The organism is Pseudomonas deceptionensis (assembly GCF_900106095.1).
Taxonomy (GTDB): domain Bacteria; phylum Pseudomonadota; class Gammaproteobacteria; order Pseudomonadales; family Pseudomonadaceae; genus Aquipseudomonas; species Aquipseudomonas deceptionensis.
The window spans coordinates 827501-885171 of the sequence record NZ_FNUD01000002.1 but is presented as its reverse complement, the minus strand read 5'-3'; the positions used below and the strand labels follow the sequence as shown (position 1 = coordinate 885171).

The 57671-nt window shown below is 57.2% G+C and carries 47 protein-coding genes, 2 tRNA genes and 4 rRNA genes (2 of these 53 running past the window's edge); 29 read left to right on the top strand and 24 right to left on the bottom strand.

What is annotated here, in order from left to right; translation table 11 throughout:
• Positions 1-254, top strand: the final stretch of a protein-coding gene (locus BLW11_RS03840) for a cation:proton antiporter (protein WP_048362247.1). Its footprint begins 1507 nt before the window's first position; the window shows 254 of its 1761 coding nt (coding positions 1508-1761); the start codon falls outside the window, past its left edge; the stop codon is at positions 252-254.
• Positions 255-300: 46 nt separating this feature from the next.
• Here BLW11_RS03840 and BLW11_RS03835 read toward each other — a convergent pair whose 3' ends face one another.
• From BLW11_RS03835 to uvrD, 3 genes are all read right to left on the bottom strand, one after another.
• A complete protein-coding gene (locus tag BLW11_RS03835; protein ID WP_048362248.1) occupies positions 301-708 on the bottom strand; it encodes an SMI1/KNR4 family protein in 408 nt (135 codons plus the stop codon).
• 135 nt (positions 709-843) lie between these two features.
• Positions 844-1698: a Tim44 domain-containing protein gene (locus tag BLW11_RS03830; protein WP_048362249.1), complete on the bottom strand. Its 855-nt coding sequence runs from the start codon at positions 1696-1698 to the stop codon at positions 844-846.
• A gap of 262 nt (positions 1699-1960) precedes the next feature.
• Complete coding sequence (gene uvrD, locus BLW11_RS03825; protein ID WP_048362250.1) at positions 1961-4144, bottom strand: DNA helicase II; 2184 nt, start codon at positions 4142-4144, stop codon at positions 1961-1963.
• A 203-nt stretch (positions 4145-4347) separates the two neighbouring features.
• Here uvrD and BLW11_RS03820 point away from each other — a divergent pair, with 203 nt between their 5' ends.
• The 3 genes from BLW11_RS03820 (at position 4348) to BLW11_RS03810 (ending at position 7269) form a co-directional block, all read left to right on the top strand.
• Positions 4348-5886: a putative bifunctional diguanylate cyclase/phosphodiesterase gene (locus BLW11_RS03820; RefSeq protein WP_074836705.1), complete on the top strand. Its 1539-nt coding sequence runs from the start codon at positions 4348-4350 to the stop codon at positions 5884-5886.
• Between the two features lie 157 nt (positions 5887-6043).
• Positions 6044-6910 carry a transcriptional regulator HexR gene (gene hexR, locus BLW11_RS03815; RefSeq protein ID WP_048362251.1) on the top strand — a complete coding sequence of 289 codons (867 nt, stop codon included), beginning with the start codon at positions 6044-6046 and terminating at the stop codon, positions 6908-6910.
• A 146-nt stretch (positions 6911-7056) separates the two neighbouring features.
• Positions 7057-7269 carry a PA3496 family putative envelope integrity protein gene (locus BLW11_RS03810; protein WP_048362252.1) on the top strand — a complete coding sequence of 71 codons (213 nt, stop codon included), beginning with the start codon at positions 7057-7059 and terminating at the stop codon, positions 7267-7269.
• Here BLW11_RS03810 and BLW11_RS03805 read toward each other — a convergent pair.
• A complete protein-coding gene (locus BLW11_RS03805; RefSeq protein WP_048362253.1) occupies positions 7211-8173 on the bottom strand; it encodes a LysR family transcriptional regulator in 963 nt (320 codons plus the stop codon). The two genes, BLW11_RS03810 and BLW11_RS03805, sit on opposite strands and share 59 nt — an antisense overlap.
• Before the next feature lie 189 nt (positions 8174-8362).
• Here BLW11_RS03805 and BLW11_RS03800 point away from each other — a divergent pair, with 189 nt between their 5' ends.
• From BLW11_RS03800 to BLW11_RS03785, 4 genes are all read left to right on the top strand, one after another.
• Entirely contained in the window at positions 8363-9778 is a 1416-nt protein-coding gene (locus BLW11_RS03800) for an acetyl-CoA carboxylase biotin carboxylase subunit (protein ID WP_019826929.1), read from the top strand.
• An 11-nt stretch (positions 9779-9789) separates the two neighbouring features.
• A complete protein-coding gene (gene oadA, locus BLW11_RS03795; RefSeq protein WP_048362254.1) occupies positions 9790-11598 on the top strand; it encodes a sodium-extruding oxaloacetate decarboxylase subunit alpha in 1809 nt (602 codons plus the stop codon).
• A 224-nt stretch (positions 11599-11822) separates the two neighbouring features.
• Positions 11823-13148, top strand: coding sequence for a HipA domain-containing protein (locus BLW11_RS03790; protein WP_048362255.1), 1326 nt, complete (start codon positions 11823-11825; stop codon positions 13146-13148).
• Positions 13145-13420, top strand: a complete 276-nt coding sequence (locus BLW11_RS03785; RefSeq protein ID WP_048362256.1) for a helix-turn-helix domain-containing protein — start codon at positions 13145-13147, stop codon at positions 13418-13420. The genes BLW11_RS03790 and BLW11_RS03785 overlap by 4 nt, the downstream gene beginning before the upstream one ends.
• 56 nt (positions 13421-13476) lie before the next feature.
• Here BLW11_RS03785 and BLW11_RS03780 read toward each other — a convergent pair whose 3' ends face one another.
• The 3 genes from BLW11_RS03780 to BLW11_RS03770 are packed head-to-tail and all read right to left on the bottom strand — an operon-like array spanning position 13477 to position 15256.
• Positions 13477-14157 carry a GNAT family N-acetyltransferase gene (locus BLW11_RS03780; protein ID WP_048362257.1) on the bottom strand — a complete coding sequence of 227 codons (681 nt, stop codon included), beginning with the start codon at positions 14155-14157 and terminating at the stop codon, positions 13477-13479.
• A gap of 14 nt (positions 14158-14171) precedes the next feature.
• Positions 14172-14621: a GNAT family N-acetyltransferase gene (locus tag BLW11_RS03775; protein WP_048362258.1), complete on the bottom strand. Its 450-nt coding sequence runs from the start codon at positions 14619-14621 to the stop codon at positions 14172-14174.
• A gap of 5 nt (positions 14622-14626) precedes the next feature.
• Entirely contained in the window at positions 14627-15256 is a 630-nt protein-coding gene (locus BLW11_RS03770; RefSeq protein ID WP_048362259.1) for an FMN-binding negative transcriptional regulator, read from the bottom strand.
• An 89-nt stretch (positions 15257-15345) separates the two neighbouring features.
• Here BLW11_RS03770 and pdxR point away from each other — a divergent pair, with 89 nt between their 5' ends.
• The gene (gene pdxR, locus BLW11_RS03765; protein WP_048362260.1) at positions 15346-16893 is read left to right on the top strand and encodes a MocR-like pyridoxine biosynthesis transcription factor PdxR; all 1548 of its coding nucleotides are present in this window, start codon (positions 15346-15348) and stop codon (positions 16891-16893) included.
• A 125-nt stretch (positions 16894-17018) separates the two neighbouring features.
• On the opposite strand, the gene BLW11_RS03760 is transcribed toward pdxR, so the two are convergent.
• The 5 genes from BLW11_RS03760 to aspA all read right to left on the bottom strand — a co-directional run bounded on the left by BLW11_RS03760 (position 17019) and on the right by aspA (position 23613).
• Entirely contained in the window at positions 17019-18056 is a 1038-nt protein-coding gene (locus BLW11_RS03760; RefSeq protein WP_048362261.1) for a histone deacetylase family protein, read from the bottom strand.
• A 127-nt stretch (positions 18057-18183) separates the two neighbouring features.
• Positions 18184-19176, bottom strand: coding sequence for an AraC family transcriptional regulator (locus BLW11_RS03755; protein WP_048362262.1), 993 nt, complete (start codon positions 19174-19176; stop codon positions 18184-18186).
• A 142-nt stretch (positions 19177-19318) separates the two neighbouring features.
• The gene (locus BLW11_RS03750; RefSeq protein WP_048362263.1) at positions 19319-20323 is read right to left on the bottom strand and encodes an asparaginase; all 1005 of its coding nucleotides are present in this window, start codon (positions 20321-20323) and stop codon (positions 19319-19321) included.
• Between the two features lie 56 nt (positions 20324-20379).
• Entirely contained in the window at positions 20380-21801 is a 1422-nt protein-coding gene (locus BLW11_RS03745) for an alanine/glycine:cation symporter family protein (RefSeq protein WP_048362264.1), read from the bottom strand.
• Positions 21802-22188: 387 nt separating this feature from the next.
• The gene (gene aspA, locus BLW11_RS03740; protein WP_048362265.1) at positions 22189-23613 is read right to left on the bottom strand and encodes an aspartate ammonia-lyase; all 1425 of its coding nucleotides are present in this window, start codon (positions 23611-23613) and stop codon (positions 22189-22191) included.
• A 180-nt stretch (positions 23614-23793) separates the two neighbouring features.
• Between aspA and BLW11_RS03735 the strand changes: the two genes are divergently transcribed.
• The 5 genes from BLW11_RS03735 to BLW11_RS03715 all read left to right on the top strand — a co-directional run bounded on the left by BLW11_RS03735 (position 23794) and on the right by BLW11_RS03715 (position 27571).
• The gene (locus BLW11_RS03735) at positions 23794-24711 is read left to right on the top strand and encodes a LysR substrate-binding domain-containing protein (protein WP_048362266.1); all 918 of its coding nucleotides are present in this window, start codon (positions 23794-23796) and stop codon (positions 24709-24711) included.
• A 294-nt stretch (positions 24712-25005) separates the two neighbouring features.
• Positions 25006-25497 carry a 5-(carboxyamino)imidazole ribonucleotide mutase gene (gene purE / locus BLW11_RS03730; RefSeq protein WP_003438120.1) on the top strand — a complete coding sequence of 164 codons (492 nt, stop codon included), beginning with the start codon at positions 25006-25008 and terminating at the stop codon, positions 25495-25497.
• 11 nt (positions 25498-25508) lie between these two features.
• Positions 25509-26594 (top strand): 5-(carboxyamino)imidazole ribonucleotide synthase, encoded by a 1086-nt coding sequence (locus tag BLW11_RS03725; protein WP_048362267.1) that lies wholly within the window; start codon positions 25509-25511, stop codon positions 26592-26594.
• Positions 26595-26702: 108 nt separating this feature from the next.
• On the top strand, positions 26703-26951 hold the full coding sequence (locus BLW11_RS03720; RefSeq protein WP_047279090.1) for a GlsB/YeaQ/YmgE family stress response membrane protein: 249 nt from the start codon (positions 26703-26705) through the stop codon (positions 26949-26951).
• A gap of 83 nt (positions 26952-27034) precedes the next feature.
• Positions 27035-27571, top strand: coding sequence for a DUF3299 domain-containing protein (locus BLW11_RS03715; RefSeq protein ID WP_048362268.1), 537 nt, complete (start codon positions 27035-27037; stop codon positions 27569-27571).
• Positions 27572-27652: 81 nt separating this feature from the next.
• On the opposite strand, the gene BLW11_RS03710 is transcribed toward BLW11_RS03715, so the two are convergent.
• Positions 27653-28552 (bottom strand): D-hexose-6-phosphate mutarotase, encoded by a 900-nt coding sequence (locus BLW11_RS03710; RefSeq protein ID WP_048362269.1) that lies wholly within the window; start codon positions 28550-28552, stop codon positions 27653-27655.
• Positions 28553-28585: 33 nt separating this feature from the next.
• Positions 28586-28987, bottom strand: a complete 402-nt coding sequence (locus BLW11_RS03705; protein WP_003438129.1) for an acyl-CoA thioesterase — start codon at positions 28985-28987, stop codon at positions 28586-28588.
• Between the two features lie 375 nt (positions 28988-29362).
• Between BLW11_RS03705 and BLW11_RS03700 the strand changes: the two genes are divergently transcribed.
• The 7 genes from BLW11_RS03700 (at position 29363) to BLW11_RS03670 (ending at position 38735) form a co-directional block, all read left to right on the top strand.
• Positions 29363-30652: an MFS transporter gene (locus BLW11_RS03700; RefSeq protein WP_048362270.1), complete on the top strand. Its 1290-nt coding sequence runs from the start codon at positions 29363-29365 to the stop codon at positions 30650-30652.
• Between the two features lie 166 nt (positions 30653-30818).
• On the top strand, positions 30819-31823 hold the full coding sequence (locus tag BLW11_RS03695; protein WP_048362271.1) for a phosphate ABC transporter substrate-binding protein PstS: 1005 nt from the start codon (positions 30819-30821) through the stop codon (positions 31821-31823).
• Between the two features lie 162 nt (positions 31824-31985).
• On the top strand, positions 31986-34271 hold the full coding sequence (locus BLW11_RS03690; protein WP_048362272.1) for an ABC transporter permease subunit: 2286 nt from the start codon (positions 31986-31988) through the stop codon (positions 34269-34271).
• 15 nt (positions 34272-34286) lie between these two features.
• Positions 34287-35957: a phosphate ABC transporter permease PstA gene (pstA, locus tag BLW11_RS03685; RefSeq protein ID WP_048362273.1), complete on the top strand. Its 1671-nt coding sequence runs from the start codon at positions 34287-34289 to the stop codon at positions 35955-35957.
• A 153-nt stretch (positions 35958-36110) separates the two neighbouring features.
• Positions 36111-36944 carry a phosphate ABC transporter ATP-binding protein PstB gene (pstB, locus tag BLW11_RS03680; protein WP_048362274.1) on the top strand — a complete coding sequence of 278 codons (834 nt, stop codon included), beginning with the start codon at positions 36111-36113 and terminating at the stop codon, positions 36942-36944.
• An 85-nt stretch (positions 36945-37029) separates the two neighbouring features.
• Positions 37030-37791, top strand: coding sequence for a phosphate signaling complex protein PhoU (gene phoU / locus BLW11_RS03675; protein WP_048362275.1), 762 nt, complete (start codon positions 37030-37032; stop codon positions 37789-37791).
• 77 nt (positions 37792-37868) lie between these two features.
• Complete coding sequence (locus BLW11_RS03670) at positions 37869-38735, top strand: response regulator (protein WP_048362276.1); 867 nt, start codon at positions 37869-37871, stop codon at positions 38733-38735.
• A 63-nt stretch (positions 38736-38798) separates the two neighbouring features.
• Here BLW11_RS03670 and BLW11_RS03665 read toward each other — a convergent pair whose 3' ends face one another.
• The 10 genes from BLW11_RS03665 to BLW11_RS03620 form a co-directional block, all read right to left on the bottom strand.
• Complete coding sequence (locus tag BLW11_RS03665; protein ID WP_048362277.1) at positions 38799-40760, bottom strand: DUF7844 domain-containing protein; 1962 nt, start codon at positions 40758-40760, stop codon at positions 38799-38801.
• Positions 40757-41077 (bottom strand): DUF2388 domain-containing protein, encoded by a 321-nt coding sequence (locus BLW11_RS03660; protein ID WP_048362278.1) that lies wholly within the window; start codon positions 41075-41077, stop codon positions 40757-40759. The genes BLW11_RS03665 and BLW11_RS03660 overlap by 4 nt, the downstream gene beginning before the upstream one ends.
• Before the next feature lie 26 nt (positions 41078-41103).
• Positions 41104-41397, bottom strand: a complete 294-nt coding sequence (locus BLW11_RS03655) for a DUF2388 domain-containing protein (protein ID WP_048362279.1) — start codon at positions 41395-41397, stop codon at positions 41104-41106.
• 187 nt (positions 41398-41584) lie between these two features.
• Positions 41585-41902: a DUF2388 domain-containing protein gene (locus BLW11_RS03650; protein WP_048362280.1), complete on the bottom strand. Its 318-nt coding sequence runs from the start codon at positions 41900-41902 to the stop codon at positions 41585-41587.
• Positions 41903-42203: 301 nt separating this feature from the next.
• Entirely contained in the window at positions 42204-42419 is a 216-nt protein-coding gene (locus BLW11_RS03645; RefSeq protein WP_048362281.1) for a DUF1127 domain-containing protein, read from the bottom strand.
• A 317-nt stretch (positions 42420-42736) separates the two neighbouring features.
• Positions 42737-44227: an acetyl-CoA hydrolase/transferase family protein gene (locus BLW11_RS03640; RefSeq protein ID WP_048362282.1), complete on the bottom strand. Its 1491-nt coding sequence runs from the start codon at positions 44225-44227 to the stop codon at positions 42737-42739.
• A 181-nt stretch (positions 44228-44408) separates the two neighbouring features.
• Positions 44409-45845 (bottom strand): NAD(P)(+) transhydrogenase (Re/Si-specific) subunit beta, encoded by a 1437-nt coding sequence (locus BLW11_RS03635; RefSeq protein ID WP_048362283.1) that lies wholly within the window; start codon positions 45843-45845, stop codon positions 44409-44411.
• Positions 45842-46165 (bottom strand): NAD(P) transhydrogenase subunit alpha part 2, encoded by a 324-nt coding sequence (locus tag BLW11_RS03630; protein WP_003438157.1) that lies wholly within the window; start codon positions 46163-46165, stop codon positions 45842-45844. Before BLW11_RS03630 ends, BLW11_RS03635 begins: the two co-directional genes overlap by 4 nt.
• A gap of 11 nt (positions 46166-46176) precedes the next feature.
• The gene (locus BLW11_RS03625; RefSeq protein WP_048362284.1) at positions 46177-47298 is read right to left on the bottom strand and encodes a Re/Si-specific NAD(P)(+) transhydrogenase subunit alpha; all 1122 of its coding nucleotides are present in this window, start codon (positions 47296-47298) and stop codon (positions 46177-46179) included.
• Between the two features lie 436 nt (positions 47299-47734).
• Entirely contained in the window at positions 47735-48631 is an 897-nt protein-coding gene (locus tag BLW11_RS03620; RefSeq protein WP_048362285.1) for a LysR family transcriptional regulator, read from the bottom strand.
• Between the two features lie 158 nt (positions 48632-48789).
• Here BLW11_RS03620 and BLW11_RS03615 point away from each other — a divergent pair, with 158 nt between their 5' ends.
• The 8 genes from BLW11_RS03615 to BLW11_RS03580 form a co-directional block, all read left to right on the top strand.
• Positions 48790-49971, top strand: a complete 1182-nt coding sequence (locus BLW11_RS03615) for an acyl-CoA dehydrogenase (protein ID WP_016782959.1) — start codon at positions 48790-48792, stop codon at positions 49969-49971.
• A gap of 14 nt (positions 49972-49985) precedes the next feature.
• The gene (locus BLW11_RS03610) at positions 49986-51206 is read left to right on the top strand and encodes a CaiB/BaiF CoA transferase family protein (RefSeq protein WP_048362286.1); all 1221 of its coding nucleotides are present in this window, start codon (positions 49986-49988) and stop codon (positions 51204-51206) included.
• Between the two features lie 440 nt (positions 51207-51646).
• Positions 51647-53183: ribosomal RNA gene (locus BLW11_RS03605) — 16S ribosomal RNA — on the top strand.
• A gap of 81 nt (positions 53184-53264) precedes the next feature.
• Positions 53265-53341, top strand: a tRNA-Ile gene (locus BLW11_RS03600).
• Between the two features lie 28 nt (positions 53342-53369).
• Positions 53370-53445 (top strand) — tRNA-Ala (locus BLW11_RS03595).
• 246 nt (positions 53446-53691) lie between these two features.
• Positions 53692-56583 (top strand): 23S ribosomal RNA (locus tag BLW11_RS03590).
• Positions 56584-56734: 151 nt separating this feature from the next.
• Positions 56735-56850, top strand: a 5S ribosomal RNA gene (gene rrf, locus BLW11_RS03585).
• Between the two features lie 480 nt (positions 56851-57330).
• Positions 57331-57671: ribosomal RNA gene (locus BLW11_RS03580) — 16S ribosomal RNA — on the top strand; it runs 1196 nt beyond the window's last position.
• The 16S, 23S and 5S rRNA genes sit together here with 2 tRNA genes alongside, the layout of an rRNA operon.

The window sequence follows — 57671 nt, the reverse complement described above, 5'->3', positions numbered from 1 at the left end:
TGGCCGGGCGTCACACGCAACGCGTGCGTCGGGTGATCTCTGAGGTGATCCCGATTTTGTCATTGCTGGTGATTTTTCTGCTGCTGTCGGCATTGTCGGCGAGCATTTTGCCCACCAATGAATTGCTGATGGTGATTGCAGTGGTGGCGGCGGGGGTGGCTGCGCTGTTGTGGCGCTGGTTTATCCGGGTTCACACGCGCATGCAGGTTGCACTGCTGGAGACGCTGGATAACCACAAGGAGGGTGAGCACTGACTGCCCGCTGACCAAAGGCTGGAAAGCGGGCGTTCCGAGGCAGGTATCAGCTTTCCAGCCAGACGTCCCGCGCCCAGTGCCAGACCGATTCCCAGGTCTCTTCGGTGACGAGTTCTTCTTCGCCGGACCACAGCACCACGGTGCCGTCTTCTTCGACGCAGTAGTAGTCGTCGCCGTCCTGGCAAATAGGGATCAAGCCACGATCAACGCCGGCATCCCAGGCGTTGGCCGCCACTTCCGGCAGGTAGGTGTGCGATTGCGGGTCGGTCACAGTGACCGGCTCCAGGCTGCCATACACCACGTCACTGACGGTCAGCAAAAACTCTCTGAAGACAAACGGGATATCAATGAACAGCTGTTCTTCGATTTCCACCAACTGGTCTTCTTCAGGCAGTTCCAGAGGAACTGGTACAGGCTCGTTTTTTTCGCGTAGCTCTTCAATGATCTCTTCCACGACCTCAATCCTCATACTCTATGGCGCGGTTTATATGACGCGCTTTATACAGTAGCTCGTTATAAGTGCAATCGTGAAATGCAAAAGCCCCGGACAAGTCCGGGGCTTTGGTTAACGCAAGTACAGCCTTCGGGATCAGCCGTTCTGGCGGATACCGGCAACCAGCCAAGGCTGGTTATCGCCTTGTTGACGTTCCATGTTCCAGCTTTCGCTGAAGGCTTCACCCTGGTCAAAGCGCGAGTTTTTCGACACGCCGCTGAAGGTCAGGGTTGCGATGGTTTTGTCTGCACGATCATCCAGGCCGTCCAGTTGCACGGTCAGGTTGTCGATGTAGGTGGACTGGAAGCCATCACCCAGTTCAGCGCGTTCACGCTTGAGGAAGTCGAGCATCTGCGGTGTTACGAACTCGGCGATCTTGTCCATTTCGTTGGCATCCCAGTGCTGTTGCAGGGACTGGAAATGGTTGCGCGCGGCTTCAAGAAAGTTCTGCTCATTGAACCAGGCCGGTGCATTGATGACCGGACGGGCCGCAGGAGCAGCCGAACCACCACCGAAGAACGACGAAGGAGCAGGCTTGGCGTCAAAGGCTTCGCGTTGCTGTGGAGCGTGACCGGCAGGGGCCATCATCTCGGATTGTTGCTTGCGACGACGGGCCGCGATAAAGCGGAAGATCAGGAAGGCGATGACCGCCATGATCAGGATGTCGAAGAACTGCATGCCCTGGAAGCCGCCGCCCATGAACATGGACGCCAGCAGGCCGCCAGCGGCGAGGCCGGCCAGAGGGCCGAGCCAGCGCGAAGCACCACCGGCTTTAGCGGCTGCGCCTGCAGCACCGGCAGCCGCAGGGGCTGCGGCTGGAGCAGCCTGGCGCGTTTGGTGGCTAGGCGCTGCACCAGCGCTTTTGCCGCCGCCGAAGCGTTTGGCGTTCGCGTCGAGGCTCATCGTCAAACCGATGCACAACGCCATGGCGATGCTAAGAAAGCGTTTCATAAGGGGTTCCCATTTGTGGATACACGCGCGCCATGTTGCACAGGTGAGGTGTGACTGGCTAGGCGTGAAGTGTTTCGGGCTTTTTCCTACTTATCTGTAGGGCCTGGATTTATTTTGCGTAGGAGAGCGTGTGGGAGCGAGCCTGCTCGCGAAAGCGATGTATCAACCAACAATCACATTGACTGATGTGTTCTCTTCGCGAGCAGGCTCGCTCCCACAGGGGTTTGTCTCACCTTATTCCCGGAAAGCTGTCGGGTTGCTGTCAGACCGCTTCAAGTTTGGCGTAGCCCATCATCAGCCACTTGCTGCCTTCCGAGAAGTTCACCTGCACCCGCGCCTGCGCGCCTGCGCCCTCGAAGTTGAGGATGACGCCTTCGCCGAAGACCGCATGCTTGACCATCTGGCCAAGCTTGAATTCGGTCTCTGGAATTTCCGAACCACCAAACAGGCTGCTGGCACTCTGCTTTTGGCCGCCACCGAAAGGGCGGCTGACACTATTGGACAGCCGTACTTCCTGAATCAGGCCTTTTGGTACTTCACGCACGAAGCGAGAAACCTTGTTGTAGGTCTCGCTGCCGTACAGGCGTCGGGTTTCAGCGTAAGTCATCACCAGATTTTGCATTGCACGGGTAATGCCCACGTAAGCCAGGCGTCGCTCCTCTTCAAGGCGGCCGGGCTCTTCCAGGCTCATCTTGTGTGGGAACAAACCTTCTTCCATGCCGACCAGGAACACATACGGGAACTCCAGGCCTTTGGCGCTGTGCAGCGTCATCAGCTGAATACCGTCTTCATGCTCTTCGGCCTGTGTATCGCCAGCTTCCAGCGAGGCGTGACCGAGGAAGGCGGCCAATGGCGACAGCTCTTCGTCTTCGTCATTGTTTTCGAAGTTGCGAGCCGCGCTCACCAGCTCCTCAAGGTTTTCTACCCTGGCCTGGCCTTTTTCGCCTTTTTCCGCCTGATGGTAGGCAATCAGCCCGCTTTGCTCGATCACGGTCTGGGTCATCAGATGCAGAGGCATCTCCATGACTTTGGCCGCGAGGCTTTCGATCAGTTCGATAAAGCCGGCAATGGCGCCCGAAGCGCGACCGGGCAGGGCTTTATTGGCGATTAGCTGGCGCATCGCTTCCCACATCGACACATCGCTGTGGCGAGCGTGATCGCGAATGGCTTCGACGGTTTTTTCACCGATGCCGCGGGCCGGTACGTTAATCACCCGCTCCAGCGCCGCATCGTTGCCACGGCCTTCGAGCAGGCGCATGTAAGCCATGGCATTTTTGATTTCAGCGCGTTCGAAGAAGCGCTGGCCGCCATAGATACGGTACGGAATACGCTCGCGCAGCAAGGCCTCTTCAAGCACCCGTGATTGGGCGTTGGAGCGATACAAAATAGCGATGTCGCTGTGGGCCAGGCCGGTTTTCAGAGCGCTTTCGATGGTCTCGACCACGTAGCGCGCTTCGTCGTGTTCGTTGAACGCGGCGTATAAATTAATGGCTTCGCCTTCGCCGCCGTCGGTCCACAGTTCTTTGCCCATGCGCCCGGTGTTGTTGGCAATCAGGGCGTTGGCCGCTTTGAGGATACCGGCGGTGGAGCGGTAGTTTTGCTCCAGGCGGATTGTTTCGGCGTCCGGGAAGTCGGTCGAGTACTGGTAAATGTTCTCGATTTTCGCGCCGCGCCAGCCGTAGATCGACTGGTCGTCATCGCCTACTACCATCAGGCTATCGCCGCCCTGGGCCAGCAATCGCAACCAGGCGTATTGAACGGCGTTGGTGTCCTGGAATTCGTCCACCAGAATGTGCCGAAAGCGCTTTTGGTAGTGCGCCAGCAAGCCCGGGTTGTCGCGCCACAGGTCCAGGGCGCGCAGCAACAACTCGGAAAAGTCGATGACACCGGCGCGTTGGCACGCGATCTCATAGGCTTCATAGATGTTGCGCATGGTGGCCAGGAACAAATCACCACTGGCCTGGATATGTTTGGGACGCAAGCCTTCGTCTTTTTGGCCGTTGATAAACCACTGCGCCTGACGCACAGGCCAGCGTTGCTCATCGAGCCCCAGTTCACGGATCACACGCTTGACCAAACGTTGCTGGTCATCGCTGTCGAGGATCTGGAAGGTCTGGCTCAGACCGGCTTCTTGCCAGTGAGCCCGCAACAGGCGGTGCGCCAGGCCGTGGAAGGTACCGACCCACATACCGGCCGGGTTGATACCCATCAACTGCTCGATGCGGTGACGCATCTCCGCAGCGGCCTTGTTGGTGAAGGTCACCGACAGCACGGAGTGTGGGGATGCGTTTTCGACCTGGATCAACCAGGCGATACGGTGCACCAGCACACGGGTTTTGCCGGAACCTGCGCCGGCCAGGACCAACTGACGCCCCACACTGGCCGTGACGGCCTGACGTTGGGCATCGTTGAGAGAATTTAACAAGAGAGAGAGATCATCGCGCATCGGGGCATTTTAGGGGCTGTTGCCGTTTCAATGCTAGCTACCGGGCCCAGTGGTCAAAAAGGTTGCAGGCCTGGAGCAAGGAGGGCGAGTGACGGTGCCCTGCTTATTTCACCGGATTAATGGTGTCTCTGCGTTTGGTCGCATGCATTGCTTGTGTATGCTCGGGCGACTTTTTGGCTCATCTACTGATAAGAATTTTGCCGATGGTTCAGAGTTTAAATTCGCCGGGTAATTTTTTCGGCATGGGGTTCGGTTTTTTTGTGCTGCTGCTGGGTGTTGCGGGTTGGCAAGTCAGAAAGATCAAGCAGCGCAACAAGGTGCGTCGCTTGCGTCGTCAGGGCTTGTTCGAGGACTTGCAGCAAGCCAATGTGCGCAGCGATCAGCTCAATATCGAACTTGCGCGCGAAGTGGAGCAGCGCCGTTTGGTAGAGGCGCGTGTGCGCCGCCTTACCCATTTTGATGAGCTGACCGGTCTGGCCAATCGTCTCTTGTTCAAGGAGCGTCTGGAGGAGGCCAATCGGCGGGTGCGTCAGGGCTCGTGCAACCTGTCGTTGCTGCACATCAATCTCGACCGTTTCAAACTGCTCAATGACAACCTTGGGCACGAGCTGGCGGATCATGTGCTGCAAAAAATGGCCGAACGCATTGCCAAGGCCTTGCCTGAGGCCGATACCATCGCGCGACTGTCAGGCGATGAGTTTGGTGTGCTGTTTGATGCCTACACCAGTTTGACCAGCCTGGCGCGGGTATCGACCCGGTTGCTGGAAAGGCTCAGTCGGCCGCTGGTGGTGGATGGCCATGAGCTGATCATCAGTGTGTCGATGGGCATCAGCCTGTTGCCCGACAGTGCACGTGACATTGCCACGCTGGTGCATCAGGCCAACAAGGCCATGCAGCAGGCCAAGCACCTGGGCGGTGGCACTTTTCAGTTCTACAGTCACAGCTTGCAACGCAGCACTCTGGAGAGTTTGCGGCTTGAGAACCAGCTGCGCAAAGCCATTGCCGAACGCCAGCTCAACGTTTTTTATCAACCCAAGTTATGCCTGGCCACGGGGCAGCTGCACGCGGCTGAAGCGCTGGTGCGCTGGGATCATCCGCAAATGGGCAGTGTCCCTCCGAGCGACTTTATCGCCCTGGCCGAGGATACCGGCCTGATCAGCACCATCGGTGAGTTTGTGCTGCGCCAGGCCTGCCGTCAGGCGTGTGAATGGCAGCAAGCCGGGCTGGCGCCGATCCGGGTGTCGGTGAACTTGTCCGGGCATCAGTTGCGACAGGGCAAGCTGGTCAGCCTGGTGCGTCAGGTACTGGAGGAAACCGGTCTGGCGGCCCACTGCCTGGAGCTGGAACTGACCGAAAGCCAGTTGCTCGACAACGTTGAATACGTCATCGCGACTTTTCAGCAGTTGCACGAGTTGGGGGTGAAGCTGGCGATTGATGACTTCGGTACCGGCTATTCGTCGCTCAGTTACCTCAAGCGCTTTGCCGTGGATTACGTGAAGATCGATCAGACCTTTATTCACGGCGTGGGGCGTTGCAGTGAAGACGAGGCCATTACCAGCGCGATTATCGCCATGGCCCACAGCCTGGACCTCAAAGTGGTGGCCGAAGGTGTTGAAAACGAGGCGCAACTGGCATTTCTCAAAGCCCGCAAGTGTGACGAAGTGCAGGGTTATTTGATCAGCCGTCCGGTAAACGCCGTGGAATTGGGTGAGTTGCTGCGTACCCGTGTTGCTGTTTTGTAGTGCCAAAAAGGGCTACACAGCCGTCAGGCTGCTTGATTTCAGGGGGAGGGCGGGTATCGGGGTGGTGTATTGACTGGGCAGAAAACGAATTCTTGTAGTATAACTACAAGATTGCTACATCCCCGGCGCCCGCCGCTTACAGACCGAGTCCTGCCCTTTGAACCTGCTGCAACATATCGCCCAGTCACGCCACCTGTTACGTAAATCGGAACTCAAGGTCGCCGATCACGTGCTGCTTGATCCTGCGGCTGTAATGCACAGTTCCATGGCCGACCTTGCCCACAGTGTCGGTATCAGCGAGCCCACCATCGTGCGTTTTTGCCGGGCGATTGGCTGTTCCGGGTTCCAGGACTTGAAGCTCAAGCTGGCGCAAAGCCTGGCAGCGGGCGCCAGTTTTGGTCAGTTCGCGATCCATGAAGACGATTCGGTTGCGGACTACAGCCTGAAAATTTTCGACACCACGTTGCACACCTTAATGGACGTGCGCGAGAAGCTTGATCCGGTAGCGCTGCAACGCGCCGTGACGGCCATGTCGCAAGCGCAGCGGGTCGAGTTCTATGGCTTCGGCGCCTCGGGTGCCGTTGCTGCGGATGCCCAGCACAAGTTTTTCCGTCTGTTGCTGACCGCAGCGGCGTATTCCGACCCGCACATGCAAGCAATGTCAGCCGTGACCTTGAAACCTACCGATGTGGCGATTTGCATCTCCCAGTCGGGCCGCTCCAAGGACTTGCTGATTACGGCCAATCTGGTGCGTGAAAGCGGCGCGACATTGATCACCTTGTGTCCGAGCCAAACGCCGTTGGCGGAGCTTGCGACCGTCAATCTGGCGATCGATGTGCACGAAGACACCGAAATCTATACCCCGCTGACTTCGCGTATCGCTCACCTGGTGGTGATTGACGTGCTGGCGATGGGCGTTGCCATGGCCCGCGGCCCGAGCCTGGTCAACCACCTCAAAAGCGTCAAGCGCAGCCTGCGCAGCTTGCGCCTGTCGCCAAAGTCGCTGAAGAATCACGACGACTAAGGGTAGAGAGAACCTTCTGCAGGATCTGGCAAACCAGTTCCTGCAGGGGGGCGGCAAAGTTTCATTCTTCTGTCATCGCGCTTTCGCCAAGTCGTCACAAACAAAGTGCATCTTGAAACTCCCGTACACGCCTTGGGAGACTCGAAATGGCTCAGCCTTACGAAGAACGCAATAGCGCCGTCAAAACCCGCCGTCAGCAAGAAGATCAGCGCCGTATGGCCTTTCGCCGCGCGATTGAAGACCATGACAATCAGCGTCAGCTGACCCTCGAGACCGCGGACTACCCCGACCTCAACGCAATCAATTATTGGCAGGCAGCCCCGGCAAGTGGCCGTCGAAGCGCTCAACCAGCGCACTGATTTGCAGGCGTTCGCTGCGAATAAACCCCAGAAATGCATGCGCCACCGGTGACAGGCGCTTGGCCTTGGCCTGTACCACGCACCAGCTGCGATACAGCGGCAATTCTTCGACCGGCAGCTCGCGCAGCAGGCCGGTCGCCAGCTCCAGGCTGACGGCGTGGCGTGTTAACAGCGCCACGCCCAACCCGGCCACTGCACATTCGCGTTGCGACTCGTTGGACGCCACTTCCAGCGTTTGACTGAAGTGCACGCGCTTCTCCTTGAAGTACTCCTCACACGCCATACGCGTACCAGACCCCTGCTCGCGCATCAGCAAGGTGTAGGGCTCCAGGTCCTGCAAATGCAGCGGGCCCCGGTCGCACAGTGGATGGTCCGCCGGCACGACGGCAACGATCGGATTATTCAGGAAGGGGAGAAATTCCAGCCCCATGTCCTGCGGCACCATCGACATGATCACCAGATCATCACGGTTGTCTGAAAGCCGGCGAACGGCTTGTGCCCGATTGACCACCGTCAGCTGCAAATTGACTTCAGGGTGCTGGCGCTTGAACGCGGCAAACAGATGCGGGACGAAATATTTTGCACTCGATTCGACCGCGAGTTTCAGCTGGCCCTGCAACGATCCGAGCATGTCCGAAAGCTGCATGTCGAGGTTTTCAAGGCGCCCGAAAATATCGCGGCTGGCCAACTGAAGCGCTTCAGCCGCTTCGGTCATGTACAGTTTTTTGCCCACATAATCGAACAAAGGCTGGCCAATCAGCTCTTCAAGCTGACGAATTTGTAGACTTACGGCGGGTTGCGTCAGCGACATTTCCTCTGCGGCCCGGCTGTAAGAGCGTAAATCACAGACTTCGTTGAACACCTGAAGCTGTCTAAAAGTGATACGCATCAATGACTTACGCATTTTTTATTAATTATCCGAGTCTGTCAGTGGCTCAACTATAAGTCTTTACTTATGGTGATCCCAAGAAAGATTGATTTTTGTTTATTGCTGCGTGGGTCTAGTGTGACGACACAACGGTTCAGACACATTTGGACACGTGCCGACCTGGTCTAGCAGGTCGTTTGTTCATGGGCTTTAGGGAAAATCCAAGTGATAAAAAAGATCCTGATCGCCAACCGCGGAGAAATTGCCGTCCGCATCGTGCGTGCTTGCGCCGAGATGGGGATTCGCTCTGTAGCGGTCTACTCCGAAGCTGACCGGCATGCCTTGCACGTCAAGCGCGCTGACGAAGCACACAGCATTGGCGAAGACCCGCTGGCCGGTTATTTGAACCCGCGCAAGCTGGTGAACCTGGCTGTCGAAACCGGTTGTGATGCCCTGCATCCCGGTTACGGTTTTCTGTCAGAAAACGCTGAGCTGGCAGATATCTGCGCCGAGCGCGGGATCAAGTTCATTGGCCCGTCTGCTGAAGTCATTCGCCGCATGGGCGACAAGACTGAAGCGCGCCGCAGCATGATCAAGGCCGGTGTGCCGGTAACGCCGGGTACAGAAGGCAACGTTGCCGACATCCACGAAGCATTGCTCGAAGGCGAGCGCATTGGCTATCCGGTCATGCTCAAAGCCACCTCGGGTGGTGGCGGTCGCGGGATTCGTCGCTGCAACAGCCGTGAAGAACTGGAACAAGCCTTTCCTCGAGTGATCTCTGAAGCCACCAAAGCCTTTGGCTCGGCAGAAGTGTTCCTCGAAAAATGCATCGTTAACCCCAAGCACATCGAAGCGCAGATCCTCGGTGACAGCTTTGGCAACGTGGTGCACCTGTTTGAGCGCGACTGCTCGATCCAGCGTCGCAACCAAAAGCTCATCGAAATCGCTCCAAGCCCTCAGCTGACCCCGGAACAGCGCGCCTACATCGGCGACCTGTCAGTGCGCGCAGCCAAGGCCGTGGGTTACGAGAACGCCGGCACCGTGGAGTTCCTGCTCGCCGAGGGCGAGGTGTACTTCATGGAGATGAACACTCGCGTGCAGGTGGAACACACCATCACCGAAGAAATCACCGGCATCGATATCGTTCGTGAACAAATTCGCATCGCCTCCGGCCTGCCGTTGTCGATCAAGCAAGAAGACATTCAGCACCGCGGCTTTGCACTGCAGTTCCGGATCAACGCTGAAGACCCGAAAAACAACTTCCTGCCCAGCTTTGGCAAGATCACCCGTTACTACGCGCCCGGCGGTCCTGGCGTGCGTACCGACACGGCGATCTACACCGGCTACACCATCCCGCCGTATTACGACTCCATGTGTCTGAAGCTGGTGGTGTGGGCGCTGACCTGGGAAGAAGCGATGGACCGTGGTTTGCGCGCCCTGGACGACATGCGTCTGCAAGGGGTCAAAACCACCGCCGCGTATTACCAGGAAATCCTGCGTAACCCGGAATTCCGTAGTGGCCAGTTCAATACCAGCTTCGTAGAAAGCCATCCAGAACTGACTAACTACTCGATCAAGCGCAAACCCGAAGAGCTGGCCCTGGCCATCGCTGCCGCCATCGCCGCCCACGCAGGCCTGTGAGGAATATTTTCATGTCCAAGAAGATCTTTGTAACTGACACCATCCTGCGTGACGCTCACCAGTCGCTGCTGGCCACCCGCATGCGCACTGAAGACATGCTGCCGATCTGCGACAAGCTCGACAAAGTCGGCTACTGGTCGCTGGAAGTCTGGGGCGGCGCAACATTTGATGCCTGTGTACGTTTCCTTAAGGAAGACCCGTGGGAGCGTCTGCGCCAACTGCGTGCAGCCTTGCCTAACACGCGTCTGCAAATGCTCCTGCGCGGCCAGAACCTGCTGGGCTATCGCCACTACAGCGATGACGTGGTTAAAGCCTTCGTCGCCAAAGCGGCCGTGAATGGCATCGACGTATTCCGTATCTTCGACGCCATGAACGACGTGCGTAACCTGCGCGTTGCCATCGAAGCGGTCAAAGCTGCCGGTAAGCACGCTCAGGGCACCATTGCCTACACCACCAGCCCGGTGCATACCACTGAAGCGTTTGTGGCCCAGGCCAAGCAAATGGAAGCCATGGGTTGCGACTCGGTCGCAATCAAGGACATGGCTGGCCTGCTGACCCCTTACGCCACCGGCGAACTGGTCAAGGCACTGAAGGCTGAAATCAGCCTGCCAATCTTTATTCACTCCCATGACACCGCCGGTCTGGCTGCCATGTGCCAGCTCAAGGCGATTGAAAACGGTGCCGAGCATATCGACACCGCGATCTCCAGCTTCGCGTGGGGCACCAGCCACCCGGGCACTGAGTCGATGGTAGCGGCCCTTAAAGGCAGCGAATACGACACCGGTCTTGACCTGTCGTTGCTGCAGGAAATTGGCCTGTACTTCTATGCCGTGCGTAAGAAGTATCACCAGTTTGAAAGCGAATTCACCGCAGTCGACACCCGCGTTCAAGTCAATCAGGTGCCGGGCGGGATGATCTCCAACCTCGCCAACCAGCTCAAAGAGCAGGGCGCCCTGAACCGCATGAGCGAAGTGCTGGCCGAAATCCCGCGTGTGCGTGAAGACCTGGGCTTCCCGCCGCTGGTGACACCGACCTCGCAAATTGTCGGCACCCAGGCGTTCTTCAACGTACTGGCTGGTGAGCGCTACAAGACCATCACCAACGAAGTGAAGCTCTACCTGCAAGGCGGCTACGGCAAGGCGCCGGGTGTGGTCAACGAGCAGCTGCGTCGTCAGGCCATCGGCAACGAAGAGCTGATCGACGTGCGCCCGGCTGATCTGCTCAAGCCAGAAATGGTCAAGTTGCGCGGCGAAATTGGCGCGTTGGCCAAGTCCGAAGAAGACGTGCTGACCTACGCCATGTTCCCGGACATCGGCCGTAAATTCCTCGAAGAGCGTGCGGCGGGCACCCTGTCACCAGAAGCATTGCTGCCAATCCCTGAAGCAGGCGGCGTGAGCAAAGCGGGCGGCGAAGGCGTACCGACCGAGTTCGTAATCGACGTACACGGCGAAAGCTACCGCGTTGATATCACTGGTGTCGGCGTCAAGGCTGAAGGCAAGCGTCACTTCTACCTGTCCATCGACGGTATGCCGGAAGAGGTGGTGTTCGAGCCGCTCAACGAATTCGTCGGCAGTGCCATCGGCAAGCGTAAGCAAGCCAGCGAGCCGGGCCACGTGAGCACTGCAATGCCGGGCAACATCGTCGATGTACTGGTTGCTGTAGGCGACGTCGTCAAGGCTGGCCAGTCGGTACTGATTACCGAAGCGATGAAAATGGAGACTGAAGTACAGGCCTCCATCGCAGGCAAAATTCTCACCATCCACGTCATCAAAGGCGACCGCGTTAACCCGGGCGAAATTCTGATCGAAATCGAAGCCTGATACCGCCTTTGATGTAAACGCTTTAAACCTCGGGGGAGCATGTGCTCCCCTTTTTTTTCGACTGGCTTTCCATATCTGCAAGTTAATGCAGATTGATGATCTAGTAATCGCCTTTTTCTGCATTAAAATGCATTTTAAGGGCGAGAAAAATAACCATATCTGCACTATATTGCAGGCAATGGTTTATTCGATTGTTTGATATGCATTGAATTGCAGGTGCGAGCATGTTTCAGCTAACCCTTCAGCTCTACAGTGCTGGTCAGTGGCAGGACGCGATGACGCTGGCTTTTTCTGAGCCGAATAAAGGGCTCGATGGCCCTTGCCGCTTTGGCTACAAGCAGAAGTACCTGATGCAAAACCTGGAAGCCATTGAAAGCCCCTTTCTTTGCTCGGTGAGTGCTTGTGTGCCCGTCGAGTGGGATACGCACATTTTGAAAAAGGCCCCCGCCTTCCTGCACGACATTGCCCCGGCCGGGGCTGCGAAGAAAATCCTGATCAAGCAAATAGGGCGGGAAAAACCTGAGGACTTGAGCATTGATTTGTTTTTGCTTGGCCGCAGCACGCCTGCGCCTATAGGTCATCTGCGGATTAAAGAGTCGTTTGAACGACTAGATACCCGGCCGGCCCTTGGCTTCTCCCGTCAGGACGTGATTGATCGTGACAACACGTTCCTTGAATACGCCCACGAGCAGGGGGCTGCGATTGGCGGCGCCACAGGTGCGGGTGGTGAGGCGCCCAAGTTACTGATGGCTGAAGGCGCGGACGGTTTGTTGTACCCCGACGCCACTCTGGCGGACGCGCACGTCAAGCAGCACTGGTTCATCAAGTTTGCCCGCAGCAAGGCGCTGGCGCTGGATTGCGAAATTCTGCGTAGCGAATTTATGTACTACAAGGCCCTGCAAGCATTGGGCATCGAAACGGTTCCGGCCCAAGGGCTGGCGCTGGAAGAAGGGCGAAAGCCGAGCCTGTGGATGCAGCGCTTTGACCGCAAAGTCACTGGGCAAGGCGTCGAGAGGCTTGCTGTGGAGTCTGTCTATTCTCTTGCCCGCGTCACTGAGCCCGGCAGCGACATGGCTCACGTCGAAGTGCTTGAGCGGTTGGCCGCGCTTTGGAAGCATGCTGGCCAGCAGGACCAGATCCCTGACCTGGTGGCTGAATACTTGCGCCGCGATCTGCTAAACAAAATCCTCGGCAACAGTGATAACCATGGTCGCAATACCGCGATTATTCGTGGCGCTGATTCATTTCGCCTGGCACCTGTCTATGACCTGGCGCCCATGGTGATGGATGGCGAAGGCATTACGCGCACGACCAAATGGTCACGGGAGGTAGAGCGTGCAGGGCAAATTGATTGGCGGGGCGCCTGTGAATCGCTGAGCGCGATTATTGACCCGGACATGGCGTTTGAGCGCTTGCGTGCCGATGCCGAGCCGTTGCGAGCACTGCCTGATTTACTTCGTGCTGAGGGGCTGTCGGAGCTGACGATGAATCATCCACAAATTGCGCTTAAAAACCTCGACCAGCGCTTGCGCGAGTGGGGCTTGAAATGACCCTGACTATTGATGCGCGCCAGCTGATGATCGAAAGCATTGAGGCTGATCTGGCTCAGGGCAAAATCGCCCTGGGGGAGGCGGTAAAGCGCTTTCGGGTTGATGTGACCGGATTGCAGCAAACCCAGTTTGCTCGCATGTGCAAAATTTCGGTCCGTACCTTGATTCAAATCGAGCACGGCGAAGGCAACCCCACGCTTAAATCCCTGAATGCAGTCTTCAAGCCCTTTGGTCTGCAAATGGGTGTGGTTCGCTTGCCGCGAAAATTCTGATCCCCATTCAGTAACAAAAACGCCCAACAGTCCTTGTTGGGTGCATTGATCAAATTTTATACAGTTGATGCTCTGCATTCTTCCAGGGTCTTTATTTGGCCGCTTTCTGGTTGGTTATCCAGCGCCAGCCATTTTTCGAAGCCTGCCGCTATAGAGGGCCATTCCGTACTGATTATGCTGTACCACGTGGTATCACGATTTTTGCCTTTAACCACCATATGTTGGCGAAAAACGCCTTCGTATGTGTACCCTAATCGTACTGCAGTACGCTTTGATCGCGCGTTGTCGTTGTTGCACTTCCACTCCAGGCGTCGGTTGCCCAGTGCGAAGGCTTCCTTGGCCAGGAGGTAGACCGCCTCGGTACTTTTTGGCGAGCGCTGCATGGGGGCGCCAAAGGTCACGTGGCCGATCTCGATGCGCCCGTGCTCCGGGACGATGCACATCAGGCTAATCAAGCCTTGTGCCTCTGCGTTCGACTTATCAATGACGGTGTAAAAATGCGGATCACGGCTGGCGGCATGGTTTTGCAACCAGGTATCAAACTTCGGACGCTCATTGAAGGGCCCGTAGGGCAAATAGTCCCAAAGCTTGGGATCGGCCTGCGGTCCCTGTAAGGCTAGCCATAGTTCATCGCCATGCCGTGCCGGGTCGAGCTTTTCCAGACGAATGAATTGCCCTTCAAGGGTTCGGGTATCGGGTGTTTTGGCCGCCAGCCAGTGTTCTAGAGAGTCGGGCATTGCGCGTTCCTTAGTTATGACAAGGTTTTGCGAAACTGAATAAAGCCGGTGCGCTCGGCAATGCGCTCGTATAACTGGATCGCCGTGGCGTTGGTTTCCTGAGTCATCCAATAGACTTTGGCACAGTCTTTAGCGTGAGCGACGGCGTATACGTGCTCGATCAGTTGGCGGCCAACGCCTTTGCCACGCACTTGGGGGCTGACAAACAGGTCTTGAAGGTAGCAGGCGTTTTTAATGCTCCAGTTGGTACGGTGATAAACGCACTGGACCATGCCTACGGCTTTATCGTCTTGCCAGGCAAGGGCCAGGGAAGTCGGTTCTGCCGGGTCGAAAAAACGGGCCCAGGTGGATTGGGTGATTTCATCGGACAGCTCGGTCTTGTAGAAGCGCAAATACGCCTGCCAGAGAGGTAGCCACTGTTCGTGATCGGCGGCGGTTGCGGGTTTGATCTGGATTTGAGTCATACGAGCTATTCCTTAGCCATTAAGTGAGCGAGTGCGTGGTCTTGCGGGTTGCTGTTGGCCAGGAGTCCCTTGCGTACGCCCGCTTGGTCGGCGGCGTCGCGGTTCTGGCTGAGTTTGCGTTTGCCGTCCAGGCGGGTGATGGGCAGGCGAAAACCCACAATGGCCTTGAGCATGCTGTCGATGTAGTCCGCGGGTGCATCGCTGACCGACCAGGGTTCAGATCGATCTGCTTCGTGCTTGCTGCTCAGGCGGCTGACCAGTGCCAGTAAACGCTCGGCATCATCGAAGACCTCTGCTGTGCCATACGCGTGCACGGCGAGGTAGTTCCAGGTGGGCACTGCTTTGCCGTGTTCGGCCTTGCCGGGATAGAAAGACGGGCTGATGTAGGCCTGTTCTCCGGCGAAAATCACCAGGGCTTCGGCTCCTTCAGCCAGGGCCTTCCAGTGCGGATTGGCACGGGCAAGGTGGCCGTACAGCGTGCCGCAGGCGCCTTCATCCGGGTTCAGCAGTAAAGGCACATGACTGGCGATCAAGCCTTGACTGCCGTAGGTGACGAGCACGGGCAGGGGCGTGGCCAGCATTTGCTGATGCAGGATTGGAACGTCGTCTACTGCGAAGGCGCGGGGAACGTACATAGAAATTATCCTTGGCGAATGGCTTCATCCTAGGCAGGCTATTGGTTTGTTGTAAGAGCCATTAATGGTCATTTTCATAGGTCCAATCCATGACGGATTCAGCGCTTTCCATCGCCTTCAACCCAGCCGGAATTGAGCTTGATCCGAAAAAAGGCCTGAGCCGCCAGCTGTATCAGGCCTTGCGCCAACGCGTGCTTGATGGCCGGTTGAGTGGCGGTGCGCGGTTGCCGGCCAGTCGTGACCTGGCCGCCGCCCTCGGTATTTCGCGTAATAGCGTGGTGCGGGCCTATGACCAGTTGTATGCCGAAGGTTTTATTGAGGGGCGAGTGGGGGATGGCACCTATGTCGCAAAATTGCCGGAAAAAGCCCTGCCGATAAAAAAGTTGTCCACCAACTTGTCCACAGGGTTTTCAACAGGCTTATCCCCAGGGTTATCCACAAAACAGGCCGAATTACCTGTAATTACATCCAGTAAAGTTATCCACAGCACAGCCTTGAGCAGGGTCGCAAAGCACGCATTGGACCTCCCTCCCAGCGGCGTTCCGCGTGCATTTCGAGTGGGGGTTCCGGCTTTCGACTTATTCCCTTTCGAGGTATGGAGCAAGCTGCAGGCGGCTTTTTGGCGTAAGCCGGACTTGCAGCAACTGTGCTACGGCGACCCGGCCGGTGATGAACGGCTGCGGGGGTTGATTGCGGCTTATTTGCGCACATCGCGAGGTTTATCGTGTACGGCTGAGCAAATTTTGATCACCAGTGGCGCGCAGCAGGGAATTAGCCTTTGTGCACAGCTGCTGGTGGAGCCCGGCGAGGGGGTGGCTGTGGAAAACCCGGGCTATCGCGCAGCCGCGTATGCATTCGCGATTGCCGGAGCCCACGTGCAGGGTGTGGCGGTGGATCAGGAAGGCATGGATTGTTCGGCCTTGGCGCACCTGAGCAACTGTCGACTGGCCTATGTCACGCCTTCGCACCAATACCCCAGCGGCGTCACCATGAGCCTGGCCCGGCGCCTGGAGCTGTTGGCCTGGGCCGAGCGGACACAAGGCTGGATTGTCGAAGACGACTACGATGGCGAGTACCGTTACAGCGGCGCGCCGCTGGCCCCATTGGCTGCGCTGGACCGTAGCGGGCGGGTGATTTATGTCGGTACCTTCGGCAAGGTGGCCTTCCCGGCGTTGCGCCTGGGCTATCTGGTGCTGCCCAAGGGGATGACCGAGCCGTTTGCCCGACGCCGATCTCTGGATATGCGGCATTCGGAAGTCAGCACCCAGGCGGTCATGGCCGAATTTATGGCGGCCGGGCATTTTCAGCGGCATATCCGGCGCATGCGTCGGGCTGCATTGAGCCGTCGCGATGTGTTGCTGGCCAACTGGCCGCAGGGGCTAGCAGGAGTGGGGCCGATGCCGGCAATAAACGCGGGGTTGCACGTTGCTGTGCCGGTGAGCAGTTTTGCGCGTGAGCAAGCACTGTTGGCGCAGGCAAAGGCGGCAGGAGTGGAAGTCAACGGGTTAAGCAGTTATTGGCTGGAAGACTCGATCGAGCCTGTGGATAAACGCGCGGGCTTGGTGCTGGGGTTTGCGGCGGTACCCGAAGTGGAGATCAAGGCGGCGCTGGAGCGGCTGCGCAAGGTATGGAATTGAGGATCATGCTGCGGTTGCTCTGTGGGAGCGAGCCTGCTCGCGAAGGTATCAAGCGCGTTGCGCTTAGCTGGTAAGCACGCGCTATCGTTAACGAACTTCGCGAGCTGGCTCGCTCCCACCGGGGATTATGCGTCGCTCATGCGTTCAAACCCTTCCAGTACGTTCACCGCATTCACGCCGATTTCTTCTACCGCGTAGCCGCCTTCCATCACAAACAGAGTCGGTTTACCCAGGCGTGCAATCCGTTCACCCATACGCAGGTAGTCCGGGCTGTCGAGTTTGAACTGGGAAATCGGGTCGTTCTTGAACGTATCCACACCCAGTGAAACCACGATTACGTCAGCGTCGTAGCCTTCGATTTCGCTGCAGGCCAATTCAAGGGCGGCGCTCCAGCGATCCCAGGCCGAGCCCGCTGGCAGCGGATAGTTGAAGTTGAAACCTTCGCCCGGCCCTTCACCGAGTTCATCTTCGTAGCCCAGAAAGAACGGAAACTCGGCTTCAGGATGGCCATGGATGGAGGTGAACAGCACGTCGCTGCGTTCATAAAAAATCGACTGCGTGCCGTTACCGTGGTGGTAGTCCACGTCGAGGATCGCCACTTTGCGTCGGCCCTGATCGAGGAATGCCTGCGCGGCAATGGCGGCGTTGTTCAGGTAGCAGTAGCCGCCCATCAAATCGCTGGCGGCGTGATGGCCGGGTGGTCGGCACAAGGCGAAGGCGCTGTGGGCACCGCTCTGGATTTCGGCCAGGGCGGTCAGGGCCACTTGCGCGGCGCTGTAGGCCGCCTGCCATGTGCCGGCGGTAATGGGCGCACCGCCGTCGAAGCTGTAATAACCAAGCTGGCCGTGAAGGCTGGTGGGCAAAACGGCGCGCAGGGTACGGGCGGGCCAGGTGTAGGGCAGCAAGTCGCCGTCGCGGCCATGCTCGGTCCAGCGAGCCCAGGCACCCTGAAAAAAGTCCAGATACGCTGCACTGTGGACCCTCTCGATCGGCCCCCGCCCGAAGTCTTGTGGCGAGCGCACCGGCCCGAGTTCGCGGGTGTGCACGCGCTGCAAAATATGGTCGGCGCGAGAAGGCATTTCGAAGCAGGGCATCAATTGCCCGTCCATCAACTCACAGCGGCCATGATGCAGGTGATGATCGTCCGAGTAGATCGTCAGCATTTTCTTGTTCTCCCAAGGCTTGAGCGGTGGCCTACAGTTTTGCGGCGCAAGGTGTTTGAGAGAACGGCAGGAGCGGCCAAAAGGAGATTGATGTGGCCAAAATCACTGACCGAAATTCGCCCCTGAATCAGGCGCGGAACTGACTGGGCGCGACCCCGCTCCAGCGTACGAAGGCATGGCGAAAACTCGCGGTTTCACTGAAGCCCAGGGTTTCGGCAATCCGGTAAATGGGCCACTCGGTTTCGTTGAGCAGCAGCTTGGCCCGTTCGAAACGCAGGTCGTCGAGCAACGTTTGATAGCTGCAACCCACATCGTGCAAATGGCGACGCAGGGTACGTGGCGAGCAGTTCATTTGTTCGGCCAGCCCCTCAAGCCCCGGGGCGGCGTGCAGTTGTGCGGCAAGGAGTTTGCGGATGCGTTCCAGCCAGGTTTGCCGCCCGGTGAACTCCAGGTTTTGTTTACGGCAGCGTTCGGCCATTGCCTGATGGGTGACGGCATCGGCCAGTGGCAAGGGTTGGTCGAGCCAGCTTTTGGCGAACGCGAATGCATTGTCGTCGGCATCGAATGTGCGCGGGCAAGGGAAGCTTTGCCCGTAGCTGGCGTGATAGTCCGGGGCACTGTGGCCGAAACGTGCACCCACCAGTGGCAACGGCTGGCCCAGCAGGTCTTCGCAAATGACCTTGAGCGAGACCAGGCACAGCTCGGTATTGAATACGGCCAGTTGTGGGTTCTCGCCATAACCGTTGGCGCAGAACGACACCTGTTCGCCTTCGATCTCAAGGCTCAGTTCAAAAAGTGTTCCCAGCAGCGCCGGGTAGCGCAACGCCAGACGCAATGCGTCACCTAAGGTGGCACTGGTGAGTAAGGCATAGCCCAGCATGCCGTAGGACGACACATGCATGCGCCGCCCCAGCTCCAGGCCGATTTCGCGCCGCAAGGCCACGGCGTTGGCGCACACGCGCATTTCCTGATTGGTGGTGATGCGCGTGTCTGCGCGGCTCAAGTCCGCCGCCCGTATGCCGCTGCCCGCCAGCAGCGCTTCGCTGGGCAAGCCTTCATCCTTGAAGGTGTTGAGCACCAGCGAAACAGCGTTGAGGGTAGTGAGATGAGAATGCAGCATGCTGGCTTCCTGCGTGAGGGTGCAGGAAACCAGCAAGTTGTGTGCCGGGGGCGGGCGCGAACCTGTAGCCGCTGCCGCAGGCTGCGATAAGGGCCGCAGGACCTTCAATCAAGGCGGGCCTGCGGCAGCAGCTACACGTCGATCAGGCCAGCTCCCCGCACACGTCCAGCTCAACCAGGCGACGCACTTCAGCCAGTGGCAGGTCTGCACCGAGCAAGGCATGCAGTTTGCCGAACACTGCCTCACGGGTCATGCCACCCCCTGATAGCACGCCAACCCCACGCAGACGGCTGCCTGCTTCGTACACGTCCAGTTCTACACCGCCTTCATGGCATTGGGTGATGGCCACCACCACAATGCCATTCTCCTGCGCCCGTTGCAGGCTGGCGAGGAAGTCCGGGTTATCGCTGGGGCCCGTGCCGCTGCCGAAGCATTCGATCACCAGCGCTTCGATCCCGCTGTTGAGCAGTGCGTCGAGTTGGGCGGCGCCGATACCCGGTACCAGCGGCAATACACCCACGCTGGCTTCGTGCTTGGGATGGCTGTAGGTCAGTTCGCCCGGCAATGACGCGGCCTTGGTCACGCCGCCGTTGCGCGTCAGCGCCACAAACGGGTTGCGCCCAAAACTGCGTACCTTGGCGCAACGTGTCGGAGCCATCAGCTTGCCGTGGAAGTACAACTGAACCCCGTGAGGCTGGCCTTGGCCCAGTGCCTGCAGTGCACCGCTGACGTTTTCCCAGGCATCGCTGTCGGGTACGCCTGCCGGCAGCATGGAGCCCGTGAACAGCACCGGTGCCGGCAAGCCCAGCAGTTGAAAGCACATCGCCGCCGCACTGTAGGCCAGCGTGTCAGTGCCGTGCAGGACCAGGACGCTGTCGCAGCCATCCTGTTCGATGGCTTCGATGATCGCGCTACGCAGGCGCAACCAGTAGGCCGGCGTCATGTTGGCGCTGTCGATCAGCGGGCTCATCTCGCGAAAGGACCACTGCGGCACTTTCAGCGCCGGTTGGCTGGCGAGGTGCTCGCTCATGCGCGCTTCAAAACCCGACGCAGGTGCCAGGCCGCTGGCGCTGGCTTGCATGCCGATGGTGCCGCCGGTGTAGAGCACCATGACGTGTTGGGAAGGCGAGTGAGTGGCTGCGGTCATTGTTGGGTCCCCATAAGCAAAAACGCGGCGGTTCTGGAGAACCGCCGCGTCAAGTATCAGCGTTTTGTTTCTTCGACCTTGGCGGCCGGTTTTGGCGGCCAGGCCTTCAGGTCCAGGTCCAGATCCGGGAATTTACTGGAATCGAACACCGGTGTCTTGATCCCCGCACGACGCTGGTCATCGTAGTCCTTGAGCACCCGCATGCAGATCTTGAACAGCATCGCCAGGGCAACCAGGTTAACGAAGGCCAGCATGGTCATGGCGATGTCGGCGAATGCGAAAACGGTTTGCAGGTTTTCGATCGAGCCCCAGAAAATCAATACCAGCACCAGAACGCGGTAGCCAATCAGCGCCTTGCGGCTTTCACCGACCAGGAAGCGCAGGTTGTTCTCGCCCAGGTAGTAGTTGTAGAGCATCGAGGTGAACACGAACAACGCCAGGGCCACGCTGATAAACACACGGCCCCATTCGCCGACCACGGCCGCCAGGGAGTTCTGGGTCAGGGCAATGCCGTCGCCTTCGAAGCCCGGGGTGTAGAAGCCCGACAGCAAGATCAGCAAGGCGGTGCAGGTACAGATCACGAACGTGTCGAGGAATACGCTGAACGCCTGAACCACGCCTTGGGCGATCGGGTGTTCAACATCGGCCACGGCTGCCACGTTCGGGGCGCTGCCCAGACCGGCTTCGTTGGCGAATACGCCACGTTTGACGCCCATCACGATCGCGCTGCCGATCAGGCCGCCAAACACCGGGTCGAGGCCGAAGGCGCTCTTGACGATATGGCCCAGCATGGCTGGCACGTGGTCGAATTGCAGCACGATCACATACAGGGTGACCGCGATGTAGGCCAGGGTTTTGACCGGTACCAGCAGGTCAGCCACCGAAGCGATACGTTTGATACCACCGATAAACACCAGACCCAACAGAATGGCGATGGCCAGACCTGAGTAACTGACATCGAAACCGAAGGCATCTTGCAGCGAGTGGGTGACGGCGTGGGCTTGCAGGCCCATAAAGGCGAAGCCGAAGGTGATCAGCAGCAGCACGGCCATCAGCTGGCCCATCCACAGTTTGCCCAGGCCATGCTTCATGTAGAAGGACGGACCGCCACGTAGTTGGCCTTCAGCGTCGCGACGCTTGTACAACTGGCCCAGGGAACACTCGATCAGGCTGCTGGACATGCCGACCAGCGCAGTCACCCACATCCAGAACACGGCACCAGGGCCGCCCAGGGTAACGGCAATGCCGACACCGGCAATGTTGCCCGCGCCTACACGGCCAGCCAGGCTCAGCATCAATGCCTGAAACGAGCTCAGTTCACCGGCGCTGCTGCGCAGGCTGTCTTTGAATACCGAAAACATGTGCAGGAAGTAACGAAACTGAACGAAACGCGAGCGGATCGTGAAGTAGCCACCGAGCCCGACCATAAGCACGATTAGCACTTTCCCTGAGAGGAAGTCATTGATGACTTCAAGCATGGATTATTCCTCGCTGTTTTTATCTGATGGCAACACGGGCGGATCGAAATATCGCGTTACACCTGCTTGAGCAAGGCATAAACGTAGGCGATCAATGTGACCCTGGCCATGTTGCTGCTTGGTTTACGATGCTGTTTCCGTGCTGACGATGGCCGCTGGTGCTGGGGCCGGGCACAGGAAGAGGGCCGGCACTATACCTAGGAGTGTGGAAAGCGTCTGCATAAGTGATTGTTTTTTCATGTACGAGTCGTCTTAAACGGCATCAATTTGTGTCCGATTTGCCCTTTTTTCAGGCAAAAAAAAGGGCCTGCAGACGTATCTACAGGCCCTCAAAAGGTGAGAGGTGTCTAGTCCCTCGACCTGGTGAGCGTTGAGCGTGTTACAGCATCAGGCCTTAAGGGGCACCAGACGCGGAGCAATCATGTTTTCCGGGCGCAGGATGTCGTCGAGCATGGCGTCGTCGAGCAAGCCTTCTTCGCGCACCAGTTCCAGCACGCCACGGCCGCTTTCAAGGGCGATACGGGCGATGCGGGTGGCGTTTTCATAGCCGATGTACGGGTTCAGTGCAGTGACCAGGCCAATCGAGTGCTCGACCAGTTCGCGGCAGCGTGCTTCGTTGGCGGTGATGCCGACGATGCAGTGTTCGCGCAGCATGTCCATGGCGCGTTGCAGCAGGCGGATCGAGTCGAAGATCTTGAAAGCGATCAGCGGCTCCATCACGTTCAGTTGCAGTTGGCCGCCTTCGGCTGCGATGGTCAGTGCCAGGTCGTTACCGATGATCTGGAACGCAACCTGGTTAACGGCTTCCGGGATAACCGGGTTGACCTTGCCTGGCATGATCGAGCTGCCTGGCTGACGCGCTGGCAGGTTGATCTCGTTGATGCCGGTGCGTGGGCCGCTGGACAGCAGGCGCAAGTCGTTGCAGATCTTCGACAGCTTGACCGCGGTACGCTTGAGCATGCCGGAGAACAGGACGAATGCGCCCATGTCCGAAGTGGCTTCGATCAAGTCGGCTGCCGGTACCAGCGGGTGACCGCTGATGGTTGCCAGGCGGTTTACGGCCAGCAACTGGTAGCGCGGGTCGGCATTGATGCCGGTACCGATGGCGGTGCCGCCCAGGTTTACTTCGGTCAGCAGCTCTGGCGCCAGTGTTTTCAGGCGGGCCAGATCTTCACCCAAGGTAGTGGCGAAGGCGCGGAACTCTTGACCCAGGGTCATAGGTACGGCGTCTTGCAACTGGGTACGGCCCATCTTCAGTACGTGGTTGAACTCAACACCTTTGGCCGCGAATGCCTGAATCAGGTTGTCGAGGCTGGCGAGCATGGCGTCGTGACCCAGCAGCAGACCCAGACGGATCGCAGTCGGGTAGGCGTCGTTGGTCGACTGCGCCATGTTCACGTCGTTGTTCGGGTGCAGGTATTGGTACTCGCCTTTCTGATGGCCCATGGCCTCCAGCGCGATGTTGGCGATAACTTCGTTGGCATTCATGTTGGTTGAAGTGCCAGCGCCGCCTTGAATCATGTCGACCACGAATTCTTCGTGGAAATCACCGTGGATCAGACGTGCACAGGCTTCGCTGATGGCAGCGTGCTTGGCGTCGCTCAGATGACCCAGTTCGCGGTTGGCGTCAGCAGCGGCTTGTTTAACCATTGCCAGGCCCACAACCAGCTTCGGGTAGTGCGAAATCGGGACGCCGGAGAGACGGAAGTTATGCACCGCTCGCAGGGTCTGGATGCCGTAATACGCTTGAGCGGGTACTTCGAGTACGCCAAGCAGGTCTTTTTCGGTACGGAAAGATGCAGCGGAGGACATGATGGAAATCATCTCGATAAGGACCCGGTCTGAGCCGGAACGCTGCGAATCCTAGGCCTGTGGACTATTTTGGGCCAATGCCTTTAAACACTATCCTATGCATAAACGGCATAATGACGACGTGACGCGACAAGCGCGTCGAGCGTGTGACCCAATTTGGTGCGCGTCCGGGAGGACTCGATGAATCTCGAAAGCAAATGGTTGGAGGACTTCAGTGCCCTGGCCGCGACTCGCAGTTTTTCCCAGGCGGCTGAGCGTCGCTTTGTGACTCAGCCGGCCTTTAGCCGACGTATTCGCAGCCTGGAAGCGGCGTTGGGGCTGACCTTGGTGAATCGTTCCCGCACCCCGGTGGAGTTGACTGCGGCCGGTCAGCTGTTTTTGGTGACTGCGCGCACTGTGGTCGAGCAACTGGGCGAGGTGTTACGTCACTTGCATCACCTGGAAGGCGGGCAGGGCGAGGTCATGCAAGTGGCTGCCGCACACTCGCTGGCACTGGGGTTTTTCCCGCGCTGGATCGCTCAATTGCGTAACGAAGGGCTGAACATCGCGACACGTCTGGTTGCGACTAACGTCGGAGACGCGGTGCATGCCTTGCGCGAAGGTGGCTGCGATTTGATGCTGGCTTTCTACGATCCGGATGCTGCCTTGCAGATGGATCCGGAAATTTTCCCCTCCTTGCACCTGGGCAATACCGAAATGCTCCCGGTGTGTGCCGCGGATGCAGACGGCAAGCCCTTGTTCGATCTGGAAGGCGAGGCCAGCGTGCCGCTACTCGCTTACAGCGCTGGCGCCTTCCTGGGCCGTTCGGTGAATTTGTTGCTGCGCCAGCGCAGTCTGCGCTTTACCACTATTTATGAAACCGCCATGGCCGACAGCCTTAAAAGCATGGCACTTGAAGGGCTGGGCATCGCCTGGGTGCCGCATTTGAGTGTGCGGGCAGAGCTGGCACGGGGTGAGCTGGTGGTGTGCGGTGGCCCGCAGTGGCATGTGCCACTGGAGATCCGCCTGTACCGCTGCGCCCTGGTGCGCAAGGCCAACGTGCGGTTGTTGTGGCGCAAGTTGGAGAACCCGACCGGCCAGGCACCAACCCCGACCTGACCCGAATGCGGTATGACCTCAACTGTGGCACCGCTGGGTCAAGTGAACAGCATTACGACCTGAGGTGGTTTTTTGCTTGACCTAAGAGTCAATAAAACCGGGCTTTCGGGCCGTTTTTAACGTGCAAGACAGATGGTCGCCAAAGGTGCTTTCAAGGCAGTTCTTTGGGGTATACTGCGCGGCCTTCGGCCGGCTCGACCGGCCTTAATTCCTATAACAAGCCACGTCGGTTTCCCCCACGTGGCTTGTTGTTTTTTGACGCGCCTGCGGGCGCCCAAGAGAAGAGGCGCGACGATGAGTGCACTGGTAGGCGTGATCATGGGCTCCAAGTCCGATTGGTCCACCCTTAGCCACACCGCCGATATGCTGGAAAAACTCGGCATCCCTTACGAAGTAAAAGTGGTCTCTGCCCACCGCACTCCGGATCTGCTGTTCCAGTATGCCGAAGAGGCCGAAGGCCGCGGGATCGAGGTCATCATCGCCGGTGCCGGTGGCGCTGCCCACTTGCCAGGCATGTGTGCGGCCAAAACCCACTTGCCGGTGCTCGGCGTGCCGGTGCAATCGGCCATGCTCTCGGGCGTCGATTCGCTGTTGTCGATCGTGCAAATGCCAGCGGGCATTCCGGTTGCCACCCTGGCCATCGGCAAGGCCGGCGCGATCAACGCTGCCCTGTTGTCGGCGAGCATCCTGGGCGCCAAGCACCCGCAGTTTCATACCGTTTTGAAAGCATTCCGTGCTGAGCAGACAGACAGCGTTCTGGACAATCCAGACCCGCGCGAAGCCTGAGGTTTTTGACGATGAAAATCGGTGTAATCGGTGGCGGCCAGTTGGGCCGCATGCTGGCCTTGGCGGGTACTCCGCTGGGCATGAACTTCGCTTTCCTTGATCCGGCACCCGATGCCTGCGCGGCAGCTCTGGGCGAACACCTTCGCGCGGACTACAGCGACCCGGATCATCTGCGCCAATTGGCCGATGAAGTAGACCTGGTCACGTTTGAGTTCGAAAGCGTTCCGGCTGAAACCGTGGCATTCCTGTCGCAATTCGTCCCGGTCTATCCGAGTGCCGAAGCGCTTCGCGTTGCCCGTGATCGCTGGTTCGAAAAGAGCATGTTCAAGGACCTGGGCATTCCGACGCCGGCGTTTGCCGACATCCAGTCCCAGGCTGACCTGGACGCAGCGGTAGCGACCATTGGCCTGCCGGCCGTGCTCAAGACCCGTACCCTGGGTTATGACGGCAAGGGCCAGAAAGTGCTGCGCACACCTGCTGATGTGGTGGGTACGTTTGCCGAGCTGGGCAGTGTGTCGTGTCTGCTGGAAGGTTTTGTACCGTTCACGGGCGAAGTATCGCTGATCGCCGTGCGCGGTCGTGACGGTGAGACCAGGTTCTATCCGTTGGTACACAACACTCACGACAGCGGCATTCTCAAGCTGTCGGTTGCCAGCACGAATCACCCGCTGCAAGCATTGGCCGAGGATTACTCCAGCCGTGTGCTCAAGCATCTGGATTACGTAGGCGTGATGGCGTTCGAGTTCTTTGAAGTCGACGGTGGCCTCAAGGCCAACGAAATCGCCCCACGTGTGCATAACTCCGGGCACTGGACCACCGAAGGCGCCGAGTGCAGCCAGTTCGAAAACCATTTGCGGGCCATTGCCGGCTTGCCTTTGGGGTCGACGGCCAAGGTCGGCGAAAGCGCGATGCTCAACTTCATTGGCACCGTGCCGCCGGTTGAGAAGGTCATTTCGATTGCCGACTGCCATTTGCATCACTACGGCAAGGCTTTCAAGGTCGGCCGCAAGGTCGGTCACGCCAACCTGCGCTGCGCCGACATGGCGACCCTGCAAGCGCAAATCCTCAAGGTTGAGGCCTTGATCGACGAAGCGTAAATCGCTTGTCACCGGGAACCATTGGGTTGTCGTTGCTCTCTGATGGCGTGATGCCAAAGTGCTGACTAGGCTTTGGTTGAACGCCATCTAATTTGAGAGGAAGCGCCCATGGGCATCATCGGAACCATTTTTATCGGCTTGATCGTTGGCCTGCTGGCTCGTTTCCTGAAACCGGGCGACGACAGCATGGGCTGGATCATGACCATCCTGCTGGGTATCGGCGGTTCGCTGGCGGCTACCTATGGCGGTCAGGCGCTGGGTATCTACAAGGCGGGTGAAGGTGCCGGCTTTATCGGTGCGGTGGTGGGTGCCGTGATCTTGCTGGTCATTTACGGCCTGGTGTCGAAAAAGAGCTGATTAAACGCTTTGGCCCTCTCTGCGCCAGTCGCAGAGAGGGCTAAACTGGGCCGCGTTTATATCTCTCTTTGATCGAGCCTTTCATGCGCCGTCTTCTACTGACTTTCCTTTTACTGGGCAGCAGCCTGGTACACGCGGCAGAACTGCCCGAAACCGACTGGCTCGAACTGATGCCCAAGTCGGATCAAAAAGCCCTCGAACAAATGCCAGAAATTGACCATGACTCGCCCGAGGCCAATGGTACGTTTACCGACAAGGGTGGTTTGAAGCAGAGCAAGGGCCTGCCGGCCGTCATGTATTCCAGCAAAACCGTCGCCGGTATGAATGGCAAAAATATCCGCTTGGGCGGTTACCCCGTGCCATTGGAAACGGATGCCAAGGGGCGCAGCACCCTGTTTTTCCTGGTGCCGTACCCGGGCGCCTGCATCCATGTGCCGCCGCCGCCGCCCAATCAACTGGTGCTGGTGCGCTATCCAAAAGGCCTGAAGCTGGACGACATCTATACGCCGTTGTGGGTGATGGGCACGCTGAAGGTCGAAAAAGTCAGCAATGACCTGGCCGATGCGGCCTATGCGCTGGATGCGAGCAAGGTGCGGGTGGTGGTCGAGGAAGATTTGTAGGTGGCAGATTAATTGTGGAAGCGAGCCTGCTCGCGAAAACGATCTTCGCGAGCAGGCTCGCTCCCACGAGGTTTGTGTGTATCAGGCCTTCAGGCGCTTGCTGCCAATACTTACGCCCATTGAGTGGCTGGCGCCCGGTTGCAAGGTGATCACGTCGTCCATCACGTTGGCGGTTTCGATGCAGAGCATGCGCTGCCAGCCGTCTGCTGCCATGTCGCTGAAACTGGCGGTCTTGTCGACCCACGGGTTCCAGATCACCGCCGTGCGCGAGCCATGGCTGGTCAGCTCAAGGGTTCGCGACCAGTCCGGGTCGGCGATGCTCAGTTGCTGCGGGGTGTCGAGGTAGATACGGTCGGTCTCGCCGCTAAAGGTCAAGTCACCCGCTTGCTTGAGGTGTGCCCAGTCGTTGAGTGTGTCGATGTACGTTAAACCGTCGACCCCTTTAACCTGGACCTTGCGCACGTCGCTGACCGCGAAATAGCTGTGCAGCGCCTGGCTGATGCTGACCGGGATGTCGCTGCGGTTATGGCTGGTGAGGCTGATGTGCAGCTGCGTATCGAGACGAATGCTCAGGGTCAGCGCCACATCGTGAGGCCATCCCGGGAGGCCGCCTTCGATGTGGGGCAGGCCCAGTTCAATATGCAGGGCTTCGCCCGCGTCATCGATTTCCAGCACTTCCCATTCACGGGTGCGAACCAGGCCGTGAGCAGTGGCGGGCTCGGTGCTTTGGCGCATGGCCTGGACACTTGGCGGGTTCAGCGCAAAATTGCCAAACCATGGCCAGCACACAGGCACGCCGGCACGAATGCCCTTGCCCTGCTTGTACTGGGCTTTTTCGTTGAGCCAGATAATCGGAGGCTCATCGCCTATCTGATAGCTAAGTACCTGCGCGCCCTGTTTGGCGACCAGCAACTGAGCCTGACCATGCTGGAAGTGCCAGCACTCCAGTTCATCCAGGGTGACTGACTCTATGTGGTGCATGGCAGGCTCTCTATTTCAGTGGCTAGGCAAGGTTTAACGGCGCGGCGGTACGGAGCGGGTGCGACCGCTGCCATCAATGGCGACAAATACAAAGACCGCTTCAGTCACTTTGCGCCATTCGCTGGACAGCGGATCGTCGCTCCACACTTCAACCATCATCTGGATGGAGCTGCGGCCGATTTCCAGTGCCTGGGTGTAGAACGACAATTGCGCTCCAACAGCCACAGGTACCAGAAACGCCATACGATCAATGGCGACAGTGGCTACACGGCCGCCAGCAACCTTGCTGGCCATTGCGGTGCCAGCCAGGTCCATTTGGGACACCAGCCAACCACCGAAAATATCGCCGAAACCATTGGTTTCGCGCGGCAGGGCGGTGATCTGCAAGGCCAGGTCGCCTTGCGGGATTGGATCTTCCTGTTCGAGCTCTAACATGCCGAAGGGCCTCTGACCCGTGATTCTTCATAAGTGCTGCGGGTGAATAAGCGTCTTTAGAAAAACGATTCAGCCCGAACATACTACGTTCGTCACGTTCTTCATAAGCCGCGCCAAGGGGGAACTCTGCGAAATCGGCTGCAAGCATCCAGCGAGCGTTTTCGCACAGCAACCTCAAAAGTTACCAAGTGTTTCTCATGATCGCGAGTATATCGGGCGACAGGCCAGCCGACGACCTTCTGATTCTGCTTTTTGAATGCGCTGCGCGTCTAGCTCTGTGCTTTTGTAGGCAATTTGTTATCTTTCAAAACCTGCCCAGCCCCTGCCGGCGAAGTTGCAGCTTTTTGCCGAGCCTAATAAGAGAAGCATTACCCCATGATTACAGAGTCTTCCAGTGCTGCGCCGCCTTCGCGGCCGTTAACCCGTAATGACTATAAAACCTTGTCGCTGTCTGCCCTGGGTGGTGCGCTGGAGTTTTACGATTTTATTATTTTTGTGTTCTTTGCCACGGTGGTCGGCAAGCTGTTTTTCCCGGCGGACATGCCGGAGTGGCTACGCCTGATGCAAACCTTCGGCATTTTTGCCGCCGGTTACCTGGCGCGCCCACTGGGCGGCATCGTCATGGCGCACTTTGGCGACCTGCTGGGGCGCAAAAAGATGTTCACCTTGAGCATCTTCATGATGGCCGTACCGACCTTGATCATGGGTCTGCTGCCTACTTATGAGCAGATTGGCATGTGGGCGCCGATCCTGTTGCTGCTGATGCGGGTGATTCAGGGTGCTGCCATTGGCGGTGAAGTGCCGGGGGCCTGGGTATTTGTGGCCGAGCACGTCCCGCCGCGCCATGTGGGCTATGCCTGCGGCACGCTGACCTGCGGGCTGACAGCCGGTATTTTGCTGGGCTCGCTGATGGCCACTGCCATCAACACGATCTACACGCCGGCTGAAGTGTCTGATTTCGCCTGGCGGATTCCTTTCCTGATGGGGGGTGTGTTCGGGTTGTTCTCGGTGTACCTGCGTCGCTGGTTGCACGAGACGCCGGTGTTCGCCGAGCTGCAGTTGCGCAAGGCATTGGCGGCTGAAGTCCCGCTCAAGACCGTGCTGCGTGACCATCGCGGGGCGATCGTGATCTCGATGCTGCTGACCTGGTTGCTGTCCGCCGGGATCATCGTGGTGATCCTGATGACACCGACGGTTCTGCAAACCATTTACGGTTTTTCTGCGACCACCTCGTTGCAGGCCAACAGCCTGGCAATCGTCTTCTTGAGCCTGGGCTGCATCGCCTCGGGCGCTCTGGCTGACCGCTTCGGTGCGGGCAAAGTGTTTGTGCTGGGGTGTGCCGGGTTGCTGGTGACGTCGTGGACGTTCTATCACAGCCTGCTGCAGCACCCGGACTGGCTGTTCCCGTTGTATGCCTTGAGCGGTCTGTTTGTAGGCACCATCGGTGCCGTGCCTTATGTGATGGTTAAAGCCTTCCCGGCTGTGGTGCGCTTCAGTGGTCTGTCGTTCTCATACAACCTGGCCTACGCCATCTTTGGCGGCCTGACCCCAATGGCCGTGACCCTGTTGCTCAAGGAAAGCCCGATGGGCCCGGCGTATTACGTGGCAATCATTTGCATCATGGGCTTGCTGGTAGGCGCCTACCTGTGGAAAAAAGGCCGCTGATCGAGTCCTGCTCCGTCGCCTCACATGCCTGACATCCCCCCCAAGGCCATCATTTGTAACGAATGATGGCCTTTCATCTAATTGTCACAATCGGTTCATAGAGTAGTCACATGGCCTGCAGATACTGGCCCCCGATTCATCTAACCCCGTTTGCTAGGAGTAAGGCATGAAACTGAAGCGTGTTATGGCGGCCCTGACTTTTGTTGCCGCTGGCGTTGCAACTGCCAATGCGGTTGCCGCTGGTGTTGACCCGGCTATTCAGCCCTACGTGAAGACCACCGGTGTGTCGGGGAACCTGTCCAGCGTTGGTTCCGATACCCTGGCGAACTTGATGACCTTGTGGGCTGAGGCTTACAAGAAAGAATATCCAAACGTAAACATCCAGATTCAAGCTGCCGGTTCTTCAACCGCGCCGCCTGCGATTACTGAAGGCACCGCTAACCTGGGCCCGATGAGCCGCAAGATGAAAGACAACGAACTGGCTGCTTTCGAGCAGAAGTACGGTTACAAGCCAACCGCTATTCCGGTGGCCGTGGATGCCCTGGCCGTGTTCGTGCACAAGGACAACCCGATCAAGCACCTGACCATGGAACAGGTTGATGCGATCTTCTCCTCGACGCGTCTGTGTGGCGCCAAAGCCGACGTTAAAACCTGGGGCGACCTGGGTGTGACCGGCGACCTGGCCAACAAGCCAGTGCAACTGTTCGGTCGTAACTCGGTATCCGGCACTTACGGCTACTTCAAGGAAGAAGCCCTGTGCAAAGGCGACTACAAGCCTAACGTGAACGAGCAGCCGGGCTCCGCTTCGGTAGTGCAGTCGATCAGCAGCTCGCTGAATGGCGTGGGTTATTCGGGCATCGGTTACAAAACCGCCAGCGTGAAGACCGTGCCTTTGGCTAAAAAGGGCAGCACTGAGTTCGTCGAAGACACCGAAGAAAACGCACTGAACGGCAAATACCCGCTGTCGCGTTTCCTCTACGTGTACGTGAACAAGGCGCCGAACAAGCCGCTGAACCCGCTGGAAGCCGAGTTCATCAAGCTGGTTCTGTCCAAGCAGGGTCAGGAAGTGGTCGTGAAGGATGGCTACATCCCGCTGCCAGCCAAAGTTGCAGCCAAAGCATTGGCTGACCTGGGCTTGAAAGAAGGCGCTGCTGACGTCGCCAAGAAGTAATGACTTTGTAGTCGCTGCCGCAGCCTGCGGCAGCGACTACAGGTTTTACGTTTCACAGATGCACCTCATTTTTTAACTCCGCTGCCAGCACCTTTGGGCGGCGGATTTTTTGCGTCACTGCTTTGTCATCTTTCTGTCATACAGGACCGCTAGGGTGTGCGCATGAATGATCTGGCCAATTCCCCAATGACTACGACATCCGCTCCCAAGCGCATTGATTTCAATACGCCTGAACTCAAGCGCAAGCGCCGCATTCGCGCGCTTAAAGATCACCTGACCCGCTGGTATGTATTTATCGGCGGTCTTGCCGTGCTCGGCGCAATCACCTTGATTTTCTTCTTCCTGGGCTATGTGGTTTATCCGCTGTTCCAGGGCGCCGACCTGAATGCCAAGCAGGCGATTACGCCGGTCTGGATGCAGGATGCAGGCAAGCCGCTGATGATCTCCGTCGAGGAGCAAAATCAGGTCGGTATGCGTGTATCGGACAAGGGCATGGTGCTGTTCTTCAATGTGAAGAATGGCGACGAGCTTTCGCGGGTTAACTTGCCGCTGCCAGCCGGCACGCAAGTGACGTCGCTGGGTCAGGATCAGCCGGGTAACCCGGTGGTGGTTCTGGGCTTGTCCAACGGCCAGGCCCTGGTGTTCCGCCACACCTACAGGGTCAGTTACCCGGATAGCAAAAAGACCATCACCCCGGCGATTGAATACCCGTATGGCGAAACGCCGATCGTGCTCGACCCGCAAGGCCGGGCACTGGATCACGTTAACCTCAGCGTGAACGATTCGACGCTGGTGCTGGCAGGTTCAGCCGGTTCGCAATTGAACGTGCTGTCGCTGGCCCGCGAAGAAAACATGATGACCGAAGAGGTCACCAATACAGAGACTCGCATCGATCTGCCGCAGATGACCAATAAGGTTAAAGCGCTGTACATCGATCCGCGTCAGCAGTGGCTGTATGTGATCAATGATCGCGCGCAAGTCGATGTGTTCAGCCTGCGTGACAAGAGCCTCAACGGTCGTTACACGCTGGCTGATGACGCCACCACAGAGATCACGGCCAGTGCGCAACTGGTGGGTGGTATCTCGCTGATATTTGGTGATTCGAAGGGTGGCTTGAGCCAGTGGTTCATGGCCCGTGACCCGGATGGCGAGCAGCGCTTCAAGCATATCCGCAGCTTCCAGATGGGCACTTCACCGATTATTGAAATAACAGCCGAGCAACGCCGCAAGGGCTTCCTGGCCCTGGACGCTGCTGGTGAAATCGGCGTGTTCCACAGTACTGCACACCGCACCCTGCTGGTCGAAAAAGTTGCTGAAGGCCCGGGGGTGATGGCGCTGTCGCCACGTGCCAACCGCGTCATCGTGGAAGAGGGCGGCAAGCTGTTGCCACTGACCTTGAAGAACCCGCACCCGGAAGTGTCCTGGAGCGCGCTGTGGAGCAAGGTCTGGTACGAGAACTACGACGAGCCTAAATACGTCTGGCAATCAACTGCTGCCAACACCGACTTCGAACCGAAGATGAGCCTCGCGCCATTGACCTTCGGTACGTTGAAGGCTGCTTTCTACGCCATGTTGCTGGCCGCACCGCTGGCTGTTGCTGCCGCGATTTACACTGCTTACTTCATGGCTCCTAGCCTGCGCCGCAAGGTCAAGCCGGTGATCGAGCTGATGGAAGCGATGCCGACGGTGATCCTGGGCTTCTTCGCCGGTCTGTTCCTGGCGCCGTATGTCGAAGGGCATTTGCCGGGGATTTTCAGCCTGCTGATGCTGATGCCGATTGGTATTTTGGTCGCCGGTTTCACCTGGAGCCGTCTGCCTGAGTCGATCCGCCTGCGAGTACCGGATGGTTGGGAAAGCATGATCCTGATCCCGGTGCTGCTGTTTGTGGGCTGGTTGTCGCTGTACATGAGCCCGTATATGGAAGCCTGGTTCTTTGGTGGCGACATGCGGATGTGGATCTCCCACGACCTGGGCATCACCTACGACCAGCGCAACGCACTGGTAGTGGGTCTGGCAATGGGTTTTGCGGTTATCCCCAACATCTACTCGATTGCTGAAGACGCCGTGTTCAGCGTGCCTCGCGGTCTGACGCTGGGTTCGCTGGCGCTGGGTGCCACGCCGTGGCAAACCATGACCCGCGTCGTGATCCTGACTGCCAGCCCGGGGATCTTCTCGGCACTGATGATCGGGATGGGCCGTGCGGTAGGCGAGACGATGATTGTGTTGATGGCCACCGGTAACACCCCGGTCATGGAAATGAACCTGTTCGAAGGCCTGCGTACCTTGGCGGCAAACGTGGCGGTAGAAATGCCGGAGTCGGAAGTGGGCGGTAGCCATTACCGCGTGCTGTTCCTCTCGGCGCTGGTGCTGCTGCTGTTCACCTTTGTCATGAACACTCTTGCCGAGCTGATCCGTCAGCGTCTGCGCAAGAAATATTCGTCGCTTTAAGGAAGGTAGAAGTCTGTGAAACAGAACTCCCTCAAAGGCTGGTTCAAGAGCGGCGCTCCTGGCGTCTGGATCAGCGGTGGCGCGGTGTCCATCGCCGTCATCATGACCATCGGTTTGCTGTCGGTGATTGCGGTACGTGGCCTGGGCCACTTCTGGCCTGCTGCTCTGATACACGCTGAGTACAACGTGCCCGGTGATGCCAATCACCTGGTGATCGGCGAAGTGGTGCAAAAGGAAGAAGTGCCCCGCGAGCGACTCAAAAGTGCGGGCTTGCCAGTACCTGATCAAGGCCCCGAGTTCATGACGCGCGAGCTGATCAAGGTCGGCAACCGTGACTTGAACGGCAACGACTTTACCTGGGTGGTCGGCGAGTGGTTGACCAACCAGAGCACGCCGCCAGAGTTGATGGCCATTGAGCGCCGCGAGTGGGGCAACTTTTACGGTTACCTGGTTAACGTGAAAGAAAACGGCAAGGTGGTGGCAGAAGGTGCCGCCGCCTGGCCAGAGCTGCAAGCGCGGGTCAAGCGTGTGAATGATCTGGCGGCTCAACTGAGCCAGCTGGAGAAGAAAGACATCGGTGCGATCAACTACGGGCTGGAGCGTATCCGCCTGCATGGTCGCAAGCTGGAACTGGACGGCAAGCTGACCCCGCAGGCACAAGCGGACATGGACGCTGAGCGTGCCGAGCTGAATGCCCGTTACAAGGCTATTGAAGATCGCTTGGGTGAGCTGCATGCACAGTTCAATCGCGACAGCCTTACGGCCCGCGATGCCAATGGCAAAGAGCTGGTGATCGACATCGGCAAAGTGGTCAAGGCCTACCAGCCGAACGCCATGAACAGCTGGCAAAAACTGGCCATGTATTTCAGCAACATCTGGGAGTTCCTGAGCCAGGACCCGCGTGAAGCCAACACCGAAGGCGGGATTTTCCCGGCGATTTTCGGCACCGTGATGATGACGTTGATCATGGCCGTGATCGTGACCCCGTTCGGCGTGCTGGCGGCTGTTTACCTGCGTGAATATGCCAAGCAAAACACCCTGACCCGGGTGATCCGTATTGCGGTGAACAACCTGGCGGGTGTACCGGCCATTGTTTACGGTGTGTTCGGCCTGGGCTTCTTTGTGTATGTGCTGGGCGGTTCGGTTGACCGCTTGTTCTTCGCTGAAGCATTGCCTGCGCCGACCTTCGGTACGCCGGGCCTGATGTGGGCTTCGTTGACGCTGGCGCTGCTGGCGGTACCGGTCGTGATCGTGGCCACCGAAGAAGGGCTGGCGCGTATTCCGCGTACCGTTCGCGAAGGCTCGCTGGCACTGGGTGCGACCAAGTCCGAAACCTTGTGGAAGATCGTGCTGCCGATGGCCAGCCCGGCCATGATGACCGGCATGATCCTCGCCGTGGCTCGCGCCGCAGGTGAAGTGGCGCCGTTGATGCTGGTGGGCGTGGTCAAGCTGGCGCCGTCGCTGCCGCTGGACGGCAACTACCCGTACCTGCACCTTGACCAGAAGATCATGCACTTGGGCTTCCATATTTATGACGTCGGTTTCCAAAGCCCGAACGTCGAAGCTGCACGGCCGCTGGTATACGCCACAGCGCTGCTGCTGGTGCTGGTGATTGCGACCCTGAACTTGTCGGCGGTGTGGATTCGTAACCACCTGCGCGAGAAGTACAAGGCGCTGGAAAGCTGATAGACACACAACCTGTGGGAGCGAGCTTGCTCGCGAAGGTATCGCCAGGGTTTCAAGGTGAAACCGGTTGCCTGAATCGCTGGCAGGCCAGCTCCCACAGAAGAAGCCCGGTTACTGAAAACCGAAACGAATTTTTAGCGTATGGAGCAACCCATGCAGCATGAATCCTCAGCCCATGGCATCAACATGTCAGCCTTGGGTCGCACCAAACAAAGCTTGAACCTGGAAAATGAAGAAGTCGCCATTGAAGTGCCGGGTCTGAATCTTTATTACGGCGAGAAACAAGCGCTGTACGACGTGTGCCTGAATATCCCGAAGCAACGGGTGACGGCGTTTATCGGCCCGTCGGGTTGCGGTAAATCCACGTTGCTGCGCACCTTCAACCGCATGAACGACCTGGTAGACGGTTGCCGCGTCGAAGGCGAGATCAACCTGTACGGCAACAACATCTACCGCAAGGGCGAGGATGTCGCTGAGCTGCGTCGTCGCGTCGGTATGGTGTTCCAGAAGCCAAACCCGTTCCCCAAGACCATTTACGAGAACGTGGTTTATGGTCTGCGGATTCAGGGCATCAACAAAAAGCGCGTGCTCGACGAAGCTGTTGAGTGGGCACTCAAGGGTGCGGCGTTGTGGGATGAGGTCAAGGACCGCCTGCACGAATCGGCACTGGGGCTGTCCGGTGGTCAGCAACAACGTCTGGTGATTGCCCGTACCATCGCGGTGGAGCCGGAAGTGTTGCTGCTCGATGAGCCGTGCTCGGCACTCGACCCGATCTCGACGTTGAAAGTCGAAGAGCTGATCTACGAACTCAAGTCCAAGTTCACCATCGTGATCGTGACCCACAACATGCAGCAAGCAGCCCGGGTTTCGGACTACACGGCGTTCATGTACATGGGCAAAATGGTTGAGTACGGCGACACGGATACGCTGTTCACCAACCCGGCCAAAAAGCAGACCGAAGACTACATTACCGGGCGCTATGGCTAGTTTGAGCGGCAGTGACCGTTCGACGTATCGACAATTTGGCTAGCCGCTTACAGCGCGCAGCTCACAGCTTTTGCGGAGCAGAACCATGATTTCAAAGGATGGCCTCACCCATCACATTTCCGCGCAGTTCAACGCGGAACTCGAAGACGTGCGCAGCCACCTGCTGGCGATGGGCGGCCTGGTCGAGAAACAGGTCAACGATGCGGTTACCGCGTTGATCGAGGCCGACTCGGGTTTGGCTCAGCAGGTGCGCGAGATTGATGAGCAGATCAATCAGATGGAGCGCAACATCGACGAGGAGTGCCTGCGCATTCTGGCCCGTCGTCAGCCTGCGGCGTCTGACTTGCGTTTGATCATCAGCATCTCCAAGTCGGTGATCGACCTTGAGCGCATCGGTGACGAAGCCACCAAGATCGCCCGCCGTGCCATCCAGTTGTGCGAAGAGGGTGAGGCACCACGGGGTTATGTTGAAGTGCGTCACATCGGCGATCAGGTGCGCAACATGGTGCGCGATGCACTGGACGCCTTTGCCCGCTTCGATGCCGACCTTGCCCTGTCGGTGGCTCAGTACGACAAAATCATCGATCGCGAGTACAAGACTGCACTGCGTGAGCTGGCCACTTACATGATGGAAGACCCGCGCTCGATTTCGCGCGTGTTGAGCATCATCTGGGTGCTGCGTTCGCTGGAGCGTATCGGCGACCACGCACGCAATATCTCGGAACTGGTGATTTATCTGGTACGCGGTACCGACGTGCGACACATGGGCCTCAAGCGCATGCGCGAAGAAGTTCAAGGCACGGGTGCCGATAACGCTAATGTTGCGCCGCAGCCTGACGATAAATAAGACAGCCTGATCTAAAAAGCGCCCGGCTCATTGCCGGGCGTTTTGGTTTTCGGGCGTTCATATCCAAGGAGCAGTCGATGAGCAAGGTTAGTGTGCTGGTGGTAGATGACGCGTCGTTTATTCGTGATCTGGTTAAAAATTGCCTGCGTAACTATTTCCCGGGCATCAGGATCGAAGACGCAGTCAACGGCCGCAAAGCCCTGGCCCTGCTGAGCCGTGAAGCTTTTGATCTGGTGCTGTGTGACTGGGAAATGCCGGAGATGTCCGGCCTTGAACTGTTGAGCTGGTGCCGTGAGCAGGACCATCTGAAAACGTTGCCATTTATCATGGTCACCAGCCGTGGCGACAAAGAGAACGTGATCCAGGCAATTCAGGCGGGGGTTTCGGACTTCGTCAGTAAGCCCTTCACCAACGAGCAGTTGCTGTCCAAGGTGAAGAAGGCGTTTACCAAGGCGGGGCTGCTCGATGCGGTGATGGCCAGCGCGCCGACGCGGCTGAACTCGGCGTTCGGCAATGACTCGCTGAATGCGTTGACCGGTGGCAAGGCACAGGTTGTGACACCGGCGGCTGCCCCTGCGCCTGCGCCACGCCCGGCTCAGGCCCTGACGAGTCGCGGCCAGGGTCAGCTGCGTTTGCCCAGTGGCACTCAGACGTGTGTGATCAAGGCGCTTAGCCTTAAGGAGGCGCTGCTGGTGGTGCGTCGCGGCGAAGTTCTGCCTCAGGTGCTGGATAGCGCGGTATTGGACCTGGAGCAAGGCGAGAGCGCCGAGGTGGCGCGTTTGAATGGTTATCTGCATGCCATCGTGGCGTATGAGCCAAAACCGGACAGTGCCTGGCTGCAACTGACCTTCCGCTTTGTCGATCAGGATGCCGAGAAAATGAACTACCTCTCGCGTCTGATCGCCCACGGCACGACGCAGAAGCATTTTGTGCCGGGGGCGTGAAGTGGTGGCGATATCCCTTGTAGCCGCAGTCTCGCTACGCTCCTCAGCGGCTACAAAGGTCAGTCAGGGCAGCTGCAACCCGCCCGATGCCTTGTGAATCGCCCGCAGGTGTTCGCCGACCTGTTTGACGTTGGCTTCAGTTGCCGCAATTTCGGCGGCGCGGGAAGGCTCCAGCAGGCTGCGAACCTCCTTGTCCAAATCAGTGGTCAGACGCAGCAGTTGCTGTTGGCGCTGACTGCTTTCGGACTCGAGCATTTCCCACTCCTTGGCCTGGGGCAGGCCGTAACCGCCGCTGCCGAGCAGTTCAGCCGGGCGGCTGAGAAAGCCGCTGCTGGCGAGAATTTCCTGCAGGGTCTTGTTGGCTTTGTCCATGCCGCCATCCTTGAGCCCGCGCGCGCCCAGGTACTTTTGTTTGACCTCATCCTGGGCCAACAGCAGTTGGCGGCGAAAGCTGGCCTGCTCCAGCAGCAACAACGCTGCGCTTGAGCGCAGGTCAGCTTGCTCGATCCATGGGCGACGTTCGTCTGCGTTCAGGGCCAGCCAGTCTTCAACAGTGGTTTGCTTGATCGGCAGGCGGGTTTTGAGCACGTCGAACATCGCCTGGTAGCGATCGCGGTACGAGTCAAAGCGATAACCCATGCGCAACGCTTCTTTGGGATCGTCCAGCACGCTGGTGTCGGCCAGCCCACGGGCCTTGAGCACCTCAAGCAAACCATTGGGCACGATGCTGTCCAGGCCCTTGAGCTTGGCATTGTCACTGCCACTGCGCAGCAGCTTCAGCGTTTCAACCGCGCAGTTGTTGGAGATGAAGTAGTAGTCGCCGTCATAGCTCCAGTGCATTTCGGCGGCGTGCTCAACCACCTCCTCGATTTCAGGGCGGCTCAGTTTGAGCGGCACGGAAGCCAGGCTGCGCAGTTCGGTTTTGGTGTACTCGTCGATCACCTGGGCCAGCGGCAATACAAACAGGCGCGACGGGTAGGCACCGGTCAGGCCGTCCCAGCTTGAGAGCTGTACGTCATTGACGAACGCCCGGTAGGACAACACCAGATGTTCTTGCAGGTCGAGTCGGCAGTCTGGTCCGCGTGGGCGCCCGGGTGCACAGATCACCAGGCGCAACATGCTGTGGCCCCAGCGGCTGGCCCATTCCTGATTGGCTTCGGCCAGCAGGTAGTCGACGGCATACACCCGCTCCGGGTCTACGGTGCCCAGCGGCGTCTTGGCGAAGTCGTTGCCTGCATTGAGGAAGGCAAAACCCTTGGGGCATTCGTCCCTGGCTGCGGGTGCCCAGCCGAAATGCTCTTTGTAATAGCGATACAGCGCTGGTCGGCGACAGGCGTAGGCCGGGTCGAGGAGAAAGTACTCCATGTTGACCGCGACAAATTCTTTGGGGCTGGTGACTTCGTAAAGATCAGGGCTGCGCACCACCTGGTGGTTATCTTGCTCGCGCTCGCCGCGGCGCCCCACGTATTGCTGCCAGCCGGCCAGGTCGAGCAAGCGCGGATCATCACTGAGGGTGAAGCGGCGATCGGTTTGCCCGCGGCATTGATCGGGCAGGCCAATTTGCCCGGCGTTGCTGTTTTGTCGGGTACAACGCCGTATCAGCGTGCGTTCTGCGCCGGGCCAGAGGCGGGCACGGTCGTAAATGTGCGTCAGTTCGTGCAACACGGTGGCGAGCATTTCACGGCGCACGGTGCCGTGGGGGCGGTTGGTTTGCTGGGTGGCGGCCGAGCCATTGGTCAGTCCGGCCAGCAGATTGCGATTAAGGTCCAGCTCGGAGGTCAGCGATGCCTGGCCGTAGGCGTTGCTGGGCATGTCATCAGTCCAGCCCACCAGGATCTGCCGGTCCAATTGCTCTATAAAACGCGGTGGCAGGCTCTGCATGGCCTCATCCAGCAGGGCTTGGCTAGCCTGTTGCTCGGCCGGGCTCAGGCCCTCGGTCTTGAGTTGCAGATGCAGCGCCGCCTGGGCGCTGCTGGCGATCAGCAGCAGGCCACAGGCCGAGAGCCAGCGCGTTAACGACTTCACAGTGCGAGGATGGCTTCAGCGAGAACCTGGTCGCTGGCGTTGCGGGCTTCAGGCACGCGGTCGCGCAGGGTGCTGAAGGCCGACTCCAATTGCACACCGCGAATGTCGCCCTGGCTGGCAACGAAGGTGGCTGCGTCGTCGTGGGCTTCGCGCACCACTTTAGAGTCGCGGATGGAGGTCGTGGTGTCAGACGTGAAGTCGATGGTGCGGCCAAACGCGCGCACGATGATGTTACTGGTCTGCACGACAGTCTGTGCCTGCGCCACATCGGCGAGCAGCAAAAGGCCGAGGGTGGCGACGATTAAAGGGCTACGCATGAAACATCTCCAGAAGAAGCGGGTATTTATTGGACGAGAATTGCCTGTGCCAGTTCAAGGTCGCTGGCACTGAATGTTGGCGGGTGCTGGCGCAGATAACGCAGGGCAGATTCCAGCTGGGCCCCCCGTATTTGGCCATCACTGGCAATAAAGACGGCGGCGTCATCCTGGGCGGCACGTATTAGTTTGCGATCAAAAGGCGCGGACGTCACTTTACTGGTGACGTAACCACTGAGCACCAGATTCTGGGTGGTCAGGTCGAAGGCGTTGGCTGATTGAGTCCAGCAGAGAGCGAGCAGAGCAAATAAGGAAAAACGCATGGGTCTCGAGGCTGTTTGAATGAGATCCAAGGCTAGCGTAATGGCCGGGGCAGGGCCAGCGCGGTTCCACGTTCTGTAGCCGCTGCCGCAGGCTGCGATAAGGACCGAAGGGCCTTCGCTTTTGTAAAACAGGGCTGCTACGCAACCCATCGCAGCCTGCGGCAGCGGCTACAGGATTTTTACCGGATCAGATCGTCAGGATGGCCTGGGCCAGTTGGGCGTCAGTGGCTTGCAACAGAGGTGCGTGCTGACGGATGGCCTCAAAGGCGCTTTCGAGTTTCACGCCACGGATAGTGCCTTCGCTGGCCACGAAGCTGGCAGCGTCGTCACGGGCAGCACGTACGATCTTGTTGTCACGGAACGAGCCGGTGGCATCAGATGTCAGGTCGGACGTCGCTTTGAGGGTGCCCACGATGCCATCGGTAGTAACGATGAAGCTTGTGGCGTTGGCGCTTGCTGCAACGGCCAGCAGAGCCGCCGCGCTAAGTAGGCGAAGTGTGGACATGGTGAGACTCCTGAATATGAACTTATGAAAATAGACGGTTATGGGCCGAATAGTAGGCTCAGGGTTGCATCAGGCAAAGGATGTTTTAACCGGTACCGTAGTTAAAGTGCTCTAAACCGGGTATTTGGCAAACTGTACCTGCCTTGTTTTTAATAATTTAAAACTGTACCTGTCGCATGACCAGTACTCAAAACCCTGCCCCATAAACGACAAAACCCGTCAGCGGTCACCCGCGACGGGTTTTGTTTTTTCAATTCTGGGTGCTGGCGTTGGACCGGTGGTCAGGGCCAGCGAGCGCTCATTAGCGCCAGAACGGCTTGCTCAGCTCTTCGTAACGCTGTGCTTCGCTAATCCCGGCATCAGCCAGAAGACGCGAGTCCAGGCGAGCCAGTTGATGGCGGCTGGAGATACGGCGCTGCCACAACATCAGGTTGGCAAATACGCGCAAAGGCATGGAAGCCTGGTTGTTTACAGTGTTGCTTTCGCTGAACAGTTCGGAACTGAGTGTACGTTCCATGGTGTCATCCTTCCGCTTGTGGCGGCATTGGCTAGTGGTTTAACTGATGCCAATGATCCTCCTCTTTGTCCAGGGTCTCTAGATACAGTTCACCTGTATTGCGATGGGCCAGTTAACTGTTTATAGGGGCTGTACGGTTAGAAATGAGCGCAACTGTACCTGTACGCACTTTAATGGTGCGTAAGTGGCGATATCGACAGGGAGAGGGGGTGTTTTTAGCTGAATATGACCAGTACAGCAGTACAGTTTTTGAAACTACAGCCCAAAGAAACCGCCGACGAAACAGTGTTTTCGTCGGCGGCTGTCTAGTCCGGGTGTTACGGCAGCATCTTCCCGGTTTCTTCCAGGTTGATATGCCAGCTCAGGGCTTCACGCAGGATGTGTGGCGTGTGGCCGCCAATCGCGCAGGCCTTGGTGAAGTAGTCATTCAGGGCTTCACGGAAGTCCGGGTGGACACAGTTGTCGATGATCACGCGTGCACGCTCACGTGGGGCCAGACCGCGCAGGTCTGCAAGGCCTTGCTCGGTGACCAGGATGTCGACGTCGTGCTCGGTGTGGTCGACGTGGCTGACCATTGGCACCACGCTGGAGATCGCCCCGGCCTTGGCAATGGACTTGGTCACGAAGATGGCCAAGTGTGCGTTGCGGGCGAAGTCGCCCGAGCCGCCGATGCCGTTCATCATCCGCGTGCCGCAGACGTGGGTGGAGTTGACGTTGCCGTAGATGTCGAACTCCAGGGCCGTGTTGATGCCGATGATGCCCAGGCGGCGAACCACTTCGGGGTGGTTGGAGATCTCTTGCGGGCGCAGTACCAGTTTGTCCTTGTAGCGCTCGAGGTTGCCGAACACGTCCGCGTTGCGACGTTCCGACAGCGTGATCGAGCTGCCCGACGCAAAGGTCATCTTGCCAGCGTCGATCAGGTCGAAGGTCGAGTCCTGCAGTACTTCGGAGTACATGGTCAGGTCTTCGAACGGCGAATCGATCAGGCCGCACATCACCGCGTTGGCGATGTTGCCGATACCGGCTTGCAGCGGGCCGAGCTTGTTGGTCATGCGGCCTGCTTCGACTTCCTGCTTGAGGAAGTTGATCAGGTGAAAGGCGATACCGTCGGTTTCGCTGTCAGGCTCGGACACGGTGGACGGTGAGTCCGGCTTGTTGGTGATCACGATGGCGACGATTTTTTCCGCCGGGATCGGGATTGCGGTGCTGCCGATACGGTCGTCGACTTTCACCAGCGGGATCGGTGTGCGGGTCGGGCGGTAGGTCGGGATATAGATGTCGTGCAGACCTTCCAGGTTCGGGTTATGCGCCATGTTGATCTCGACGATCACCTGTTTGGCGAAAATCGCGAAGCTGGCGGAGTTACCCACAGAGGTCGTTGGAACGATATGGCCTTGCTCGGTAATGGCAACGGCTTCGATAACCGCGATGTCCGGCAGCTTGAGCTGATTGTTGCGCAACTGCTCAACGGTTTCGGACAAATGCTGGTCGATAAACATCACTTCGCCAGCGTTGATTGCCTTGCGCAGGGTGCTGTCTACCTGGAATGGCATGCGGCGCGCCAGTACACCGGCTTCGGTCAATTGCTTATCAAGGTCGTTGCCCAGGCTTGCGCCGGTCATCAGGGTGATTTTCAGTGGCGACTTTTTAGCCCGCTCGGCCAGGGCCTGGGGGACGGCTTTGGCTTCACCGGCACGGGTAAAACCGCTCATGCCGACGGTCATGCCGTCTTGGATAAGGGCGGCGGCTTCTTCGGCGCTCATGACCTTATCGTGCAGGGAGTTCAGGCGAATACGTTCACGGTACATGGATTGGTATCTCGGGCAACGGAAGCAAGAGGCGCAGTCTATTCATTTTCAGAGCCTTTCGTCCCGCTACCATGGTCGAATGCCAGCGGCCGATTTAGAGCCTTTGGTCGGGTTCTTCGGAAAAAGAAAAACCCCGGCCAATCCAGCGCCGGGGTTCTCGGTATTGCGGTGATGCAGGATTTTACTCGACCGCTTTAACCATATCTTCAATAACTTTTTTGGCGTCACCGAAGACCATCATGGTTTTATCCAGATAAAACAATTCGTTATCCAGACCGGCATAACCACTGGCCATTGAGCGCTTGTTAACGATGACGGTTTTGGCTTTATAAGCTTCGAGGATCGGCATGCCTGCAATCGGCGATTTAGGATCGTTCTTGGCGGCCGGGTTAACCACGTCGTTGGCGCCCAATACCAGCACCACATCCGCCTGGCCAAACTCGGAGTTGATGTCTTCCATTTCGAACACCTGGTCGTAAGGCACTTCGGCCTCGGCCAGCAATACGTTCATGTGGCCCGGCATCCGGCCGGCAACCGGGTGGATCGCATACTTCACGGTCACGCCACGGTGGGTCAGCTTTTCGGTCAGTTCTTTGAGCGCGTGTTGCGCCCGTGCTACCGCCAGGCCGTAACCCGGAACGATGATCACAGTGTCGGCGTTCATCAGCAGGAAGGTGGCGTCATCGGCAGAGCCGGACTTCACCGGGCGTGCTTCCTTGGCGCCAGCCGGACCTGCGGTGTCTACTGCGCCACCAAAGCCGCCGAGGATCACGTTGAAGAACGAACGGTTCATCGCCTTGCACATGATGTACGACAGGATCGCACCCGAAGAGCCTACCAGCGAACCGGCAATGATCAGCATCGAGTTGTTCAGCGAGAAGCCGATACCGGCCGCTGCCCAACCCGAGTAGCTATTAAGCATCGACACCACGACCGGCATGTCTGCGCCGCCAATCGGGATGATGATCAGCACGCCCAGTACGAACGCCAGAGCCAGCATCAGTGCGAACGCGTTGAGGTTGCCGGTCAGCATAAAGGTGATGCCCAGACCCAGCGTGGCCAGGCCAAGCACCAGGTTCAGCTTGTGTTGGCCGCTGAACTGTACCGGTGCACCCTGAAACAGGCGGAACTTGTATTTGCCCGACAGCTTGCCGAAAGCGATCACCGAACCTGAGAAGGTGATTGCGCCAATGGCTGCGCCCAGGAAAAGCTCCAGACGGTTGCCCGCCGGGATAGCGTCGCCCAGGTGTTTGACGATGCCCAGCGATTGCGGCTCAACCACGGCTGCGATGGCAATGAAAACTGCAGCGAGGCCGATCATGCTGTGCATGAAAGCGACCAGCTCAGGCATTTTGGTCATTTCGACGCGTTTGGCCATGATCGAGCCAGCGGTGCCGCCGACCAACAGGCCGACAATCACATAGCCGATACCGGCGGTGGCAATCTCAGCGCCCAGCTTGTAGATCAGACCGACCGTGGTAATGATCGCCAGGCCCATACCGAGCATGCCGAACAGGTTGCCGCGCCGCGAGGTGGTGGGGTGCGACAGGCCTTTGAGGGCCTGAATGAAGCAGATCGATGCAACCAGATACAGAACAGTGACCAGGTTCATGCTCATGGCTTGCGCACCTCTTCTTTGGCTTTAGGTGCTTTCTTCTTGAACATTTCCAGCATGCGCCGGGTGACCAAAAATCCACCGAATACGTTTACAGCAGCCAGCGCGACCGCCAGGGTGCCCATGGTTTTACCCAGTGGGGTAACAGTCAGTGCGGCGGCGAGCATGGCGCCCACAATCACGATCGCCGAAATGGCGTTGGTAACGGCCATCAGGGGGGTGTGCAGCGCAGGCGTTACGTTCCAGACCACGTGATAGCCCACATAAATGGCCAGCACGAAGATGATCAGGTTGTAGATACCGGGGGAGATGAGCTCTTCCATTATTTTTATCCTCAGCCGTTTTTGCGCACGACTTGACCGTCGCGGCACATCAGGCATGCGGCGACGATGTCGTCTTCAAGGTTGATCTGGAACTGCCCTTCGGGTGTGAAGACCAGCTTGAGGAAATCCAGCAGGTTGCGGGCATAGAGCGCCGAAGCGTCGGCGGCAACCATGGCTGCCAGGTTGGTGTGGCCGACGATGGTCACGCCGTGTTCAACCACCACTTGATCGGCGACGGTCAGCGGGCAGTTGCCCCCTTGGGCCGCGGCCAGATCGATGACCACAGAGCCGGGCTTCATCTGCGCCACGGTTTCGGCGCTCAACAGCACAGGCGCCTTGCGGCCCGGGATCAGGGCAGTGGTGATCACGATGTCAGCCTGTTTGGCGCGCTCGTGAACAGCCAGCGCCTGGCGCTGCATCCAGCTGGTGGGCATCGGGCGGGCATAACCCCCTACGCCGACTGCGCATTCGCGTTCTTCGTCGGTTTCGTAAGGCACGTCGACAAACTTGGCGCCCAGGGATTCGATCTGCTCTTTAACGGCAGGTCGTACATCGGAAGCCTCGATCACGGCGCCCAGGCGCTTGGCGGTAGCAATCGCCTGCAAGCCAGCAACACCTGCACCCAGAATCAACACGCGAGCGGCTTTTACAGTCCCGGCGGCGGTCATCAGCATCGGCATGAAGCGCGGATAGTGATGAGCGGCGACCAAGACGGCTTTATAGCCGGCAATGTTGGCTTGGGATGACAGCACATCAAGACTTTGCGCACGAGAGGTTCGGGGGGCGGCTTCGAGAGAGAAGGCGGTGATCCCGTGCTCGGCCAGTTTGGCAATGGTTTCATTGCTGAACGGGTTGAGCATGCCAATCAGCACGGTTCCGGTTTTAATCAGGGCCAGTTCGCTGTCGCTTGGGGCGACAACCTTGAGAATCAGCTCTGCGCCGAAAGCATCTGTGGCGTTGCCAATAGTCGCACCGGCGGCTTCATAAGCACTGTCAATAACACTGGCATTAATGCCGGCGCCGCTTTGAACAGTCACTTTATGGCCTTGGCCGATCAGCTTCTTGATGGTTTCCGGGGTTGCAGCAACCCGCGTTTCACCCGTTTGGGTTTCGAGAGGAACACCAATGTGCACGTCATATCTCCTGCGTGATCTTTTATAAGAAAGCCAGCGCACTACGGATGGTGCGACTGGGGCGGCCGATCAGCACGATCCCGCCAAAGTATGGGCGGGGCGAGGCATTCTGCTGGCAATTTTTTTACCCTTCAAGAACTTATGGAGGGTGACGGGATATTAACTACAAGTCATGCAGTGACCGAATGTCGCAACGGTCGGCTACATGCCTTTAAATACGTGGCTTACAGCGGATTTAGATGTTTTTATAGTTTTTTTCACATTTCTTTTGGTTATCGCTGCATAACTTTGAGAAATACCCTGCAGGCCGCGTGGTTACTGGTCTCTAGGTTTATCAAGTTAGACTTAAGTACACAGTGTTTAATGGCGACATTTACTTATATATGTAGTGCAATTATTGGTGTCACTACATAGTTTGTCTGGACGATGCGACACTTTAAATCAGGCTGTAGCTCTCGGCCTGCTTGATCAGCCAGTCTCGAAAGGCCTGCAGTGAGGCTGACTCGATTTTGCGTTCGGGGATCATCAGGTAGTAAGCCTTGGTACTCAGCAGGGTGAGTTCATTGGCAATCACCAAGCGTTTTTCGGCCAGTTCGCGCTGAATCAGAAAGGGCGGGATCAGGGCGACGCCCATCTCGTGCATGGCAGCTTGGGCCAGCATCGAAAACAGTTCATAGCGTGGCCCGGTCATATCCCGTGGTACGTTCATGTCCTGGGCGTTAAACCACTGGCGCCAGGCATAGGGGCGGGTGGTTTGTTGCAGCAGTGGGAGTTCGGCGAGGGCCTGAGGGCTCAGCTGCTGGAGTGTGCCTAGCAATGCAGGGCTGCACACCGGCACAGGGTTTTCGCCCATCAGGCGGTAGGACGATGTGCCAGACCAGTCGGCATCACCGAAATAGATGGCCGCATCAAAGTCAGTATCGGCAAACAGAAAAGGCCGTGTGCGGTTTGTCAGGTTTACCGTGACGTCCGGGTGTTGCTGCTGAAAGTCCTTGAGGCGAGGTAATAGCCATTGCGTCCCGAAAGTGGGTACTACGGCCAGCTCAATCACGTTGGCGCCCTGTTGACCCATGACGGACAGCGTGTCCCGTTCTACGGCATCCAGCTGGGTTGCAATGCGCCGGCTGTAGGAAAGGCCTGCTTCGGTCAGTTTTACGCCGCGTTTAGAGCGTCGGAAGAGTTCTACGCTCAGGAATTCTTCCAGGCTGGCGATCTGTCGGCAAATAGCCCCTTGAGTGAGGGATAGTTCGTTAGCGGCCTTGGTAAAGCTTTCATGGCGTGCGGCCGCTTCGAAGCTGATCAGGGCTGTTGTGCTGGGGATCTTGCGGCGCATGTACGGCTTCCTCACTAAATGCAGCCAGTAAAGGCTATTTATCGAGTTACGGAGTGAGAAATTATCACAGGATGGTGCTGAATCCTCGTTTGTCCTTCTATATAGAAGGGGCCTAGGATCGGCTCACGACATTTGATCTATTACGCGAGGGTTCACTCATGGCGGGTAAAGCAAGCTTCAACTGGATTGATCCACTGTTGCTGGATCAGCAGCTCACCGAAGAAGAGCGCATGGTGCGTGACAGTGCCGAGCAGTTTGCTCAGGACAAGTTGGCGCCGCGTGTTCTTGAAGCTTTCCGTAATGAGAAGACCGATCCTGCGATCTTTCGCGAAATGGGTGAAACCGGTTTGCTGGGTGCAATGATCCCTGAGCAGTACGGTGGCAGCGGTCTCAACTACGTCAGCTACGGCCTGATCGCTCGTGAAGTGGAGCGGGTCGACTCGGGTTACCGCTCGATGATGAGCGTGCAGTCGTCTTTGGTGATGGTGCCGATCAATGAATTTGGTACCGAGGCCCAAAAACAGAAGTATCTGCCTAAGCTGGCGTCTGGCGAGTGGATTGGTTGCTTTGGTCTGACGGAGCCCAACCACGGCTCTGATCCTGGCGCGATGATTACCCGTGCTCGTTCGGTTGATGGCGGCTACAGCCTGACGGGCAGCAAGATGTGGATCACCAACAGCCCGATCGCCGATGTGTTTGTGGTGTGGGCGAAAGATGATGAAGGTGACATCCGTGGCTTTGTTCTGGAAAAAGGCTGGAAGGGTCTGACTACGCCTGCGATTCACGGCAAGGTTGGCTTGCGTGCGTCCATTACTGGCGAAATCGTGATGGATAACGTGTTTGTGCCGCAAGAGAACATCTTCCCGGATGTTCGTGGTCTGAAAGGTCCTTTTACCTGCCTGAATTCGGCTCGTTACGGCATCTCCTGGGGAGCGCTGGGTGCTGCTGAGTTCTGCTGGCACACGGCGCGTCAGTACACCCTGGATCGTCATCAGTTTGGTCGGCCTTTGGCTGCAACCCAGTTGATCCAGAAAAAGCTGGCCGATATGCAGACCGAGATTACGCTGGCCCTGCAGGGTTGCCTGCGTTTGGGTCGGATGAAGGATGAAGGGACTGCGGCTGTTGAGATTACGTCGATCATGAAGCGCAACTCATGCGGCAAGTCGTTGGATATTGCGCGTATGGCCCGCGACATGCTGGGTGGTAACGGTATCTCGGATGAATTCGGGGTTGCGCGCCATCTGGTCAACCTGGAGGTTGTGAACACCTATGAAGGCACACATGACGTTCATGCCTTGATCCTTGGTCGTGCGCAGACCGGCCTTCAGGCGTTCTATTAACAGGAGCTCGGCTCATGGGTGCTTTATCGCATTTGCGGGTGTTGGATTTGTCTCGGGTACTGGCAGGGCCGTGGGCCGGGCAGATACTGGCGGACCTTGGAGCCGAGGTTATCAAGGTTGAGCGCCCGGGCAATGGTGATGATACTCGCGCGTGGGGGCCACCCTTTCTCAAGGATGCTTATGGTGAGAGTACGGGGGAGGCGGCCTATTACTTGTCTGCCAACCGTAACAAGCAGTCGGTAACTATCGATTTCACCAAGCCGGAAGGACAGCAGCTGGTTCGTGATCTGGCAGCCAAGTCCGACATTCTGATTGAGAACTTCAAGGTGGGTGGTCTGGAGGCTTATGGTCTGGACTATGCGTCGCTCAAGGCATTGAACCCGGATTTGATCTACTGCTCGATTACGGGGTTCGGTCAGACCGGTCCCTATGCCAAACGGGCGGGTTATGACTTTATGGTTCAGGGGCTAGGTGGCCTGATGAGCCTGACGGGAAGGCCCGAGGGTGATGAGGGGGCGGGGCCGGTAAAGGTAGGGGTTGCGCTGACCGACATCTTGACCGGGCTTTACTCGACCGTAGCGATTCTGGCCGCCCTGGCTCATCGTCAGCATGATGGTGGCGGGCAGCATATTGATATGGCGCTGCTGGACGTGCAGGTGGCTTGTCTGGCGAATCAGGCGATGAACTATTTAACTACGGGCGTTGCACCGCAGCGCCTGGGTAATGCTCATCCTAATATCGTTCCTTATCAGGATTTCCCCACGGCAGATGGCGACTTTATTCTCACGGTAGGGAACGACAGTCAGTTCCGTAAATTTGCTGAAGTGGCAGGTCGACCTGAGCTGGGTGGGGATCCGCGCTTTGCTACCAACAAGCTGCGTGTTGCTAATCGGGCGGAGCTGGTACCGCTTATCAGGCAGCTCACTGTGTTCAAGACTACAGCTGAGTGGGTGGCGCAGCTGGAAGCGGTTGGCGTGCCTTGTGGGCCGATCAATGATCTGGCTCAGGTGTTCGCTGATCCTCAGGTGCGTGCCCGCGGGTTGGCGATGCAGCTACCGCATGCGTTGGCGGGTCTTGTGCCGCAAGTGGCGAGCCCTATCCGGTTGTCCGTAACGCCAGTGGAGTACCGCAATGCACCTCCTTTGTTGGGTGAGCATACTCAGCAAGTGCTGGAGCAGGTGTTGGGGTTGAAGTCGGGAGCGGTAGAGGCTTTGCGCCGGTCTGGCGTGCTGTAGCTATATAGAGGGGTGCGTCAGCACCCCTCTATATAGGTGCATTTAGGGCTATTTGGAGTTTATTGATAGTTTTACTCAATTAGCCCTTGACTAGGATTTTTAGCGGCCTATAATTCGTCCCACTTCCGGCGCAGTTGAAACGGAAAACTCCTTGAGTATCAATGAGTTGGATTGTTTTGCAGTGTCAGCTTCAAGTCATCGAAGCAGGAAATTAGGTGTTGACAGCAGCTTGTAACGCTGTAGAATGCGCACCTCGGTTCAGCGAAGGCTCAACCAACCGCTCTTTAACAACTGAATCAAGCAATTCGTGTGGGTGCTTGTGGAGTCAGACTGATAGTCAACAAGATTATCAGCATCACAAGTTACTCCGCGAGAAATCAAAGATGTAACCAACGATTGCTGAGCCAAGTTTAGGGTTTCTTAAAAACCCAAAGATGTTTGAACTGAAGAGTTTGATCATGGCTCAGATTGAACGCTGGCGGCAGGCCTAACACATGCAAGTCGAGCGGTAGAGAGGTGCTTGCACCTCTTGAGAGCGGCGGACGGGTGAGTAATATCTAGGAATCTGCCTGGTAGTGGGGGATAACGTTCGGAAACGGACGCTAATACCGCATACGTCCTACGGGAGAAAGCAGGGGACCTTCGGGCCTTGCGCTATCAGATGAGCCTAGATCGGATTAGCTAGTTGGTGAGGTAATGGCTCACCAAGGCTACGATCCGTAACTGGTCTGAGAGGATGATCAGTCACACTGGAACTGAGACACGGTCCAGACTCCTACGGGAGGCAGCAGTGGGGAATATTGGACAATGGGCGAAAGCCTGATCCAGCCATGCCGCGTGTGTGAAGAAGGTCTTCGGATTGTAAAGCACTTTAAGTTGGGAGGAAGGGCATTAACCTAATACGTTAGTGTCTTGACGTTACCGACAGAATAAGCACCGGCTAACTCTGTGCCAGCAGCCGCGGTAATACAGAGGGTGCAAGCGTTAATCGGAATTACTGGGCGTAAAGCGCGCGTAGGTGGTTTGTTAAGTTGAATGTGAAATCCCCGGGCTCAACCTGGGAACTGCATCCAAAACTGGCAAGCTAGAGTATGGTAGAGGGTAGTGGAATTTCCTGTGTAGCGGTGAAATGCGTAGATATAGGAAGGAACACCAGTGGCGAAGGCGACTACCTGGACTGATACTGACACTGAGGTGCGAAAGCGTGGGGAGCAAACAGGATTAGATACCCTGGTAGTCCACGCCGTAAACGATGTCAACTAGCCGTTGGGAGTCTTGAACTCTTAGTGGCGCAGCTAACGCATTAAGTTGACCGCCTGGGGAGTACGGCCGCAAGGTTAAAACTCAAATGAATTGACGGGGGCCCGCACAAGCGGTGGAGCATGTGGTTTAATTCGAAGCAACGCGAAGAACCTTACCAGGCCTTGACATCCAATGAACTTTCTAGAGATAGATTGGTGCCTTCGGGAACATTGAGACAGGTGCTGCATGGCTGTCGTCAGCTCGTGTCGTGAGATGTTGGGTTAAGTCCCGTAACGAGCGCAACCCTTGTCCTTAGTTACCAGCACGTAATGGTGGGCACTCTAAGGAGACTGCCGGTGACAAACCGGAGGAAGGTGGGGATGACGTCAAGTCATCATGGCCCTTACGGCCTGGGCTACACACGTGCTACAATGGTCGGTACAAAGGGTTGCCAAGCCGCGAGGTGGAGCTAATCCCATAAAACCGATCGTAGTCCGGATCGCAGTCTGCAACTCGACTGCGTGAAGTCGGAATCGCTAGTAATCGTGAATCAGAATGTCACGGTGAATACGTTCCCGGGCCTTGTACACACCGCCCGTCACACCATGGGAGTGGGTTGCACCAGAAGTAGCTAGTCTAACCTTCGGGAGGACGGTTACCACGGTGTGATTCATGACTGGGGTGAAGTCGTAACAAGGTAGCCGTAGGGGAACCTGCGGCTGGATCACCTCCTTAATCGACGACATCAGCTGCTCCATAAGTTCCCACACGAATTGCTTGATTCATTGAAGAAGACGATAGAAGCAGACCAAAATTGGGTCTGTAGCTCAGTTGGTTAGAGCGCACCCCTGATAAGGGTGAGGTCGGCAGTTCGAATCTGCCCAGACCCACCAATTTTGTGTAAAAAGCCTGTAGAAATATGGGGCCATAGCTCAGCTGGGAGAGCGCCTGCCTTGCACGCAGGAGGTCAACGGTTCGATCCCGTTTGGCTCCACCATAACCTGCTTCTGTGTCGTAAAGCTTAGAAATGAGCATTCCATCAAACGATGGTGAATGTTGATTTCTGATCTTTTGATTAGATCGTTCTTTAAAAATTTGGGTATGTAATAGAAAGTTAGACTGGATAACACTTTCACTGGTGTTTATTCAGGCTAAGGTAAAATTTGTGAACGTTCTTAATTGAACATGCGAATTTTCGGCGAATGTCGTCTTCATAGTATAACCAGATTGCTTGGGGTTATATGGTCAAGTGAAGAAGCGCATACGGTGGATGCCTTGGCAGTCAGAGGCGATGAAAGACGTGGTAGCCTGCGAAAAGCTTCGGGGAGTCGGCAAACAGACTTTGATCCGGAGATGTCTGAATGGGGGAACCCACCTAACATAAGTTAGGTATCTTAAGCTGAATACATAGGCTTAAGAAGCGAACCAGGGGAACTGAAACATCTAAGTACCCTGAGGAAAAGAAATCAACCGAGATTCCCTTAGTAGTGGCGAGCGAACGGGGACCAGCCCTTAAGCTGTATTGATGTTAGCGGAACGCTCTGGAAAGTGCGGCCATAGTGGGTGATAGCCCTGTACGCGAAAACATCTTTGCAGTGAAATCGAGTAGGACGGAGCACGAGAAACTTTGTCTGAATATGGGGGGACCATCCTCCAAGGCTAAATACTACTGACTGACCGATAGTGAACTAGTACCGTGAGGGAAAGGCGAAAAGAACCCCGGAGAGGGGAGTGAAATAGATCCTGAAACCGTATGCGTACAAGCAGTGGGAGCCCACTTTGTTGGGTGACTGCGTACCTTTTGTATAATGGGTCAGCGACTTATTTTCAGTGGCAAGCTTAACCGAATAGGGGAGGCGTAGCGAAAGCGAGTCTTAATAGGGCGTCTAGTCGCTGGGAATAGACCCGAAACCGGGCGATCTATCCATGGGCAGGTTGAAGGTTGGGTAACACTAACTGGAGGACCGAACCGACTACCGTTGAAAAGTTAGCGGATGACCTGTGGATCGGAGTGAAAGGCTAATCAAGCTCGGAGATAGCTGGTTCTCCTCGAAAGCTATTTAGGTAGCGCCTCATGTATCACTGTAGGGGGTAGAGCACTGTTTCGGCTAGGGGGCCATCCCGGCTTACCAAACCGATGCAAACTCCGAATACCTACAAGTGCCGAGCATGGGAGACACACGGCGGGTGCTAACGTCCGTCGTGAAAAGGGAAACAACCCAGACCGTCAGCTAAGGTCCCAAAGTTATGGTTAAGTGGGAAACGATGTGGGAAGGCTTAGACAGCTAGGAGGTTGGCTTAGAAGCAGCCACCCTTTAAAGAAAGCGTAATAGCTCACTAGTCGAGTCGGCCTGCGCGGAAGATTTAACGGGGCTCAAACCATACACCGAAGCTACGGGTATCACTTAGGTGATGCGGTAGAGGAGCGTTCTGTAAGCCTGTGAAGGTGAGTTGAGAAGCTTGCTGGAGGTATCAGAAGTGCGAATGCTGACATGAGTAACGATAATGGGTGTGAAAAACACCCACGCCGAAAGACCAAGGTTTCCTGCGCAACGTTAATCGACGCAGGGTTAGTCGGTCCCTAAGGCGAGGCTGAAAAGCGTAGTCGATGGAAAACAGGTTAATATTCCTGTACTTCTGGTTATTGCGATGGAGGGACGGAGAAGGCTAGGCCAGCTTGGCGTTGGTTGTCCAAGTTTAAGGTGGTAGGCTGGAATCTTAGGTAAATCCGGGATTCTAAGGCCGAGAGCTGATGACGAGTTGTCTTTTAGACAACGAAGTGGTTGATGCCATGCTTCCAAGAAAAGCTTCTAAGCTTCAGGTAACCAGGAACCGTACCCCAAACCGACACAGGTGGTTGGGTAGAGAATACCAAGGCGCTTGAGAGAACTCGGGTGAAGGAACTAGGCAAAATGGCACCGTAACTTCGGGAGAAGGTGCGCCGGTGAGGGTGAAGCATTTACTGCGTAAGCCCATGCCGGTCGAAGATACCAGGCCGCTGCGACTGTTTATTAAAAACACAGCACTCTGCAAACACGAAAGTGGACGTATAGGGTGTGACGCCTGCCCGGTGCCGGAAGGTTAATTGATGGGGTTAGCTAACGCGAAGCTCTTGATCGAAGCCCCGGTAAACGGCGGCCGTAACTATAACGGTCCTAAGGTAGCGAAATTCCTTGTCGGGTAAGTTCCGACCTGCACGAATGGCGTAACGATGGCGGCGCTGTCTCCACCCGAGACTCAGTGAAATTGAAATCGCTGTGAAGATGCAGTGTATCCGCGGCTAGACGGAAAGACCCCGTGAACCTTTACTATAGCTTTGCACTGGACTTTGAATTTGCTTGTGTAGGATAGGTGGGAGGCTTTGAAGTGTGGACGCCAGTCTGCATGGAGCCAACCTTGAAATACCACCCTGGCAACTTTGAGGTTCTAACTCAGGTCCGTTATCCGGATCGAGGACAGTGTATGGTGGGTAGTTTGACTGGGGCGGTCTCCTCCTAAAGAGTAACGGAGGAGTACGAAGGTGCGCTCAGACCGGTCGGAAATCGGTCGTAGAGTATAAAGGCAAAAGCGCGCTTGACTGCGAGACAGACACGTCGAGCAGGTACGAAAGTAGGTCTTAGTGATCCGGTGGTTCTGTATGGAAGGGCCATCGCTCAACGGATAAAAGGTACTCCGGGGATAACAGGCTGATACCGCCCAAGAGTTCATATCGACGGCGGTGTTTGGCACCTCGATGTCGGCTCATCACATCCTGGGGCTGAAGCCGGTCCCAAGGGTATGGCTGTTCGCCATTTAAAGTGGTACGCGAGCTGGGTTTAGAACGTCGTGAGACAGTTCGGTCCCTATCTGCCGTGGACGTTTGAGATTTGAGAGGGGCTGCTCCTAGTACGAGAGGACCGGAGTGGACGAACCTCTGGTGTTCCGGTTGTCACGCCAGTGGCATTGCCGGGTAGCTATGTTCGGGAAAGATAACCGCTGAAAGCATCTAAGCGGGAAACTTGCCTCAAGATGAGATCTCACTGGAACCTTGAGTTCCCTAAAGGGCCGTCGAAGACTACGACGTTGATAGGTTGGGTGTGTAAGCGCTGTGAGGCGTTGAGCTAACCAATACTAATTGCCCGTGAGGCTTGACCATATAACACCCAAGCAATTTGCGTCGAAGAGACCAGATTGCGGTGTGTGAAGACGATACAAACCGAAAGTTTGCGACTCACAAAACACCACTCTATTACATACCCATTCGCTGGAGCGTGAACCGAAAGGTAAACGACCTGGCTACCGAATTTCTTGACGACCATAGAGCATTGGAACCACCTGATCCCATCCCGAACTCAGTAGTGAAACGATGCATCGCCGATGGTAGTGTGGGGTTTCCCCATGTGAGAGTAGGTCATCGTCAAGATTAAATTCCAAAATCCCTGTCTGCTCGCGCAGACGGGGATTTTGTTTTTGTATAAGTACAAGCTTTGTAAAAAGCCTGTGCTGTTAATCAGGCCATTTGCCTGGCTAACACCTCGATTATCTCAATCGAAAGAAGCAGGAAATAAGGTGTTGACAGCAGCGTGTAACGCTGTAGAATTCGCCTCCCGCTAACGAGAGATCGAAAGCGCAAGTGGTTGATGTTACAGGGGAAACTTTGAAAACATCTTAAAATAACCGCTTGACAGCAACAGAGGCTGCTGTAGAATACGCGCCTCGGTTCAGCGAAAGCTAAACCAACCGCTCTTTAACAACTGAATCAAGCAATTCGTGTGGGTGCTTGTGGAGTCAGACTGATAGTCAACAAGATTATCAGCATCACAAGTTACTCCGCGAGAAATCAAAGATGTAACCAACGATTGCTGAGCCAAGTTTAGGGTTTCTTAAAAACCCAAAGATGTTTGAACTGAAGAGTTTGATCATGGCTCAGATTGAACGCTGGCGGCAGGCCTAACACATGCAAGTCGAGCGGTAGAGAGGTGCTTGCACCTCTTGAGAGCGGCGGACGGGTGAGTAATATCTAGGAATCTGCCTGGTAGTGGGGGATAACGTTCGGAAACGGACGCTAATACCGCATACGTCCTACGGGAGAAAGCAGGGGACCTTCGGGCCTTGCGCTATCAGATGAGCCTAGATCGGATTAGCTAGTTGGTGAGGTAATGGCTCACCAAGGCTACGATCCGTAACTGGTCTGAGAGGATGATCAGTCACACTGGAACTGAGACACGGTCCAGACTCCTACGG

Coding starts and splice junctions, on each gene's coding strand:
- BLW11_RS03725 (WP_048362267.1), top strand. CDS start 25,509: ATGAAAATCGGTGTAATCGGTGGCGGCCAGTTGGGCCGCATGCTGGCC.
- BLW11_RS03700 (WP_048362270.1), top strand. CDS start 29,363: ATGATTACAGAGTCTTCCAGTGCTGCGCCGCCTTCGCGGCCGTTAACC.
- BLW11_RS03710 (WP_048362269.1), bottom strand. CDS start 28,552: ATGCACCACATAGAGTCAGTCACCCTGGATGAACTGGAGTGCTGGCAC.
- BLW11_RS03645 (WP_048362281.1), bottom strand. CDS start 42,419: ATGGAACGTACACTCAGTTCCGAACTGTTCAGCGAAAGCAACACTGTA.
- BLW11_RS03705 (WP_003438129.1), bottom strand. CDS start 28,987: ATGTTAGAGCTCGAACAGGAAGATCCAATCCCGCAAGGCGACCTGGCC.
- BLW11_RS03650 (WP_048362280.1), bottom strand. CDS start 41,902: ATGTCCACACTTCGCCTACTTAGCGCGGCGGCTCTGCTGGCCGTTGCA.
- pdxR (WP_048362260.1), top strand. CDS start 15,346: ATGACGGATTCAGCGCTTTCCATCGCCTTCAACCCAGCCGGAATTGAG.
- BLW11_RS03810 (WP_048362252.1), top strand. CDS start 7,057: ATGGCTCAGCCTTACGAAGAACGCAATAGCGCCGTCAAAACCCGCCGT.
- BLW11_RS03760 (WP_048362261.1), bottom strand. CDS start 18,056: ATGCTGACGATCTACTCGGACGATCATCACCTGCATCATGGCCGCTGT.
- BLW11_RS03820 (WP_074836705.1), top strand. CDS start 4,348: ATGGTTCAGAGTTTAAATTCGCCGGGTAATTTTTTCGGCATGGGGTTC.
- BLW11_RS03670 (WP_048362276.1), top strand. CDS start 37,869: ATGAGCAAGGTTAGTGTGCTGGTGGTAGATGACGCGTCGTTTATTCGT.
- BLW11_RS03805 (WP_048362253.1), bottom strand. CDS start 8,173: ATGCGTAAGTCATTGATGCGTATCACTTTTAGACAGCTTCAGGTGTTC.
- BLW11_RS03655 (WP_048362279.1), bottom strand. CDS start 41,397: ATGCGTTTTTCCTTATTTGCTCTGCTCGCTCTCTGCTGGACTCAATCA.
- purE (WP_003438120.1), top strand. CDS start 25,006: ATGAGTGCACTGGTAGGCGTGATCATGGGCTCCAAGTCCGATTGGTCC.
- BLW11_RS03790 (WP_048362255.1), top strand. CDS start 11,823: ATGTTTCAGCTAACCCTTCAGCTCTACAGTGCTGGTCAGTGGCAGGAC.
- phoU (WP_048362275.1), top strand. CDS start 37,030: ATGATTTCAAAGGATGGCCTCACCCATCACATTTCCGCGCAGTTCAAC.
- BLW11_RS03785 (WP_048362256.1), top strand. CDS start 13,145: ATGACCCTGACTATTGATGCGCGCCAGCTGATGATCGAAAGCATTGAG.
- BLW11_RS03660 (WP_048362278.1), bottom strand. CDS start 41,077: ATGCGTAGCCCTTTAATCGTCGCCACCCTCGGCCTTTTGCTGCTCGCC.
- BLW11_RS03690 (WP_048362272.1), top strand. CDS start 31,986: ATGAATGATCTGGCCAATTCCCCAATGACTACGACATCCGCTCCCAAG.
- BLW11_RS03695 (WP_048362271.1), top strand. CDS start 30,819: ATGAAACTGAAGCGTGTTATGGCGGCCCTGACTTTTGTTGCCGCTGGC.
- BLW11_RS03735 (WP_048362266.1), top strand. CDS start 23,794: ATGAATCTCGAAAGCAAATGGTTGGAGGACTTCAGTGCCCTGGCCGCG.
- BLW11_RS03610 (WP_048362286.1), top strand. CDS start 49,986: ATGGGTGCTTTATCGCATTTGCGGGTGTTGGATTTGTCTCGGGTACTG.
- BLW11_RS03830 (WP_048362249.1), bottom strand. CDS start 1,698: ATGAAACGCTTTCTTAGCATCGCCATGGCGTTGTGCATCGGTTTGACG.
- BLW11_RS03755 (WP_048362262.1), bottom strand. CDS start 19,176: ATGCTGCATTCTCATCTCACTACCCTCAACGCTGTTTCGCTGGTGCTC.
- aspA (WP_048362265.1), bottom strand. CDS start 23,613: ATGTCCTCCGCTGCATCTTTCCGTACCGAAAAAGACCTGCTTGGCGTA.
- BLW11_RS03780 (WP_048362257.1), bottom strand. CDS start 14,157: ATGCCCGACTCTCTAGAACACTGGCTGGCGGCCAAAACACCCGATACC.
- BLW11_RS03770 (WP_048362259.1), bottom strand. CDS start 15,256: ATGTACGTTCCCCGCGCCTTCGCAGTAGACGACGTTCCAATCCTGCAT.
- oadA (WP_048362254.1), top strand. CDS start 9,790: ATGTCCAAGAAGATCTTTGTAACTGACACCATCCTGCGTGACGCTCAC.
- BLW11_RS03615 (WP_016782959.1), top strand. CDS start 48,790: ATGGCGGGTAAAGCAAGCTTCAACTGGATTGATCCACTGTTGCTGGAT.
- BLW11_RS03720 (WP_047279090.1), top strand. CDS start 26,703: ATGGGCATCATCGGAACCATTTTTATCGGCTTGATCGTTGGCCTGCTG.
- BLW11_RS03745 (WP_048362264.1), bottom strand. CDS start 21,801: ATGCTTGAAGTCATCAATGACTTCCTCTCAGGGAAAGTGCTAATCGTG.
- uvrD (WP_048362250.1), bottom strand. CDS start 4,144: ATGCGCGATGATCTCTCTCTCTTGTTAAATTCTCTCAACGATGCCCAA.
- BLW11_RS03715 (WP_048362268.1), top strand. CDS start 27,035: ATGCGCCGTCTTCTACTGACTTTCCTTTTACTGGGCAGCAGCCTGGTA.
- BLW11_RS03630 (WP_003438157.1), bottom strand. CDS start 46,165: ATGGAAGAGCTCATCTCCCCCGGTATCTACAACCTGATCATCTTCGTG.
- BLW11_RS03640 (WP_048362282.1), bottom strand. CDS start 44,227: ATGTACCGTGAACGTATTCGCCTGAACTCCCTGCACGATAAGGTCATG.
- BLW11_RS03750 (WP_048362263.1), bottom strand. CDS start 20,323: ATGACCGCAGCCACTCACTCGCCTTCCCAACACGTCATGGTGCTCTAC.
- pstB (WP_048362274.1), top strand. CDS start 36,111: ATGCAGCATGAATCCTCAGCCCATGGCATCAACATGTCAGCCTTGGGT.
- BLW11_RS03635 (WP_048362283.1), bottom strand. CDS start 45,845: ATGAGCATGAACCTGGTCACTGTTCTGTATCTGGTTGCATCGATCTGC.
- BLW11_RS03775 (WP_048362258.1), bottom strand. CDS start 14,621: ATGACTCAAATCCAGATCAAACCCGCAACCGCCGCCGATCACGAACAG.
- BLW11_RS03620 (WP_048362285.1), bottom strand. CDS start 48,631: ATGCGCCGCAAGATCCCCAGCACAACAGCCCTGATCAGCTTCGAAGCG.